Here is a 57,671-nt window from a genome sequence, read left to right as displayed (position 1 = left end):
ATCCACTGCATTGGAATGTACCCCGTTGGCACCTTAGTTAAGCTCAAAAGCCAGCGTGTTGGCATTGTTGCAGCTAGCAACCCAGACTCACCGCTTCAACCTGTCGTCAAGGTCTTTTATAACGCAAAAAACATGTTTCATGTCGAAGTACGAGATGTTGATCTCAGTGACAAGCGTATTGATGATGAATTAGATGCTGCGGTCAAGCCGGAAGAGTTCGGATTGGATTTGATTAAATTCTTCCGCCATTCGATGCTACCTTAGCATATGGCGCGTTAAGGTAGCTGGTTGCGTTTAGGTTATGGGATCCAATCCTGCATCGCGCTCAGGGTGAATTCAATTCCATCAAAATCAAACAAGGCTTGCTCAGGTGTGATCTCTACAATGGTCAGAGCCCCCAGATTATCACCCTCATACAGCTCACGATTATTCAGTTTAATCCAGCGTTTTTCTGGCTCAGTGGCATAAATATGTGCCTGATATCGCAAAGATGGAATGCTGTTTTGCAGTCGTGGTGGCAGTAATTCTATCGGTGTAGCATTAGCAGTGCCGCGGCTAGTCGAAACAACATCACCGTCAGCACTTGCCTCTCGATAGCTTGTCGGTTGCGTCTCAGCAACTGCTTGAGCAAAAGCTTGCTTGAGCTCATCTGAGACATTATCTAATTCTTCCTCTTGTTGCGCCTCAGCAGTAGCACTATTTTGACCCATGCCGTTTGATGGCGCGCCCGCAACGCGATATTGCCCTATATTTTGATTATTCATTGTAGCCATTGGTTGCTGCGCATAACCCATATTGGGCTGAATAAATTGTTGATTTGGTACAAACTGTTGCATTTGTGGAGTCTGGCCCTGCACAGGTACATTCATCACCTGACCTTGACTATTCACTGGCACTAGCTGCTGTGAATACACTGCACGACCACTGGCATCAAAACCCACCTGCACCGACATCCATTGATAACTCATTTGATTGTTGATAGCTGTGTTGAACTGCGGCTGCATCTGCACAGGCACTTGCGCTATCACCTGCCCTGTTTGGGGGAGCGCTTGAGAGGCTATATTCGTAGCAGGAGCAACTTGTGTTGTGGCAGATGTATCTGACGTTACAGCCGGCTTTTCTGCCACGGGTGGTTGTTCCGTATTTTCTGCCGCTGTTTCAGTTGCTGAAGCCAAAGTGGTTGCCTTGTCTACAGGAGGCTCAGATTGTACTGACTGACCTACCATAAAACCCGCACCTAATGCGCATACAGTTAGAAGCCCACCACCTAACCCCATGCTCAGACGCTTATAAAACGCCACTTGTGCACTTTGTCGCGCCTGCACATAATCTTGTTCAGACTTTGATTGTTGTTGTGATTGTTTTAATGCGTTGACAAGATAAGACATAGTGCACCATTAAAATATAAATGAAAGACCAAAGCCGCAGACAAACATCGCCGCAACCCAGCCAGAAACCAGAGCAGGAACATTCAGTGTTCTTGTTTGTTGCTCTGGAATTAGATTCAGCGGCAAAGCTTCTTTTGCTGCTTCCTGCGCTATTTGCTTACTTACCTCTTGTTGTTGCGCCGAGTAGGCGCCTAACAAACAGCGATCGGCAAGTAAGTTTATCAGCCTCGGGATCCCCGCCGTAACCTGATGAATATACTGGATCGATTGATCACTAAATAGGTTTGCTTCACACCCAGCTTTATTGAGCCTGTGCTTAACATACGAAAATACCTGCGATTCTGTTAAAGGCAATAAATGATATCGTGCCGTGATCCTTTGGGCTAACTGACGTAACTCATTGCGCTGTAATAATTGTTGTAATTCTGGCTGCCCAACTAAAACTATTTGCAGCAACTTTTTGTAATCAGTTTCTAAATTGGTTAATAAGCGCAACTGTTCAAGCACTTCAGCTGCCAAGTGCTGTGCTTCATCAATAATCAGCATGGTGTGGCCACCTTGCTCATGATTTTCCAGTAACCTCGCTTTTATCACATCAGTTAAAGACTTTAATGACGCTTCTTTGGCATCGTACTCAATGTTGAGCTCATCACAGATACTGGCTAGTAGTTCCATTTCTGATAATGCCGGGTTCAATACGAATGCAACCTGAGTTGATTCAGGCAACTGCGCTAACATACTCCGAGTTACAGTGGTTTTCCCCGTCCCCACTTCTCCTGTTAGTAGTACAAAACCGCCAGCGTCTCCAAGTCCATAGGTTAAATGTGCCAACGCTTCTTTGTGGCGATCACTTAAAAACAGAAACTCAGGATTCGGCGCAATTGAAAACGGTTTCTCCGTTAAACCAAAGTAGCGTAAATACACGATATGTCTCTTTATTGTTAGAATGCTGCCTATAATGGCAAAAAATCACTTTAAGTTAAAACATTGTTTGCTTAATCGTCCCTGAATTTTTCATTAATTTAGGAACAAACATTTTAAACTCAAGACGATAGTGCCATAGTAAATTATTAACCAACGAAGTATTTAGGATGACTATGAAGGTGTATTTGGTAGGTGGCGCGGTCAGAGATAAGCTACTCGGCCGACCCATTTTAGAGCGAGACTATGTGGTGGTAGGCGCCACAATCAGAGATATGTTAAAGCTCGGCTACCAACAGGTTGGTAAGGACTTTCCTGTATTCTTGCATCCCGAGAGCAAAGATGAGCATGCGCTTGCTCGAACCGAGCGTAAACAAGGACAAGGCTATACCGGCTTTATTTGCGATTTTGATCCAACGATTACACTTGAAGATGATCTGATCCGCCGAGATCTGACAGTCAATGCCATCGCAGAAGATGATCAGGGTAACCTGATCGACCCCTACCAAGGTAAAACAGATCTGGATAATAAGATCTTACGCCATGTAAGTGACGCCTTTAGCGAAGACCCACTTAGGATCTTACGTGTTGCCAGATTTGCAGCCCGATATAACTACTTGGGCTTTACCATTGCTAACGATACTCTCCTGTTAATGAGTGAAATGGTTGCAGCAGGAGAGCTTAAAACCCTCACCAAAGAGCGGGTGTGGATGGAAATAGAAAAGTCACTAAAAGACGGCGCAATTCATATCTTTACCAATGTCTTATCAGATCTTAAGGCGCTAACCCATGTTACACCTTGGCAAACACAGTGGGATCACAATACCTCTAATGCTATTGCAGATCAGATATCTAAGTTAGATCGAAATAACGAAACCTATCTGAGATCTGCGTTTAGCCTGTGGCAATATCATTCGGATCTGAATGGTTACGACTTAGAGCAAGATCATAAGATCCCAAAAGCCTTTGCGGACACCCTGCGCGACCTTCAAACTAACTTACCGCTTTTGCAATCAGTAGATTGGCAAGCAGAAACAGTGATGACAATTTTAAACCAGCTAGATGCATGGCGTCGTCCTGAACGCCTAAGTACATTTATCAGTACTACTCGTGTTATCGATGACAAATGCGCATTAAGAGTCATTGAATTAAATAATGCGTATAAAGCAGCTAGCAATATCAAAGCACAAGAAGTGATAGACCTAGGTGCAAAAGGTCCCGAGATCAAAAAAGAAATGGATAAGCTGAAGTTAAAACGCATTCAAAGCCTACTAGACCAAAGCTAAACACGCTAATGGGAGTACACTCACTCCCCTTCTTATACTCCTGTTAATATGTTGCCTGCATACTCACCTAATTCTGAATAAAAAGCATCAGCTTGTCGCTGCCACCAATGACATTGTATTTTCAACACTGTCTAGAACATCTGTATTTGCGCAGGCCTCGCGTCCAAAAATGGACTGGTAGCTTTGGCTACCCTTCTGACAAGTGGCGAGTGCAGCAACACCCTCGCATGATGGCTGACGTAAATGGCGATGGCACTGAAGGCTTTGCTAATGCCAGTGTGTACGTAGCGCCAATGAAGTAGCAAGAATACCCCAGCTTATTGAACATCAATAAGCTAGAGATACAAAAAACCCGGCTATAGCCGGGTTTTTTAGTAGCAATTCTGCTCAATCAATAGAAGTTAAATTACTTCTTTTTAACTGCTTTTTTGTTTGGAAGGTCAGTAATTGAACCTTCAAATATTTCAGCAGCTAGACCGATTGACTCGTTCAGTGTTGGGTGAGCGTGGATAGTTAGTGCCACGTCTTCTGCGTCTGCACCCATCTCTACCGCTAGGCCGATCTCACCAAGCATTTCGCCTGCATTGATACCAACCATTGCACCGCCGATAACACGGCCTGATTCTTTATCAAAGATAAGCTTAGTTTGACCTTCAGTACGTGCAGAAGCGATTGCACGACCAGATGCTGCCCACGGGAATACCGCAGTTTCGATCTTAAGGCCTTGCTCTTTTGCTTCTTTCTCAGTAACACCAACCCATGCGATTTCTGGATCTGTGTAAGCGATTGAAGGAATACACTTAGGATCGAAGTAGTGCTTCTTACCAGAGATAACTTCTGCAGCAACGTGTGCTTCGTGTACCGCTTTGTGTGCAAGCATTGGCTGACCAACAATGTCACCGATCGCAAAAATGTGCTCAACGTTTGTTTTCATTTGCTTGTCAGTGTTGATGAAGCCACGCTCGTCAACAGCAACGCCCGCTTTGTCAGCATCAAGTAGTTTGCCGTTTGGTGTGCGACCAACAGCCACCAATACTTTGTCGTAACGTACCTGGCCTTCAGGTGCTTGCTTACCTTCGAAAGAAACATAGATACCGTCTTCTTTCGCTTCAACAGCAACAACTTTCGTAGAAAGCATTACGTTGAATTTGTTCTTAACGTACTTCTGGTAAACTTTGATGATGTCTTTATCAGCAGCTGGTACTAATTGGTCAGCAAATTCAACTACGTCGATTTCTGAACCTAGCGCACGGTAAACAGTACCCATCTCAAGACCGATGATACCACCGCCTAGTACAAGTAGTTTGCCTGGTACGTCTTGAAGCTCTAGTGCACCCGTTGAATCAATGATGCGCTCATCTTGTGGGATGAACGGAAGGCTTACAGGCTGTGAACCAGCTGCAATGATTGCATTGTCGAAAGTCACAGTCTTAGTACCGTCAGCGCCTTCAACAGCAATGGTGTTAGAACCTGTGAATTTACCGTAACCGTTAACTACGTTAACTTTACGCATTTTAGACATACCAGCTAGACCGCCAGTAAGTTGACCGATTACAGACTCTTTCCAAGAACGGATTTTGTCTAAATCTATTTGTGGAGCACCGAAAGTTACACCGTGAGAAGCCATTTCAGCTGCATCGTCAATAACCTTAGCTACGTGAAGTAGTGCTTTAGAAGGAATACAACCTACGTTCAAGCAAACACCACCTAGGGTATCGCGAGATTCAATCAATGTAACATCTAAACCTAGGTCTGCTGCACGGAATGCTGCAGAGTAACCACCAGGACCACCGCCTAGTACAACAACTTGAGTTTTGATTTCGTTGCTCATGTTATTACCTTAACTATTATTCGAACGGGACTCTACTCAACTGAGTATCCGCACCCAATTTGCCTGCCGGCCGTCAAATTAGGACAAAACCAACAGAGAGAGTTTTTGTGCGCGAAAGTGTATCATTCGCACTCACTAATGTCCCGTCCAATTATCAGACAGGACATTAAAAAGACAACAAAACCGCACAACTTGTATTGAGCGGTTTTGTATCACCTTACATTACTAGCTGACGAATATCGCTCAGGTAGTTTGCAAGAGTCACAGTAAAGCGTGCTGCGAGCGCACCGTCAATTACACGGTGGTCGTATGAACAGCTTAGCGGCACCATTAAGCGCGGCTCAAATTCTTTACCATTCCATTTCGGCTTCATCTCAGACTTAGACACACCTAAGATAGCCACCTCTGGTGCATTCACGATAGGTGTGAATGACGTACCACCGATACCGCCAAGGCTTGAGATTGTGAAACAACCGCCTTGCATGTCAGCAGCAGTCAGCTTGCCGTCACGTGCTTTCTTAGAGACTTCCATCAGCTCGCGAGAAAGCTCAATGATGCCTTTTTTGTTTACATCTTTGAATACTGGAACCACTAGGCCATTTGGCGTATCAACCGCCACACCGATGTTCACGTATTTCTTCAGAATTAAGCTCTCACCATCTTCTGAAAGTGACGAGTTAAACGTTGGGAACTCTTCAAGTGCTTTTGCAGCTGCTTTCATCACGAATACCAATGGTGTGATCTTCACGCCCATTTTCTTCTTCTCTGCTAGTGCGTTTTGCTCCTTACGGAACGCTTCTAGCGTAGTGATGTCTGCTTCGTCAAACTGTGTAACGTGTGGAATTTGCACCCAGTTACGGTGTAAGTTTGCACCAGAGATCTTCTGGATGCGAGATAGTTTCTTCTCTTCAACTTCACCAAACTTGCTGAAGTCTACTTTTGGCCAAGGAATTAGACCAAGCTCACCACCACCGGTGTTACCACCTTTAGACAGCTGACCAGATTCAACTTGCTTAACGAGCTCTTTCACATAGTTTTGTACGTCTTCTTTAAGCACACGGCTCTTACGCCCCGTGCCTTTAACGCGCGCTAGGTTTACACCAAACTCGCGTGCTAAACGGCGAACAACAGGTGAGGCGTGCGCATACTGGTCATTAGCAACAAAGTCACCTTTTTGTGCTGATGCTGGTACTGCCGCCGGAGCTGCTTTTGCAGCCGGTTCAGCCGCTGGCGCAGCTGTTGGTGCAGATGCTGTAACTGGGGCCGCCGCTGGTGCACTGCCCGCAGTTTCAAATACAAAGATTAGAGAGCCTGTCGATACTTTATCACCAGCATTTACTTTTATCTCTTTCACAGTACCTGCAAATGGTGCTGGTACTTCCATAGAAGCCTTATCGCCTTCTACTGTGATAAGAGACTGCTCTTCTTCGATTGAATCGCCTACCGATACCATGATTTCAGTGACTTCAACTTCGTCACCACCAATATCAGGTACGTGTACTTCTTTCGCTTCTGCTACCGCAGCTGGTGCAGCTACCGGCGCTGGTGCTGCTTCAACAGGCGCAGCTGCTGGCGCACTGCCTGCAACTTCAAATACGAATACCAAAGAGCCTGTTGACACTTTACCGCCAACTTCAACTTTGATTTCTTTTACAGTACCTGCAAATGGCGCCGGTACTTCCATAGAAGCCTTGTCGCCTTCTACGTTTAAGATTGACTGGTCTGCTTCAACCGCGTCGCCCACTGCAACCATGATCTCAGTGACTTCTACTTCGTCACCACCGATATCTGGTACGTGCACTTCTTTTCGCTCTGCAACGGCTGTCGCGGCAGCAGAAGCCGCAGGCGCTTCAGCCGCAACTGGTGCTTCAGCCGCAACTGGTGCTTCTGCACCGGCTGCGTCAAAAATCATAATCAAAGAACCTGTTGAAACCTTATCACCTTCAACGACTTTGATTTCTTTTACAGTACCAGCAGTAGCCGCTGGTACTTCCATTGAAGCCTTATCGCCTTCAACTGTGATCAATGACTGATCCACTTCAACCGTGTCACCTACGCTTACTAGGAGCTCGGTTACTTCAACCTCATCGGCACCAATATCTGGAACATGAATTTCAATTGACATGTTTTTGCCTCTTATGCGTAAAGTGGGTTAGCTTTTGTTGTGTCGATATCAAATTTCTTGATAGCGTCTGCAACAACTGATTTTTCAACCTTGCCCTGTTGAGCAAGTTCGTTAAGTGCAGCAACAACCACATAACCTGCGTTCACTTCGAAGTGACGACGCAGATTTTCACGGCTGTCTGAACGACCGTAACCGTCAGTACCAAGTACTTTGTAAGATGCGCTAGGCATAAACGCACGTACTTGATCAGCGTAGTTCTTCATGTAGTCAGTCGCAGCAATTGCCGGAGACTCACTAAGTACAGACGAAATGTAAGGTACTTTTGCATCCGCTTCTGGATTAAGCATGTTGAAACGTTCAGCATCTTGACCATCACGCGCAAGCTCATTGAATGACGTTACAGAGAATACATCTGAACCAATGCCGTACTCTTCGCTTAGAATTGCACCTGCTTTACGTACTTCATTCAAGATTGTACCTGAACCCATAAGTTGTACGTGTGCTTTCTCACCTGCATTTGATTCAAGCTTGTAGATACCTTTACGGATACCTTCCTCAGCGCCTTCTGGCATTGCCGGTTGGTGATAGTTTTCGTTCATCAGCGTTAAATAGTAGAACACATTCTCTTGCTCTGGACCGTACATGCGACGGATACCATCTTGCAAGATAACTGCAACTTCAAATACGAATGTCGGGTCGTAAGAAATACAGTTAGGGATAGTACCAGCTTGAATATGTGAGTGACCGTCTTCGTGCTGTAGACCTTCACCATTAAGCGTCGTACGACCAGCTGTAGCTCCCAATAGGAAACCGCGTGCTTGTTGGTCACCTGCCATCCACGCCATGTCGCCAACACGTTGGAAACCGAACATTGAGTAGTAAATGTAGAATGGGATCATCGGTAGGTCATTGGTGCTGTATGAAGTTGCAGCAGCAACCCATGATGACATTGCACCTAGCTCATTGATACCTTCTTGTAGTACCTGACCTGATGTTGCTTCTTTGTAGTAAGAAACGATGTCACGGTCTTGAGGCGTGTAGTTTTGGCCATGTGGGTTGTAGATACCGATTTGACGGAATAGGCCTTCCATACCGAAAGTACGCGCTTCATCAGCAATGATTGGTACGATGTTTTTGCCAACACCCTTGTCTTTCAACAAGATGTTTAGTGCACGTACGTAACCCATTGTGGTTGAAATATCACGCTTTTGCTCTTCAAGTAGCGGCTTGAACTGATCTAGTTGAGGTAGCTCAAGTGCTTGTGTGAAGTTAGGTAAGCGCTGCGGCGTGTAACCGTGTAGCGCTTTACGACGCGCATGCAGGTATTCGTACTCTGGCGTACCTTCTTTAAGCGTAAGATATGGTAAGTTTGCGATTTCTTCGTCAGAAACAAGATCTTCAAGGCCTAGACGAGAGCGTAGATGCTCAACGCTAGACATGTCCATTTTCTTAACTTGGTGTGCAATGTTTTTACCTTCAGCCGCTTCACCCATGCCATAACCTTTTACAGTTTTAGCTAGGATAACCGTTGGACGACCTTTTTCGTCTTGCGCCGCTTTAAATGCTGCGAATAGTTTTGAAGGCTCATGACCACCACGCTTCAATGCGAAGATCTCTTCGTCAGTCATGTCGGCAACAAGCGCTGCTGTTTCAGGGTAACGACCAAAGAAGTGCTCACGTACATATGCACCGTCTTTTGATTTATATGTCTGGTAGTCACCGTCGATTGTTTCGTTCATTAATTGTAGCAGCTTGCCCGTTGTGTCTTTAGCAAGTAGCGCATCCCAACCTGAACCCCAAACCACTTTAATGACGTTCCAGCCAGCACCTTTAAATAAACCTTCAAGTTCTTGAATGATCTTACCATTACCCATTACCGGGCCATCAAGACGCTGTAGGTTACAGTTGATTAGGTAGCAAAGGTTGTCTAGCTTTTCACGCGCAGCAAATGAGATTGCGCCACGTGACTCAGGCTCATCCATCTCACCATCACCTAAGAACGCATATACGCGCTGCTCGTTAGTCTCTTTAAGACCACGACCTTCTAAGTACTTAAGGAAACGAGCTTGATAGATTGAAGCAATCGGGCCAAGACCCATAGATACTGTTGGGAACTGCCAGAATTCAGGCATTAGTTTAGGGTGCGGATATGAAGAAATACCTTTACCGTCTACTTCCTGACGGAAGTTGTCTAGTTGCTCTTCAGTTAAACGCCCTTCAACAAAAGCACGCGCGTAAATACCAGGAGAAATGTGACCTTGATAATAAACTAAGTCACCACCGTCTTTTTCATTCGGTGCACGGAAGAAATGGTTAAAACACATTTCATAGAAAGCAGCCGATGACTGGTAAGACGCCATATGTCCACCAAGCTCTAAGTTTTTCTTAGAAGCACGTAGAACAATCATGATCGCGTTCCAGCGGATGATAGAGCGTATACGGCGCTCAACGGTTACGTCACCAGGATAAGCTGGTTCTTGATCCGCAGGGATAGTGTTCACATAGTTAGTCGTGATACCGGTAGGCATATCTACGCCATCCAAACGAGCTTGCTCTAATACTTGCTCTAGTAGGAATTGCGCGCGTTCAACGCCTTCTTCTTTTACGACTGACTCAAGCGCTTGCAACCATTCTTGGGTTTCTAACGCGTCAACGTCAATTTTATTGACCTCAGACATATGGAGTGTTCCTTATGTTTAAAATGCAAATTTATTCAATGCGCCTAAGGCGCAATCAAGCAATAAAAACTTGATTTTGCTTAAAATACCGAATTTACCTAACTTATTGTTGTTTAGTGCGTCTCAGACTGCGCTCAATTCGAGAGCGCTCTCTGCCCGCTTCTAATAATGCTTCTTCAATAAAGGCAAGGTGCGCATTACTCGCGAGCCTTGCCTTTTCTGGGTTACCTTGAATAACAGCATCCATCAACACCGCACGATGCTGCGCAAGTTGTTCACTAACGTCTGACTTTTGCACCAATACGGTTAAGTTCTGCAATACATTTTGCTCAAGTAATGTTTGCATTCCGCGCACTAGGTGTAACAACACCACATTATGTGACGCTTCTGCTACAGTGAAATGAAATGCATTGATTGCCTTAGCTTTAAGGGTTAAATCGTCACCCACTTTGGCAATATTGTCGTAGCTTTGCTTAACTTTTTGCATGTCATTGTCTGTACCTCGAAGCGCAGCATAATAGGCTGCAATACCTTCAAGCGCATGACGGAATTCTAACAAGTCAAATTGAGATTCAGGATGTTTACTGATCAGATCAAAAAGCGGATCAGTTAACCCTTCTTCAAGCTGGTTTTTTACATATGTGCCACCGCCTTGACGACGTGTGACTAACCCCTTGGCTTCTAACTTTTGAATCGCCTCTCTCAATGAGGGACGAGACACTTCAAACTGCTTAGCTAACTCTCGCTCTGGAGGAAGCTTTTCACCGGGTAACAATGAGCCTTCTAAGATCATATTTTCCAGTTGCTCTAAAATCACATCTGACAGTTTTGCAGCTTTAATTTTCAAAGACATTGATAACACGCCAATTTGGGTTGTATCCACCAGCAAAGCCTCAGCACTTCCATTGATTAACTGTAAGTACTTAAAACTTGGCAATATTTACTTGAAAATTTAGTATATTTTGACCTGTTAGGTAAATTGGTCATACCAAATTTGACCAATAAGTTATCAAAATCAAGCGGCGCTGTCAAAAATCCACTTTTTCATCAATTTGAATATCCTTTTCCCGCGTTCATTTAGATTAAACTTTATACAAAAAAAATTGATTGCAAAGAAAAATAAAAATGGTCAGACCAGATGGAATGGGAAACTTTGGAGTACGTAAACTGGGGCTGAGAAAAACCTCAAATTTAAGGTGAAGGATCACTTGATACACTTTTCAAGTAGCATCTGTACGATGCATAACGGATGCAGCTTAATTTAATGAAAAAACAGACAGCGATATTACCTAAAGAATAGGGTAAAACGTGTGACCGAAAAAGTGTCACACTGGTAAGTTAGTCACATGCTGGTTGCTCAACCAAGACTTGTGATGCGATTTGACTTAATGCGCCTTGTTGTTCAATACGAAGTATTGTGTTGGGAATAATTGAAGTAGGGCCAGTATCTACCCTCTCCCCCGTGATTATCTCACTGAAGATTAAACTGCTCAGTAACAAACCCGAAGGCGCACCATGATTACCATCTGCTGTATGAAATGAGACGTTTGGCATATGCTGTATCGCAGCATCCCAAGCTAACCCTATTGGCGCAATACAACTTACTTGTTTACTGGCGATGTCTCGATGAATCCCCATTATATACTCAGCTTCTTGAGTTCGGCCTTTTTGCGGATGCTCTGGAAATAAAATGGGTGTGATCTCCAAATCTTTTGCCAGCGCAATCCATTGTTGTGTTGCTTGGGTCGAATACAAAACAGTCCCAGACTGAGAGTATTTTTGACCTTGAAAAATATGGGTTGATGGTTCATATTTTTGCTCGACCAATCTATATCTCTCTTACCTTCGATAAAGTTCACTCAGGCCTTGGCACCGTCAGAAAATACAATACTTGTAGTAGCGAGCCTTGGCATATTGCCGTATCTGCTTGCTCTACAACTTTGGGTTTGCCATGCACCGCAATTCCGAGATCAGCTGCCGCCATCATCACCAGATCATTTGCACCATCCCCCATCGCTAGGGTTTGCTCAGGCGCAATTTTATACTCAGCCTGTAAAGTCTTTAAGACTGCGGCTTTTTTTTGTGCATCGACCACTTCACCCAGCACTTTACCTGTTAGCTGCTGATCTGCGATTTCTAGGGTATTTGCAAATACCCAATCTAAGCCTAACTGCTCTTGTACAGCTTGTGCAAACCAAGTGAAGCCACCAGATGCAATCGCCAAATGCCAACCATGCGCTTTGAGCGCGATACATAGCTCTTTAACACCGGGCATGAGAGGTAAATTAGCCTTAAGTGGCTCAATCAAACTAAGTGGTATGCCTTTGAGCTTGGCAACTCTTTGATGCAGACTGTCACTAAATGCAAGCTGTCCGGCCATCGCCTGAGCAGTGACAGAGGCAACTTCATCATGCACATCTGCCAAACGTGCAATTTCATCAATACACTCAATTTCTATAGCCGTGGAGTCCATATCCATAACTAGAAGGCCGACAACAGAGAGTTGTGGCAGAATATTTAAAACAGCGCCTTGGCAACCGACTTGACGTGCTGTGTTACGCACAGAATCTTTAATATCAGTGTCTGAAGAGACTTCTATTGCGATACCCCGAGGCAAACTCTGATGTGCCTCAAAACAACAAATACGATGACATTCGACGGGCGATTCCAACGATGCTACAAATTCAGCAACCTGGCTACCGCTCAGCTCGCTTCCAAACAAGACGATGAATCGCCTTGTCACATTCTCTTCGCTTATTGCATCAGACAATTGACCATTTTCAAATGGATACCACTTTGCTAAGGTAAGTTGATTTTCAACAGGGCGGACATCAAGCTGACTGATATCAATAACATTTTGCATTGGCATGGAGCACTCCTAGAAACGGTAGGAGACCTTTTTATCATCTAATGCCTGCAATGTCAGCCAGCAACTATTAACTATGAAAAATACACAAGCCAGCGAGTTTCTCAAATCCTCTAAAAGCAAGCGTATGTTACGGCTCATTGTGGCAGCTAGTTGCTTACTCGCGTTAGTTTGGATTGCCAGCAATACCAGCTTTCGCTCACATCAGTTACTACATACCAATGCCAATCACGCCGCTCAAAGCTTAGTCAATCAGTTTGCTCTCAACGCTGCGGAACCGCTATCACGCTCGGATACTCCTAGACTAAGGGCATTGAGCAATCACCTAGCCAGTGATCCCTATGTCCTCTCTGTGGCGGTGTACAGTCCTCAAGGGAGCTTTGTAATGGGTAATGATGGGCTTAGTGCACCGCCAAGCTTTACGGGCTTACCGAGTGGGTTGGCAGGTATAAACCCCAGTAAAGATGCCATCGTAAGTACCATAGAGCACAATGAACAAACTATTGGTTTTGTCAGTATTGAGTATCTAACCGATGCTGCAATGAGCGAAAGTCATAAACACTTTCACCAGCTCGGTCGCGTTGTATTATTAATGCTCATTATTGTAGGTATTTTTACTTGGCAAATTGGTCGCGCGTTAACCCGCAGAGATGTGAAAAATCAGATAGAAAAAAGTGCACAAGAAGAAGAGTAAAGCTGATGCGCTATTTCTTGCTTAGATTCATCGCGTAATGAACAAAAGTGCTCAAACACATCAAACAAGCGCTTTGGCAGATTAGGCTGACCTTGAAAACCATTAAGTGGCATAGACGGCGCGTCAGTTTCTAACACAAAACACGTCAGCGGCAGCGCTTTTATCACTGCGTGTGTTTTTTGTGCTCTAGGGTATGTTATGGTGCCTCCCATTCCCAGCTTGAAACCCATATCAGCATAATATTTGGCTTGCTGCACAGACCCTGAAAATGCGTGAATAACCCCGCCATATTGAGGCTTCACGGCTTTAAATGCCTGTGCAATCAAGTGATGACTTTGTCTGTGATGAACAATGAGCGGTAACGCTAATGTGTTAGCAAGTTGAATGTGCTGAGTGAATAGTGCCTGTTGCAGTTCTAAATGGTTACATTTAGCATCAATGCCACACTCACCAATGGCACTGAGCTTATCCCGATGACACTGCGCAAGCTGGCAAAGCTCGTCCATCTCGTTACCACTCTCTGGCGCTAAGAAATAAGGATGTAGACCAAAAGCGATATGGCATTGTTTATAGCGCAGTTTAAAATCAAGCAGCGATTTACTTTGCGCCAGTGTAATACCAGGCACCACAAACTTTGTGATGCCGAGGCTCGCTGCATCGCGAATATGCAAATCTAACTCGTCATCTAACTCTTCAAAATCAAGATGACAGTGCGTATCGATAAAATGCATGGCTAAGGATTTAAGCGCTCAATCTGCCAACTATCATCTGCTTGCTTGATATACATAAAGCGGTCGTGCAACCTGTGCTCACCACCTTGCCAAAACTCAATTTTATGTGGCACCACACAGTAGCCACCCCAAAAATCAGGCAGCGGAATATCGCCTTTTGCAAACTTACTTTTCATGCTCTGAAAAGTCTGCATCAATGCTTGGCGAGAAGACACTGGACGAGACTGCTGAGAAGCCCAAGCTGCCAATTGGCTTTCTTTAGGCCTAGATAAAAAGTATTTCGCAACCGCAGCGGTGCTTAAAGATTGCGCTTCGCCATATACGATGACTTGTCGTTCAATGGCATGCCAAGGAAAGTGCAGTGAAATTTTGTTGTTTACACCGAGATCTTGTGCCTTTTTTGACCCTGTATTGGTAAAAAATACAAAGCCGTTTTGATCAAGTTGCTTGAGTAGTACGATACGCTGTGAGGGCTGCCCCTCTTCATCCACCGTAGCAACTACCATCGCGGTGGGATCGGCGCTAAATTTGGCTTCTACTGCTTGTGCTAACCATTTCTCAAATTGAGCAATGGGGTTTTCATCAAGCATTTCTCTGTTTAATCCACCTTGTATATATTCTCTGCGAATATCATCTAATTTCATCAGGGCGACTCCCTAGCAATTCCTAATTATCTCCACCTGACACACTCTATCAGGTCGCCATCAAATAATAAAAAGCCGCCCTAATCTGGCGGCTTTTTGTAATATTAAGCGTGCAAAGCAAACATTACATTTGCTCCATTACCTCAATACCCAATAGGTCTAAACCAGACTGAAGCGTTTTCGCCACTAGGTTACACAGAACTAGACGGCTTTCACGTGTTTGTTCACTCACGTCGTCTTTCAAGATTGGACACGCTTCATAGAAAGACATGTACAAGCTCGCAAGCTCATATAAGTACCCACACAATACGTGCGGTGTCGCTTCGTTGATCATCAGATCCAAGATTTCTTCTAGCTGCAACAGCTTAAGAGCAAGCGCTTTTTCTTGCGGCGCTACGATTTCAATCTTGCCAGCTAGCTCATTGCTATTGACGTTCGCTTTACGGAAAATACTTCTTACACGTGTATATGCGTACTGAAGATATGGTGCTGTTGCCCCTTCGAAGCTCAGCATCGTATCCCAGTTGAAGATATAGTCACTCGTACGGTGTTTAGATAGATCAGCGTATTTCACAGCACCAATACCCACTTTACGAGCAATTTCTGTACGTGCTTCTTCTGAAAGCTCAGAGGCACGACCAGCAAGCTTATCAGCTGCACGGCTTACAGCCTCATCAAGTAAGTCAGCAAGCTTAACTGTCCCACCAGTACGCGTTTTGAACGGCTTGCCATCGTCACCCATCATGGTGCCAAACAAGCTTGGTTCATAACTTGTTTTGCCTTTTAACAGACCTGCTTTACGAGCTGTGATCTCTACTTGATTAAAGTGTAGACCCTGCCTTGCATCAACAAAAATTAAAATTCGATCAACATCCAACTCGTTTGAGCGATAATCACACGCTGCTAAATCCGTTGTTGAGTACAAGAAACCGCCGCCAGATTTTTGCACGATGAACACTGATGGTTCACCGTCTTTATTGGCAAGTTCATCGAGGAACACAACCTGAGCACCTTGGTCTTCTACCGCAATACCCTTTTCTTTTAATAGCTCAATCACGCCATTAAGACGTGCGTTATAAGCACTCTCTGCTTTGATGTCTTCACGACCTAAAGTCACATTAAGCTTTTTGTAAACTTCTTCTGAATGCTTAACAGAGGTGTCGATAAATAATTGCCACAGTTTTTCACAGTGCACATCGCCACCTTGTAGTTTTACAACGTAGTCACGCGCTTTATCTGCAAAGCCTTCTTCATCGTCAAAACGCTTCTTTGCGTCGCGATAGAAGCTTTCTAGATCGGCAAGTGCCACAGTTTCAAGATCAATACCTTGTTCAAGTAAGTCTTCTAGGTGAGCAATCAACATACCAAACTGTGTGCCCCAGTCACCCATGTGGTTTTGACGAATAACCTGATCGCCACGAAACTCAAGAGCGCGCACTACCGCATCACCAATGATGGTTGAACGCAAGTGACCAACGTGCATTTCTTTTGCCAGATTTGGCGAAGAGTAATCGACGACCACTTTATGTTGCTGCGCATGCTCAGCAACACCTAGTTTACTGTCTTGGTTTGCAGCCTCTAGACTGCTCGCTAAGAACTCTGACTTTAAATGGATATTGATGAAACCAGGGCCAGCAATTTCGACTTTATCAGCCAGTTCTTCAACCGCTAAGTTATCGATGATTTTTTGTGCAACTTCGCGTGGGTTTGTTTTTAATGCTTTTGCCGCGCCCATTGCCCCGTTGATTTGGTAATCACCAAACTGTGGGCGAGTACTTTGCGTTACTGCTGGGTTTGTTCCTTCAGGGATACCTGCAGCAAGCATTGCCGCGTTTGCCTTTTCAATTAAAATACTTTTAATGTTCATGGAATTCTCATCTTTTTCGTGTTTAGCCAAATAAACTGGCTATACACATAGAATTAGTTGGTCACTTCAATTTGGGGCAATTCAAAATTCGCCCTATCGAATTACAACCTAACTGTTCAAGGTAGAGTGGCTTGAACAGCTGGTTTGTACCAATTTAGTGTTCGCGTGTTTGGTGGAATTTAACTTCAGGATAACGTTCAACAGATAAGTTCAAGTTCACTCGACTTGGCGCAACATAGGTCAGGTTATCACCGCCATCTAGTGCCAAGTTTTGCTCGCACTTGCGTCTAAACTCAGCCATTTTCTTCTCGTCATCACAGCTTACCCAGCGCGCAGTCTGAACAGCAACACTCTCATAGATTGCATCAACGTTATACTCAGATTTCAGTCGCGCAACAACCACATCGAACTGCAGCACACCAACCGCGCCTACAATAAGATCATTGTTTGCCAGTGGTCTAAATACTTGTACCGCACCTTCTTCAGACAACTGAACCAACCCCTTTAGAAGTTGCTTTTGTTTTAGAGGATCTTTTAGGCGAATACGACGGAATAATTCTGGTGCGAAGTTAGGAATGCCGCTGAACTTCAGCTTTTCACCCTGCGTAAACGTATCACCAATTTGAATCGTACCGTGGTTATGCAAACCGATAATGTCACCTGCGAATGCTTCCTGTGCACGCTCGCGATCGCCCGCCATAAAGGTTACCGCATCAGAAATGCTGACTTGCTTACCAATACGGATATGGTTCATCTTCATACCTTGGCTGTATTTACCCGATACAATACGCATGAAGGCAATACGGTCACGGTGTTTCGGGTCCATGTTTGCTTGAATTTTGAAAACGAAGCCAGTGAACTTTTCTTCGTCCGCTTTAATCTCACGCTCATCAGTTTGACGCGGTAACGGCGTCGGAGCCCATTCAGTTAAGCCATCTAACATGTGGTCAACGCCAAAGTTACCAAGTGCAGTACCAAAGAAAACCGGCGTCAATTCACCACTTAAAAATAGCTCTTGGTCAAATTCATGAGATGCACCAATCACTAGCTCCAACTCTTCACGCAATTGTTCAGCCAGACTTTCGCCTACCGCCTCATCCAATTCGCTATTGTCTAAGCCTTTAATAATACGCTTTTCTTGAATCGTATGGCCTTGGCCTGTTTGATACAAAATAGTCTCATCGCGGTGAATGTGATAAACACCTTTGAACTCTTTACCACAACCAATTGGCCAAGTTACTGGCGCGCACATGATATTCAGTTCAGTCTCAACTTCGTCTAGCACTTCCATTGGATCGCGGATATCACGGTCTAGTTTATTCATAAACGTGACAATAGGCGTATCGCGTAAGCGCGTTACTTCCATTAATTTACGTGTACGATCCTCAACACCCTTTGCGGCATCGATAACCATCAAGCAAGAATCCACAGCCGTCAGCGTACGATAAGTATCTTCAGAGAAGTCTTCATGTCCCGGAGTATCAAGTAAATTTACCAGGCACTCATTGTACGGAAATTGCATAACAGATGTGGTTACAGAGATACCACGCTCCTTTTCCATATCCATCCAGTCAGATTTTGCGTGTTGGTTTGAACCACGCCCTTTTACGGTACCGGCTTGTTGTAACGCCTTTCCGAATAAAAGAACCTTTTCTGTGATAGTGGTTTTACCCGCATCCGGGTGAGAAATGATGGCAAAAGTACGACGTAGCGAGACCTCTTGCTGGATACTGTTATTTGACATTGAAAACTCTACTTTTGGCTTTTCGGAGTGCGATTGCTAATTCAGTGCACTCAACTATGAACACATATCCGCATATTGTCTCCGATCCTGACTATTTTAACAACTTATCGGCTGACAAATTCCAGATAATATATCGAGTCCAGAATGAGAAAGTAAGCACATTTGTTCTGTACGTAGCGTATTTTTCGATAACTCAATAAATCATGCATACAATTCGGATAAGTTTCCTCTGTATATTTATCGAAAATTCTATTTTTCCTGCTCCTTTTAGCCTATTTAGGCACTATACAATTTCGGATAAATTGATAGGATAGGCTAAAAAGTCTAATTAAAATAACGACATCATGACAAGTAAACTGTTTTCTATTCCAAAACCAAATCCAAATGCAACGCTCCGTTTGTTCTGCTTCCCATATGCAGGTGGCGCACCGAGTATATTTATGCCTTGGGTGAATGACATGCCTACACATATTGAACTGGTTGCCGTTCAATTACCTGGTCGCGGTTCAAGGTTGATGGAACCGGCACACAACACCATGCGTGCCATTATTGATGAGCTTATGTCACATCAATCATTTATCACTCAAAAACCATGTATTTTCTTCGGTCATAGTTTAGGAAGTCGCATCGCTTACGAACTCGCCAACCATTTGCTACAAACAAACAGCACAATTCCATTAAAAATAATTGCATCTGGGAGTCGTGCACCACACTTAAAAAGCCACAAACGTCCATTCTATAATCTGCCACACGATGAATTTATAGAAGAACTAAAATCACTCAATGGTACTCCCAAAGAAATACTTGAAAACACCGAGTTGATGGAATTATTTTTGCCTTTACTGCGTGCAGACTTTGAGATAGCTGAATGCTACCAAGCAAACAACTACGCTTTGCCAACCCCTATTGATGTGTTATTTGGAAAAGATGATGTCGATGTCACCGCTGAACAAATTGATGCTTGGCAAGATTTATCTGCTACCCCAATTACTACACATGCATTCAATGGCGATCACTTCTTTATCAATACATGCAGCGATGAAGTCAAACAGACTGTTATTCGCTTAGTAACCGACTTATAGAGCTTGTTAAAACGCTAGGGGCTTGAAGCTCTCTAGCGTATCTCCCCTCCCTCAAACAGCTGAGTTGTGACGCTTTACAAAATTTAAACGAATATTCACCTATAATCATAGACATGGGAACAAATGAACGATTATCATTAACAGCTAAGTAGTTAACTGTATTTGCTTAGCAAAAAAGTGATTCAAGTCAAAGCCTACCATAGGTGCAACAAGGAATTTAAAAACATGAAAAAAGCACTCGCTTTATGTGTGTTTACAGTCGCGCTTGTCGGTTGTAAAAGCTTAGTAGAGAAAGGACACAACCTCTTTCAGGCAGGCATGTATACTCAGTCTGCTGAGTACTATGAACAAGCTCTTGCTGAAGATCCCCACAATATAGAAGCACAAAAGGGGCTTGCACAAGCGCGTAACAAAATACTCGATAAAGGGTTGATAGACGTTCGTATGCTACGACTTGGTGGTAATCAAACGGGCGCTACACTTAAACTAGAATCGTTGTTACGCAATCAAATTGACTGGCAGGTAGAGCCATTTGGGGCCATAGCGAACACCCAAAGCGAAGAGCTTGCATATGCAGCTCAGTGGCTCCAACAGCAAGCTAAATTGCTTTCGCAATCTCGCTACCCCGATAAATTTCGCTACTTTGAACACAGTTACTCTTTTTTAATCAGTAATGCCCAATTGGGTACACAGTTTGCTGAATACAGAGTGCCCTTACAGAATAAAGCGCACATGCAATGTCAACAGATGGTGTCACAAGCAACCAATCAACGCTTTTTCTTGCGCCAATTTGCTGAGAAATATTGCATGTCGTGGTCACTACCGCAAGCATTTAAATCCATCAGCAAAGATCCAACGCGCTATTCTAATATCAGCTTATCCCCTGATTTCACCGTAAGGCTCCACCAGACCAGTCGGCAAGCCAACGTACTCAATACGGCTTCTTTGGCGTTTAAGCAAATTTTTAGAGAGAGCTTGTGGTACAGCCCTATAGGTCAAAAAACATTTGATTTAGAGTTTCAGGCTAAACTAGAGCATAGCCGCGAGGCCAAACTCGTAAATCGTCAAAAGCACTATACGACTGTCGAAGAGCGTATCAACCCACAAGAGCCAAAAGAGACCTTAGATGTTGAAGTAAAAAAAGCATATAGCTACCCCGTCACTGAGTTTACTGAACAGTTTAGTATCGATGCCATTTACAAAGGTGTCCTTGCAAGACAAAGCATTGAGTTTAAAGTGGACGACAGCCAAGTTCATTACACTCAAAGTCACCATGCTGACTTTCCGCAACTTGGCATTTCGCCCATGCAAGCGACTTTTTTAGATGCTGAAACCAGATTAGACAAGCAGTTAAGTGCTTTACAGTCTCATTTTAAAGCACAGCTTGACAGAATTTGGATAGAAACCCATTGCGATGGCTTAATTGGCGCGCAATACGGCGAATACATACTGCGCTGTGGCAAAATTGCCCCACAAAATGAATTTGTGAATAGCTGGTTTAAAAAACAGTTTGGTTTGGCCTATAACGAAATGGCAGCGCTTTATGCACTTTAATTACGCTTTTCATTGGTGAGGCACAGAGGTTTACTTATTGCCTTACCAGCCCGATAGAATGGGTTTGGCCGAGCTTTCCCAAGTGCACGCCATATGAGCAGCTTTATGATCATGGTAGCGACGATTTGCTTATGGGAGCGTGGACCTTTTTTCTCTTTTGGGATTGGCTGATTGGCAAACTTACAAAACACGCTACCTTTAATCGGCCCAACAGTACTATCCAAGTCCTGCACAATGCTAGAACTAATAAACCCCACTAACGGCCACTGGGCATTGATAGTATTGCCTATGGGTGAATTACAACAACTAGCATACCAACGGTGAACGCCTTTAGGCGTTACCTTCAAACACCTTAAATGTTCATGTCCAGATACGATGGACACTTGTGAGGCACTCACTTGGTACACATCCGTACCCCCATATTTATTAAGTGACTTTTCGTGTCCTAGGTGATTTAAAAATGCTTGGCAATCATCGCAATAACACATAACACGATTTTGAAAAAAGCACTGACCACACGCCACTTTTCCATTCACGGAGCCACAGTCACAGCGTACATCCAAATACTCGGTCATGTTCTTTTCCTCACAATTAAGCTCTCAACCAACGGGGAATAAAGTAAGCGTGCTTTCCACTCTTTTCATGCTACCCTATGCGCGCTTTTTAATGCAATAAAATGACCTAAAACCTTGGCCTAGAGCGAGCTTCATGCTAGTTTTCTGCAAAACAAAATTAAATGGGAAATTACAATGCCTAAAGCCAGTGAAATTAAAAAGCACGCAGCGATTGAGTATAACGGTCGCGTAATGATTGTTCGCGATATCGAGCGCTCAGTACCACAAGGTCGCGCTGGCGGTAGTCTTTACCGTATGCGTATGTATGATGTTGTCAATGGCGGTAAGGTAGATGAAACCTTTAAAGCCGAAGAAATGCTAAAACTGGCAGACTTAACACGCCGCCCTGCAATGTTTTCATACGTTGATGGTGAAGAATACGTGTTTATGGATGAGGAAGACTACACGCCATATCACTTAAACAAAGAGGCCATATCCGAGCAGGTCTTGTTCATAAATGAAGACACAAAAGGTCTACTTGTAGTGGTTGTTGAGGGCACGCCTGTGTCTATTGATTTGCCATCTAGTGTTGAACTTGTGATTGAAGAGACTGCGCCTTCAATCAAAGGCGCTTCAGCAAGTGCACGTACAAAACCTGCGACGTTAACAACTGGTTTAATTGTTCAGGTCCCAGAGCACATCTCAACAGGCGACAAAATCAAGATCAACACAGCTGAAGTTAAATTCATGGGCCGTGCTGACAGCTAATTTTCATAAAAAGCCGACTAAGTCGGCTTTTTATCTCATCAATCTACAGTAACTCTAATTCCTTTCTCCGATAATCACTCGCTGATTTATTAAACACTTTTCTTTGTCGTCAACTTATGCCAATAATAAATGGAACGTTCCAATCCATAATAACAAGTAATATAATGGGAGTTAGTCATGAAAAAATATGCATTGTGCGCCATCGCCTTAGCCATTCAGTCGGCGGCTGTTCAAGGACACGCACATCAACATACTCAACACATCTCAAGCTCGCCCGTAAAGTGGCAACCGCAAAACGCGTATAAAAAAGGGCAGCGCGTGATATTTGAAGGTGTGCTTTATCAAGCAAGCTGGTGGACACAAGGCGATACCCCAAGAGAAAATAATTCAGGTGCTTGGCAATTATTACAATTTGTAAATGACACTGCCCAATCAAACTCGCCATGGTTAAGCTCACAAACCTATACAAAGGGCCACGTTGTTGCCTACAAAGGTGAATTGTTCAAAGCGCGTTGGTGGACACGCAATGACAAACCAAGTACAAGCCAAGTTTGGGAAAAGCTCGCTCATGATAAACAGAGCGACCCTAGCGCTTTGCAAAGTTTGGTCAGCGCTCACACCGAGCTAACAGAACAACAAGCAGACTCTCCTGCCGGCGAAGGCTTGAGTAATGCGTTTGATGGCGATCCACGCACTAAGTACGTCACCTTAAAGCCTCAGGGGTGGATACAAATCTCACTGGCAGAGGCGCAGCAAATTGCGCAATACCAATTTACTTCCGCAAACGATGCCCCAGGGAGAGATCCGCATAATTGGACACTATTAGGTTCCAATGATGGTGAAAGTTGGCAGCCGTTAGACAACCGCAAAGATGAGGTTTTTAGTCAACGATTTGAACAAAAAACCTATCAAGTCGAGCAGGCTCCTCCATTTAAACATTATCGCTTTGAATTAAGCCACAAAGGCACCGATAACTGGGGATACGACCTACTTCAAATCGCTGAGATAGATTTATTTGGCAAAACACAGCTGCCCATAGCCAATATCACCAGCGACAGCAACACTGTATTTATCAACGAGCCTACCACTTTTAACGATGCCAGTCACAATGCGCCAAATAGCTTTGAATGGCAATTTGAGCACGGCACCCCAGAAGCGAGTCTGGCTAAAAACCCACAAGTCGCATTTAAAACACCGGGTATTAAAACAGTCAGACTAACCACTTATAACTGGCACGGGCAAAGCGATGTCGCGACCCAACAAGTCAAAGTGGTCGACCCGCAAAATCCTTGGCAAGGCTTTAGCTACCCAGAGATTAAATTTGCCCATGAAGACACCGAAAGTGAAGGCTACAAGCGAATTCATCGATTGCTCCCTGATCTAGAAAAAACCATCAATGATGTCACCCTACAGGTAAACCAATTTCTATATAAACATTATGGAGAGTCTCCCGAATTCGATTCAGTGACCTTCAGTTTAAAATGGATGGATACGTTAGCTTATCGCGCAGGTTCAGGCCGTAACATGGAGATTGCATTTAGCACCAAGTACATTACGGAGTCACTGGCAAACGCGAGTGATGAAGAGGTAATTTACGAGCTACTTGGCGTATTTTGGCATGAACTGGTGCATGGTTATCAACACTTTCCAACAGGTGCAATGCAAGACGGCGGCGAAGTTCACGCTATTATCGAAGGCATTGCAGACTTAGTCCGGATCCGAGCAGGATACCACGCTACTCGCAAACCATCTCCGGCACGAAACTGGCTAGGTGGCTATACCAACACAGGTTTTTTCCTATCTTGGTTACAGGATAACTACGATGCGGATTTCACATATAAAATAAATCAAATGGTGCTCACAAGTCAGCGTGAGGGTTGGGAGTGGACGCTTGAAGAAGCACTCAAGCGTATCTTAAACCAAGATATCAAAGTCTTGTGGCAAAAATATCAGGCTACTTTAGGTGCTGCACCTGAAGCCCCGCCAATTCCTGTGGATCAAATTAGTCTGGTAAAAATCGGTGGGGACGCAGCAGTATCACAACCTCCTGTCGATCCCATTTATGCTATCGAAAACGCCTTTGATGGAGATCGCTTCTCAAAATACTTAACGATCCATCCCGGCGCTGACATCTCCTACTCTGGTTATGGCGAGGGTCGGCTCAAAGGTTATCGCTTAACGGTCGGGGAGAATCAGCCAAGCAGAGATCCAAGTAGCTGGACGTTATCAGCATCAAAAGATGGCGCTGATTGGCATGTTATCGATACACAATCAAGCCAGGTTTTTAGCCGTCGCTTAGAAACCCGAGACTTTGTATTGGATCTCGATGTGCCATATAGCCACTATAAATTTAGCTTTGTGAACAGTGGCCCACAAGCAAATGGGCAAGAGGTTTTTCAGATTGCGGATATCGACTTACTTATAGATAAAGCGACCGCGACTCTCCCTCTTGAGCTCGATAATTTTGTACTTGCGGGTGGCAAACTCAGTGCTGAACACGAAGGCTTCGCTCAATGGGGTGAAGGCTTTGAAAGTGCTTTCGATGGCGACTTTAGCAATAAATATGTCGCCCTCGCTCAACGTGGTTGGCTGCAATTTGAAGCTCCCTCACAATACGTATTACATGCTTATAGCATCACCAGCGGAAACGACGCGCCAGAGCGCGATCCTGCCAGCTGGGACTTATTAGCGTCCAATGACGGTGTTCACTGGCACACGCTAGATACACGCAGCGAACAGAGCTTTGATGCACGTAATCAAACCAAGATGTTCAGAATCGAAAATGAAATACAATTTAGTCACTATCGAATTGACCTAACCCACACAGCCACAGATTCCAATGGCAATAACCTACTACAGCTTGCTGAAATAGAATTATTTAGAGCTTTATAAATTTAACAATGCCAATTACAACATTTGCTGTAATTGGCATTATTTATAATATTTTTCAAAAAGAAATATTAAATAATACTCATACTATCGGCCATAATCTCATCAAAAATCCGCTCGACCTTATAAACTGAGTTTCGTCCAGCACTTGTCATTGCAATTCGCCTACTCCGCTTAATTGGTTTAGATAAATAGGGGGCAATTTGAACTAACTCCAAATAGAACTGATATTTACGTATGGAGCGATTAATATAATCGTAAACAAATGCAGTGCCATTTAAGCGCGAGCCCCACGCACCTATAGCTGCATTTTTAGTTTGATTCTCATGACCACAATCATGACAGCTGGTCATTTTAGTGAGGATGCCGAAGATAAATTCACTTCATTTGCCAATACTGTGAATTTTGAAAAAATATAACAATCCAATCATTAACATTCTAAAATGCATGATTTCTTCTTTTCTCTGCTAAATTAATCAACGCCAAGTTAATAAAATACAGGTGCAAATAAAAAATTGAAAAAAACAACATTAAAGATAAATATAAATTACTTACAATCCCAAAATATTCAATTTACTTCAAAAGCTATATTGCTTTAGATTTAAAAGTGTCATTATTTTTTTTCATATTGGTTACTAGGCATGAGTGGCTTTTGCGCAAGCTTTTAGCTAAAAGTAAGCCCGTAAGAGTAATACCCTACCCCTCTTTTTCTCAAAAACTTGAGAAATCCAGCTAGCCGTCATATGATTTGTGTTTGGACTTCTCATGGATAGTAATTCAGCTAGTACAGGCAAATATGGATATCAGGATAGATGAAAACCAGTAAGCTCAGTATCAGATTACTGTGGTATATCACTCCATTGGTGATCCTTCCTCTTTTATTTTTGGGTGGCTTTACGCTAACCAATGTAACTAGCTCCACGCAAAAACAGGCTAAATTAATTGTTAGCCGATTTGTTGAACAACAGCAACAAAAAATGTTCAACTACATGGAAATCTACCAGTCCACCACGAAACTGCTATCGACTTCTCCTGTACTCAGCGACTTTTTACTCACAGCACCACATGAAAACCAAACTAAGACCAAAAGGTTAGGTGCTTTGATGGACGTTTTCGCAAGCTACAGCGAAGCTTATCCCGATATAATCAGTATCAACTTGGTGGACTCTCAAGGTAATAGTGCTGCATTTTATTCCAGTAACTTAAGCTTTGCCCCCGAAGAATACCCCTTTTTTGATCAAGTAATTAAAAGTAACTTACGTCAGCAGCAATACATGCTACCCGCGAAAGAAGGTGGCACCCAACTATATTTTGTACAGCAAATTTATAGCGTAAACTTCCACCTCAAAAGACCTCAGCGTCAAGGCTATATTATCGTTCAAGTAGCCCCTTCTATCATTTCAAGCAGCATATTAGAGGCACCATATGACAACACACTTAACTTACTTGTCTCAGGACAGGGGGAAGTACTGTTTTCATCAGATGGACACTTCGCACAGAGTTACTTAAGCGATCAAGAAATGGCACAAATCAGCTCACTGGCAGATCGAGGCAAGCTGGACTCAATTGTGTTGCCTTCTGTTGATGAGCTTAAGCGCATGACTTACAGTGCACAATTGAGCGGCGGTTATTATTATATTTCAACGATACCAAAGAGTATTTTGTACCAATCAGGTAAGGCCATCAGCCTCATCACCGCCTTGATTGTTATCTTGTCTGTTGTCACTCTGCCCGTGCTTATTTTTATCGTTGTTCGCAATCTACTACTGACGCCAATTGAATTACTAGGAGAAGCGAGCCATCGCGTTGGGGATGGTGATTTATCGGTATTTTTACCTGCCCATGAAGATGATGAAGTCGGTACATTATTTGACGACTTTAATCACATGGTAAAGCAAATACGAGACTTCCAAGGCGAACTTGAAGATTACAAACTTCACCTTGAAGAAAAGGTAGAGAATCGTACCCGTGCGCTAGAGGAAATGAACCAACAGCTGGAAGTAGCTATTACAGAAGCTGAGCAGGCCAACCAGCTTAAGAGCCGATTTTTAGCCAACATGAGCCATGAGATCCGCACCCCGCTTACCGCAATTATGGGGTTCACTGAGCAGCTGCTACATAACCCACAAGCAAAAAATGCGGAGCTTCATCTCGATACGATTTTACGCAATTCAAAGCACTTGTTGGAACTTATCAACAACATCCTTGACCTATCCAAAATCGAAGCCGAAAAGCTAGAAGTTGAACAAAAAGAAATCGAGTTTTTACCACTGCTCAAAGATGTTGAGTCTATCATTTTGCCAATGGCAGAAGAAAAACAGCTCGATTTTATGCTCGACTATAACTTCCCGTTACCAAAAGTGCTCAACAGTGACGAAACGCGACTAAAACAAATTTTACTCAATATTGCCAGTAATGCGGTCAAGTTTACAGAGCAAGGCAGTATCATTGTCGGCATAGACTTTAAAACAGGTTCAGGTCAATTTGTATTTGTCGTTAAAGACACTGGTATTGGGATGTCTGAGAGTGAAATGGAGAGAGTCTTTAAACCATTCGAACAGGCGGATACCACAACTACTCGGCGATTTGGTGGAACGGGGCTAGGCTTGTGTATTTCTAAAAGCCTCGCGCAATTACTCGGCGGAGATGTTCAAGTAGCCAGTGAGCAAGGTAATGGCAGTGTATTTTCAATCAGTATTGCAGCTAATCATCAAACCACTAATATTGAGTGGATAGATTGTGACTCGTATATTCACAATCAAATTAGTAGCACTCAAGAGCTGGCTGAAAAACAACTTGAAGCCAATATCTTACTTGCGGAAGACAATAAAGATAACCAAGAGCTCATTACCCTGCTATTAAATACTTGGGGACTAGTACCGGATATCGCTAACAATGGCGCAGAAGCCGTTGAAATGTCACTAGTAAATGACTACGACCTCATTTTAATGGATATGCAAATGCCTGTTATGGGGGGCTTAGAGGCAACCGATATGCTTAGACATGCCGCTTATGATGGCCCTATTGTGGCGTTAACCGCCAATATTATGAAAAATGACATCGACAACTACCTTGCCGCTGGGTGCGATGCAACGCTTGGTAAACCCATTGATAGAGAAAAGCTTGGCGCTGTACTGCTTGAGTTTTTGCAAGTGGATAATGACAATTTATCTAAGTGGAACAATTTACTGGAAAGTGAAAAATTTTTACAGATTAGTCAAAATTATCTCGAAAAACTACCAGAGCAAATGGAGCTCGTAGAATCATTGTATTGTGAGCAAGATTGGGAATCTCTGCGCGCATTGGCACACAGTCTAAAAGGCAGTGCCGGCTGTTTCGGATTTAAAAATATTCACAGCGCCGCAGGCGAGCTTGAGAATAGCCTCAGAGACAATAATAAGGCGCAATGGCAATATGCTACCTTGAGCCTCGTACAGGCCATAAAATACACTTTGAGTAACGAAGAAGTACAACTGCAAACAGCACGATAGCCTAGACTACTGCCTCGCTTGTCCGGCAAATTGTAGGCCCATTAAAATCGCATCTTCTTTACCATCAGCGGTAGAGTAGTAGTTTTTACGTTTACCCATCACCGCTAACCCCACTTTTGCATACAATGCGATGGCTGGCGTATTGGAGGCGCGTACTTCTAAAAATAGATTTTCAGCTTGCTCTTCCACACAACGTGCTATCAATGATTGCATTAATAATTTGGCGAGCCCCTGTCCTTGCTTTTGTGGATGTACACATATATTCATCAGCGTGTAATCAGGGCCCGCTCGCTCAGCAATATAGTAGCCAATTAATTCACCGTCATAAGTCAGTGCTGCATTGAAGTAACGTCCTCCAATACATGACGCCAAGGTCTTTTCACTCCATGGGTGTGGATGGCTTGCCACTTCTACAGTCATGATGTCAGATATTGCATGCTGACTCAGCATATCATTACTTGGAACTCGCATCACAAATCACTCGCCATAATTGTTTTTTCTGCTCGGCATTTAACTGCGCCTCAGGTAAATGCAATTTATTATCTATCAATACAATTAGCTCACCATGCGCAAATTCCAATTCATCGGAATGTATTGCAAGTAAAATATCTTGTTTTAATTGTCCAGATAGGACTAATGGAACTGGATCTGATTGCTGTTGATCAGCAGCTTTATCTGTTGAATATTGAGTTTTGAGTTTTAATGGTGTGACACCGAGCAACTGAGCTTGAATTGGATGCATTATAAAAACACTTTTTTAATGAGTCTAAATGTAATATCTGAAAGAATCAATGAAGTGTAGGATTTGAAGTGGCAGGGGCGGCAGGACTCGAACCCGCAACCATCGGTTTTGGAGACCGCTGTTCTACCAATTGGAACTACGCCCCTGCAATGTCGACGCATTATAATGAGCTTTCGAAAAAGGTAAAGAGAAAAAATGCATTTTTTTGTTTGTTTGCACTATAAATAAACAAAAAGGCGAATATTCATCATATTCGCCCTTTTTTTACGCTATTTGCAGCAACTTAAATGGAGGTTATTCCCACTCAATTGTCGCTGGTGGCTTGCCAGAAATATCGTAAACCACACGAGAGATCCCGTCGATTTCGTTGATGATACGGTTTGAAACAAGCCCTAAGAAGTCATATGGTAGATGTGACCAACGCGCCGTCATAAAGTCGATTGTTTCTACACAACGTAGTGATACTACCCAATCGTACTTACGTGCATCACCCATAACACCCACAGAGCGAACCGGTAGGAATACAGTGAATGCTTGAGATACTTTGTGGTAAATATCCGCTTTGTGTAGCTCTTCAATGAAGATAGCATCTGCACTACGAAGTAAATCACAGTATTCTTTCTTGATTTCACCAAGTACACGTACACCAAGACCAGGTCCTGGGAATGGGTGACGGTAAAGCATATCGTAAGGTAAACCTAACTCAAGGCCAATCTTACGTACTTCATCTTTAAACAGCTCGCGAAGAGGCTCTACTAGACCCATTTCCATATCGTCAGGCAGGCCACCTACGTTATGGTGAGACTTGATCACGTGCGCCTTACCTGTTTTAGACGCCGCTGACTCGATTACGTCTGGGTAAATTGTACCTTGCGCTAACCATTTAGCATTTTTCAACTTTTTAGATTCAGCATCGAATACGTCAATGAACGTATGGCCAATTGCTTTACGCTTATCTTCAGGATCAGAAAGACCAGCTAGGTCATTTAGGAACTGCTCTTCAGCATCCACTTTGATGATATTCAGGCCGAACTTATCACCAAACATTTCCATTACTTGCTGACCTTCGTTTAAACGAAGTAAACCGTTATCAACAAATACACACGTTAACTTTTTACCAATCGCACGGTGGATAAGCATTGCCACAACTGAAGAGTCGACACCACCAGATAGACCCAAGATAACTTCATCATCGCCTACTTTTTCTTTGATACGCTCAACAGCATCTTCGATGATTTGCGAAGGAGTCCAAAGCTTTTCACAGCCACAGATATCAATGGCAAAACGCTCTAGTAAACGTGTACCTTGCTGTGTATGTGTAACTTCTGGGTGGAACTGTACGCCGTAAAAACGTTTCTCTTCCCAAGACATCGCCGCATTCGGGCAAGTATCCGTTTTTGCACTTGTTACGAAAGTATCAGGGATCTCAACAACTTTATCACCGTGGCTCATCCACACATCTAACTGGCCAACACCCTCTTCAATATGGTCTTCAATCGCTTCGAATAGTGCACAGTTACCAACTTTTTCAACTTTAGCATAGCCAAACTCTTTCTTATCAGAGCTATGTACTTTACCACCAAGCTGCATAGCCATTGTTTGCATGCCGTAGCAAACGCCCAGTACAGGAACACCGGCTTCAAATACGTACTCAGGTGCACGCGGGCTATTTTCTTCTGTTGTCGACTCTGGACCACCAGACAGGATGATACCCTGAGGATTGAATTCACGGATCTGCTCTTCCGTTACATCCCAAGCCCAAAGTTCACAGTAAACGCCAATTTCACGTACACGACGTGCGATCAACTGCGTGTATTGAGAACCGAAGTCTAAGATCAATATACGGGAATCATGGATGTCTTTGCTCATTGATAATCTCGTTAGTTAGGAAACGATAAAATTAGTAAAGCACAGCTAACCTGCTTTACCAGAATTAAAAAGGGCTAGCTGCTGCTAGCCCTGACAATTTTGCGGGCTCAACGCGCGTTGGCCAGCTTAACCTAAGCGATAGTTAGGCGCTTCTTTAGTGATCTGTACGTCGTGAACGTGAGACTCACCCATACCTGCTGACGTTACACGTACAAACTCAGGCTTAGTGTTTAGCTCTGCAATTGTTGCGCAACCAGTCAAACCCATTGCACTGCGAATGCCGCCGATTTGCTGGTGAATAATTGCTGCAATTGGACCTTTGTACGCAACACGGCCTTCAATACCCTCTGGTACTAGCTTGTCTGCCTGGTTGCTCTTCTGGAAATAACGGTCTGAAGAACCTTCTTTTTGATTCATTGCACCCAGAGAGCCCATACCGCGGTATGACTTGTAGTAACGGCCTTGGTAAAGCTCAACTTCACCCGGAGACTCTTCAGTACCAGCAAGCATTGAGCCCACCATCACACATGCTGCACCAGCAACTAATGCTTTGACGATATCACCTGAGAAGCGGATACCACCATCTGCAATAACTGGAACATCGCGATCTTTTAGTGCTTCAACTGCATCTGAAATAGCTGTAATTTGAGGTACACCACAACCAGTTACAATACGCGTAGTACAAATCGAGCCAGGGCCAATGCCCACTTTAACTGCATCAGCACCGGCATCTGCAAGTGCTAGAGCACCCGCACCCGTCGCTACGTTACCAGCAACAATTTGTAATTCTGGGTAAGCTGCGCGCGTTTCTTTTACACGGTCAATAACACCCTGAGAGTGACCATGTGATGTATCGATAAGTAAGATATCAACACCCGCTTCAACCAATGCAGCGATACGCTCATCAGTACCAGCGCCAACACCTACAGCTGCACCGACACGAAGACGACCTTGTGCATCTTTACATGCATTCGGTTTTTCTTGAGCTTTTTGATAATCTTTAACTGTGATCATGCCTTTAAGTGAAAATGCATCATCTACCACTAGGATTTTCTCGATACGGTGCTCGTGCATTAGGCCAAGAATCTCTTCACGACCCGCGCCTTCTTTTACAGTTACAAGATCAGCATTTTTAGTCATAACTGAAGAAACAGGCTTGTCTAATTGCGTTTCAAAACGCATGTCACGGCTAGTCACGATACCTTCCAGTTGGTTATCAGCACCAACGACAGGGAAACCTGAAAAACCTTTTTCATCAGCAAGTGCGATGGTTTCTGCAATTGTTTTATCCGCTGTAACTGTAACAGGGAAGGTAACAATACCAGCTTCATACGTTTTAACTTTACGTACGTTATCTGCTTGCTCTTCGATGGTCATGTTTTTGTGGACAAAACCAATGCCGCCTTCTTGCGCAAGGGCAATCGCTAAGCGCGCTTCAGTAACTGTGTCCATTGACGCAGAAACAAGTGGCAGGTTAAGCTCGATATTACGCGTAAGACGTGTTTTTAAACTCGCCGTGTGCGGTAGAACAGTTGAATGAGCGGGTACTAATAGTACGTCGTCAAAAGTAAGGGCTTCTTTTGCAATTCTTAGCATGTGTGCGGCTTCTCTCAAGTGAATTCTGAGTATAAGGAATTGCGTGCGCATTTTATCAGCGTTCCTTATGCGAGTAAACAAAATTTAGCAAAAAATATGGTAAAGTGTCTGTGAATTTTTTATGGAGTTAGGTATGTCATTGCCACAAAACAACAAAATTTATACAGTTTCGCGCCTAAACCGCGAAATTCGCAGTATATTAGAGCAAGGCTTTGCGTCACTTGAATTAACCGGCGAAATTTCAAACTTTGTCGCGCCAGCGTCTGGGCATTGGTATTTTTCACTAAAAGATGAAAAAGCTCAGATTAAAGCTGCCATGTGGCGCGGCAATAACCGTTATTGCAAATACCGTCCAGAAAATGGCGCGCAAGTACAAGTTAAAGCCCGCGTATCGGTATACGAACCGCGCGGTGACTATCAACTTATCGTAGAGCATATGGCACCTGCAGGAGAAGGGTTGCTTAAGCAAAAATTTGAAGCGCTGCAAATGCAGCTAGCCGCAGAGGGCCTTTTTAGCAGCCATCATAAAAAGCCCCTCCCTCAAGCTATCAATCGCATTGGTGTTGTGACTTCTGCAACAGGGGCTGCAATCAGAGATATTCTCTCGGTGCTTAAACGTCGTGCACCACAACTAGAAGTGCTGATTTACCCAGCGTTGGTGCAAGGGCAAGAGGCTGCGGCACAAATTGCCGAGAAAATTGCTCTGGCAAACAGGCGCAACGAAGTAGACGTGCTCATCGTTGGACGAGGCGGTGGTTCATTAGAAGATTTGTGGAGCTTCAACGAAGAGGTTGTTGCCCGTGCTATTTATGCCAGCGAACTGCCAATTATCAGTGCCGTAGGTCATGAGATAGATACCACTATCAGTGATTATGTGGCCGACATGCGTGCTGCGACGCCATCGGCGGCGGCAGAATTGGTCAGCCCCGATAGCAGCGAGCTTATTGCGTTTGTAAAAGATCGAAAGCATCGGCTTACTCAAGCTTTCAATCGCAAAATACTCAGTGAACAGCAACACATTGCTAGGTTGCAGCAGCGTTTAGGGTTGCAACACCCTAAAAGCCAGTTAATGCAACAAATGCAGCGTGTTGATGAGCTACAACAAAGATTAACCCGCGCTTTTCAGTATCAACAACACAAGTACCACAACGGCGTCAATGTACTCAATCAAAGGTTACTGCAATTCCATCCAGAAAAACGCCTTAGCATGGCTAAATCTAAACTTGAGCAGCTTGAGGTCGCCTTGAAAAATAGCATGAATAGCCACCAACAGAAGCGCCAGAATCAGCTTGCTCTGTTAGCGGCTAGACTTGACAGCGTTAGCCCCTTAGCGGTGCTATCTCGTGGCTATAGCATTACACAAATTAACCAACATGTATTGACCACCGTGGCAGATACAAAATCCGGAGATACACTCACCACGCAATTGAGTGATGGCCAAATTCACTCAACAATAACCAGTATTAAATCAAAATAGTATGGTGATTAGTATTCGCTCCGAAGTTCAGTACTGCGCTTTAAACTGAGGTGCACTTGCATTGATGGACCATTCTGAACCGCAGTAATGGTCTTAAACTGCCGCATCCAAGGCATTTTAATCAAGGCATTATGGACATGCAGCCAATGCTTATTGCCATCTTCCAACTCAAACGCCTGAAAACTCAATTGGCATACATGCGTTTTACATGCAACCTGTTTCATCTTAACGACTTCCTGTAACTCCGATATATAGAGAAAGTCTGCTGCCTGAATTTCAACTTCGCTGGCCCACAATTCATCGCGTTCTTGATATTCAAAAATACTTTGCAGCTTTGCGGCGATATTGCCTGTTGGCCGAGCTTGATGAGCTTGCATCTGCAGCTTTTTTATCTGCGCACGTAAAAAAGCGTTTTCTTGTTCGAGTGCTAACAAAGGGGTTTCTTGTACAGAAGGAGCCTGGCTTTCGGAAACTTGCTCAGGTCGAGGCAATGCAGGCTCATCGGCTTCGATAATCTCTGTGTTGTTTGAGTGGCTTTGCCTATCGTCTAAAACTGAAAGGCTAGTATTTGTCTCTGGTACCTCTGCAGGCACACGATCGTGATTTCCATTTGCGACCAAAATACCTATGCAAAATGCGCCGATTACGATACATAATTGGCGGATCATTTATCTAACCCTTCAACAAAGTTACAACATTGCACTTGTATGAGAATCGTTGATACGACTGACTGTATCATCTAAGAAGTTTTGATCCATGCTTTCAGCAGGACATGGACAGTTCGGTTTACCAACTACTTTGGCTGGGACCCCGACAACTGTGGTATGAGGAGCAACCGCTTTTAAAACAACTGAACCGGCACCAATACGAGCACCTTCTCCCACCTCAATGTTACCCAATACTTTAGCGCCAGCACCGATTAATACACCCGCTCTAATTTTCGGGTGGCGGTCACCTTGTTCGTTACCAGTACCACCTAATGTGACAGACTGTAGAATAGAAACATTATCTTCTATAACAGCAGTTTCACCGATGACTATACCAGTCGCATGGTCAAGCATAATACCATGACCGACTTTACAAGCAGGATGGATGTCAACACCAAATACCTCAGAGGTGCGACTTTGTACGAAACGGGCGAGTTCTTTGCGCTGTTGTCGCCATAGGCAGTAAGCGAGACGGTGTGCTTGTAATGCATGGAAACCCTTAAGATTTAATATCACGTTAAGATAACTATCGGCAGCGGGGTCTCGATCTTTAACAGCTTTTATATCATGCGCCACATGAGTCAGCATTCGGTCACAATCGACAAACGCCTGATCAAACAACTCTCGAATGGTAAACGCAGATACCACGGCATCAGCGAGCTTATTTGCAACAATAAAGCTTAAGGCGGCACCTAAGCATTCATGGTTTAACACACTCGAGTAGACATGACTTGCCAGTAGCGGCTCACGTTTAACCAATTCTTGTGCTTCATCTCTTAGTTGCTGCCAAATTTCGTGTCTCATAATTACCATATGTCTATCGTTAACGACCTAATACTTATCTTAACGCGCATCTTCTCGAATGCGCACTACTGTCAGGGAATTTTATCGTTATTAAATATAACTTAAGGTTCCTATAATGGTGTATTTATAATCATAAGCCAAGCATCTGGCTACAAAATAAGTACATTCAGTGAATTTCTCGGGTATTGACAGGAAGAACTGAGTAGCAATAAAAGAAAACGCCCCGCATAGCGAGGCGTTTTCTTACTCAAAAGCGGTTATTGAAACAATTCATCCGCCTTGATTACTTCAATGTTGTTAGCTGGTACAGATAGTTTGTAGCCTTCAACAATCTTATCTTCATCTAACAACGCCTGCGGTTTGCTAACATTGTATTTTAGCGGCGAGACTTGCTCACTCGCCAAACGCTGTTTCATATCTTCGCCATCGCCCGTAACAAATACATAGTGCATGTTGTCTGTTTGTAGATTTTCACGAATAACACGATTGACATCTTCCAAGCTCAAGGATGCCAATTGAGAGCGAACCAAATTAACAAAGTCCGCGGTGTTGTAGAACTGACTATCTAGCGCATAGCCCAGCTGTCTATCTTGACTTGCAACGAGTTGAGGTACGTAGTTGTTTAGGAAGTTACGCGTCGCTTCAAAGTCCTTTTCTGTCATGCCTTGCTTGATCAGCTTATCCAACTCATACACAGCTACACGCGTTGCGAAATGTGCGTCATTGTTCGAACGAAGTGGTCGTAACCAAACTTGGAAGATCTGCTCTGAACGGCCTAAGTTTGCATCAGGCATGGTTTGGAACATACCGCGAGGAAAATACTCAATATAGGCGTAATCACCATAATTCATACCACGAGTTTGACGAATACGGTCAAACAGGAATGCACCCGAATTGCGGTGTTCACCAAAATACGAACGTACTAGCCACAGTGCCGTCCAGTCTTTGCTACTGCGAATGGTATCAATTGGGAAACCAAAAGAAACCGCCGTAGATTTTGCACTTTTCTCTACTACCGTTGCATGAATGCCTTCCAATTTAGGGGCATCGTCTACACTGAGACGCTTTTGCTCACCTTTAGGTAATTTAGTTAAGTCTTTAATGAGCTCCGCTTTAAGTTCATTATTGAGCGCACCTGTAAGCCCGACATTCAGCTTAGCTTGTGTAAACTGACTTTGATAGAAGTCTTTAACATCCCCCAGCGTAAGCGCCTCTAAATCAGATAAGTCACCCAAGTTTAAGCTTTCATACGCATGACCTTGATAAAGTCGATGGTAGAGTACTTCTTTACCAAGCTCTTCATCATTAGAGGATTTCAAACCCGACTTAATACTATCTATCATCTCTTTTTTCAGACGATTAAAGTCATCTTCTCTGAAACCAGGGTTTAATAACTGCTCGCCGACTAATGCATACCACGACTCTGCGTTATCTTTGTGAACTCGACCACGTAAAGAGATCATCTCTTTGTCTACCTGATGAGACAAACTCCCTGCTAATGGATAAAGTGCTTTTTGAATTTCTTTGTAAGACTTGGTTGCACTACCACCCTTTGCCAACATTGCAGCAGTTAATGCGGCAAGGCCTTTTTTCCCTTCGGGATCTGCTGCTGCACCGGTATAAAATAACCAGTTTACATCCACCAGCGGAGCATTTGATGTTTTATCGAGTACAGTAAAATATTGCTTGGCTGGTTTGCTCATTTTCGCAGCTAATACATCAAGCTCAACTTCTTTTTCAAAGCCTTCGATTGTTTCAAGCGCTGACATCGTCACCGTATTTCGGCCGCTATCAACAAAGTATTGATTTGCAATATTACGAATGTCTTCTGGTGTAATGGTATCAGCCGTCGCGTACATCTGATTAATCACTTCAGGATCGCGCTCGAAGTGGACATAGCTTGCCAATGTGGAAGCTATGGCTTTTGAGGAGTCCATACTATTTGCAAAACTGTAACGCTGATTTGATTTTAGTGCTGCGAGCTTTTCTGCATCGACCAGCTCAGTGCGTGCACTCGCATACGTGCGATTTACAGCATCACGAACTGCGACCAGATCTTTCTCATCTTCAACTTTTACAAATACGTGTAACAAGCCTGGGTCTTTCGTTTCAGCATTATAAGTAATAAGTTGGGTCGCAATTTGTTTATCTACTACAAGCTCTTGATAAAGCTTCGAGTTTTCTGAAAAGTAAAGCTCTGAAATTAAATCAACCGCAGCGCGATCTTTTTTACTTGGCTGCCAAGCCGGGCCTTTATATGAAACTAGCAACCAGTGGCCAGGCTGTCCCTCATTGACTACATGTGTATATTTTGCAGCTTGTTGTTTTGGCTCCACAGGGATATCAGCTTGGTAGTCACCACGCTGCCACTCACCCCAGTGTTTTTTAACCATATCAACCGTTGCTTTTGGTTCCACATCACCCACGATGATAATTGTTGCATATTCTGGCTTGTAAAAACGCTCAAAAAACAGGTCCGCGTAGGCCATTTGATCTGGCATTGCTTCGATGTCTTCAAAGAACCCCATCGTCGTATGCTTGTATGTGTGCTCGTCATATGCGTTATCACGAACCGCACTGAGTAATTTGCGTAAAGGGTTAGCATTGTTTTTCAGATACTCCCCTTTCACCGTCAGAGCTTCTGTACGGAACTGCTCTTCACTAAAGTGTAAATTTTGGAAAATATCAGCCTGTATTCCCAACACCTTATCTAAGTGCTCTTTGGAAAAGCTCAAGTAGTAATTAGTGTAATCGTTGGTGGTGTATGCACGATTATCAACTCCTGAATTCTTAATAATGTCTTTATAAATTTGCTCAGGATATTTTTTTGATCCTTTAAACATCATGTGCTCAAAGAAATGCGCGAAGCCGGTTTTACCTTCTTCTATCTCGTTTCTTGAACCAACAGACACAGGGATCTGCAATGACACAACATCTGGATAATCGGTTTTAACTACCATAACTCGTAAGCCATTATCTAACTCTTCTAATACATAGTCATGAGAAAAAACTTTGTTGTTCGCTTGCTGTGTTGCAGCGATATTCTGTTGAGCCGATGATTGTGTGACATTGTTAGATGCACAACCTGCCAGTGCTAACGTCACCGCTAGACTGGTCGCTAAAAGCTTATATTTCATATGTGTCCCTAGTCTTTTTCTTGATGTTTTTTTATGCACGTAATTTTGTAAGCGCTTGTCAGTGACACAATTATGCATTAATGCCTCAATAAATCTGCATTATCACGACAAAAATTCAAAAATAGCCAAAAATTCTAAGTACTGAAGACATAAGTACAAAATAGCGCTACGACACCACACCATGAATTTAATTCAAGTTAATTGAATTTCTTTCATTAATAAAAATCTATCTAGACGTCTAAGTGGCTGCTATATTTACACCAGAAACTACGAATTGGCAGGAATGAGGACCATGGCATTATCACTGCAAGAGAAAATCTTAGACCCGAATCAAGGGGTATATTTAATCGGAACCACACCTCCAAAGCTGGGTACCGATAAAGAACAAGTACAAACCATTGCCACTAAACTACTGAATCGGCTACATGAAATTGAATATGACGGTGTTGTTATTTACGATATTCAAGATGAAAGTAGTCGCACGGATGTACCTCGCCCATTCCCATTTAAACAGACCGTTGATCCTTGTGAATATAGCCAAGTGGTTAGCGAGCTATCTAAATTAGATGTAATCACCTATAAAAGTGTTGCGCAAAGAGATCAAGGTGAATTCACACAATGGTTGCATAAAACAAAACAAGATTTTGGATTAAGTAATCTGGTGCTTGTTGGTAGCCCATCGTCCAAAGGGGATATTAAGTTAAGTTTGCCAGATGCATACCAAACGTTACGTGACCATCAAGATGACTTCTTTCTTGGCGGTGTGACGATTGCCGAGCGCCATGCCAGTAAACGAAATGAGCATGAGCGCTTAATTGACAAAACAACACAAGGATGCGAGTTCTTTATTTCTCAAGCCGTTTATGACGCGCAAGCAACCATAGATCTGCTAACAAGCTATGTACGCACATGTCGCCAGAAGGGCATTGAACCCAAGCGTATTATTTTAACTTTTACCCCATGCGGTGGTGAGAAAACATTGCAGTTTATGCAGTGGCTGGGTATTTCAGTACCAGAAGCAACCAAGTGGCGTATGTTAGATTCAGACAATACATTGAAAGAGTCGATTAAGATCTGCCGTGAGAACTTGGATTTAATCTTACGCAGCTGTGCTCAGCTCGATGTGCCTCTTGGACTAAACATTGAAAGTTTAACCAATCGCAAAGAAGAAATTGATGCTGCGATTAATTTATATCGATTATTGAAAGCTACCATGGAATTGAAATTGGCAGAAAAGCAAATCGCTTAAACAGTTATTAGTTAAAGATTCGTAGTAAAAAGCCCCTCAATGGGGCTTTTTTTATGGCTTAAATTGGAGAACCCGGTGGCATAGCAAGCGGTTTAAAGCTCTCTGACCACTTACCTCGTTTTAAAAAGTATTGAATATGTTCCCCTAAATATTGTTCAAACGCCTTTGATTCATCTGTGCTTGAGAACATAGACTGTTCCGTATACTCATCAGCCACTTGCTGCAAGTAATAACGTAATTGTGCTTGAACTTCTGGGTCAACTTTTGAACTGGCACTAAGCGCAGCCATTCTATGTGCTGTCAAATATTGAACTCGCTCGTTCAATTTTTTGGCCATTGGAGAGCTAGCAGTAGATTTAAACACGGCTTGGTGTAGCTTGATCAATAGTTCATTACTACCAAGATACTTGGTGTTTCTTGCGTATTGCTGGGCAACACGATTTAAACGCTCTGCATTTAATAACAGATCTAGTGTATGTAAACTTACCATTTCAGGCAAAGCCATCGCATCCAACGGCAAGCCTGTTCGACCATGCACACTTTCACGGTTACGAGATTCACCATAAGCTTTAGGTGGTATAACCGCCAGTACTGATTCAGGAATAGCCAAAGCTTCGGGCGTTAACGTTTCTAGAAGCGCATTCAATGCATCAGCCTGCTCTGACTTCGCCACAACTTCAGCACCTTTCAATGATCCCTCTCCACGCACTTCATAGTGATAATCAACACCACCGATAAGCTTAACTACAGACTCAACTTGATAGCGATGGAACAAATAAAGCGGAACGAGCTTCTCTTCAAGTTGAGATAACGCAACCCCATTTTGAATGTTATTTATACCAAATTGCGCCAGAGCTTGCTTGCGAATACCCAGCACTCTGCGCAGCTCTGTGGCAGGATCCGCGCCATTGTCCCACAAGTGGGCACCCGGGTGCGCCCCGCCTTTCGGTCTCGCATCGGCATCGGATATATACCCCAGACCAAGATCTTTGGTTTCCTGAATAACACCACTGAGTGCTTCAGCTTCATTGATAGCTGAGAAATCACTGTAGCCAAACTTTACAGCTTGAATATCCCAAGTGCCTATGCCTTTCGCATAGCCTTCACTGACGTCAAGTTTACCTTGAGCATCAAACTGTACTAATGGGTGTGGATAGTCCATCACAGAAGCTCGCCCGTCACCTGAAGCGGCAAAGTTGTGCGCAATACCTAAAGTATGACCGATTTCATGGGCACTGAGCTGACGAATACGGTCCAATGCCATTTCATGCAGTCGTTGAGTTACCTCATCACCTTTCATAAAGGGGGCAGCTAGCGCCTCTGCAATAAGAATGTCTTGACGTACACGAAGCGACCCTAAGGTCACGTGACCCTTAATAATTTCACCACTACGAGGGTCTACCACAGATGCACCATATGACCATCCACGAGTAGCCCTGTGAACCCATTGGATCACGTTATAGCGCACATCCATTGGATCGGCGTGTTCTGGTAATACTTTAACCTGAAATGCATCTTTATAGCCTGCGGCTTCAAAGGCTTGCTCCCACCAGCGAGCGCCATCAAGTAAAGCCGTTCTCACTGGCTCTGGTACACCTGGATCCAAATAGTAGACAATCGGTTTTACCGCTTCGGATATTTTTGCCGTTGGATCTTTCTTTTCTAGACGATGACGCGGGATGTATCGTACATACATAGACTCACCCAGTGGCGCAGAATAGTCTTTGTGCTCAATACTCCAAAAGCCAGATTGAGGATGAAATTGACGCGGCGTGTAGTTTTCATCAGGCAATGCTATCAACGAGTGCCTTTGGTGTACGGTAATCGCATAAGGGTCGGCAACTGCTTGACGTACATATTTTCCGGGGTCTTCACCTTTAAACGTTAGTACCGCTTCTAACTCCGTGTTTTTTACAAATGCTTTTGAGCGTTGTGAATATACCGCACTGCGATTTTTATCAAGGTTATAACTGCCCTGCTGAGTGGCTTTTAAGCGGCGACTTACACCATGCACGTCCGACAGCAAATAAGGGGTGTAATCAATAAGCACACTGTCTGAGTCCTCCGCGACAACCTTAAAGCCTTGCAAAATACTTGAAGCAAACGCTTCTTTCACACTTTGTTGCTCTGCACTGTTATCAGCACTAGCACGGTAGTAAGTGTTGTTGGCTCGAAGCATGACTTTATCACCAAATCGTTCAAATTGAACAAGGTGCGTGCCACCTAACTGACCTCTATCTAATCCGATGTCATTTGAACCAACTCCATAAGGCAAACTATGCTGTAATAAGAATGGCTGCGAAAGTTTATCTACATCTAAGTAGATTTTTCCGCTGCTTTTATCACTGTAAAACGAATAATAGCCCGGAAAATGATTAAACTTATCAGTAAATTCGTCTATGGACTTAATTGCTGCCTGAGCATGCGTTATCATAGGCAGTAACAAAGTCGAAACGAGGTAAGGTGTCATACGTCTCTTTATCATAATTGTGTCTTTGTTATTTCATGTTTTGTGATTGTTTTTTACCTAGTATATAAAATTGTATACAAAAAACAGTGAATCAAGACGAAATTAAGCGCAGCCTGCAGTGACACTCTCACATACACTTCACTGCGGCCCGACAAACGTTATCAGGATTTAAAATATGCGTAGATTACCGCCGGTGTTATTTGAAGATGGGTGTTCTAGAGAATTAGTTTCTCTGATCCGTACTCTCTTAGCCGCTTGTAAAGAAATCTCTTTTCGCGTGGGACAAGGTGCACTATCTGGTGTATTAGGTTCAACTTTGGATGAAAATATTCAAGGAGAGACGCAAAAGAAGCTAGATGTACTGTCTAATCAACTAATTAAAGACATCTTGCTTGAGTCAGGCTATGTTAAAGCGATTGCCTCAGAAGAAGAAGATTACACAGTAGCGGGTAATCCAGATGCAAAATTTATTGTCTCATTTGATCCTCTAGATGGCTCATCAAACACCGACATTAACTCTTTAGTTGGCACCATATTCTCGATTATGGAAGCACCAGAGGGGTCAGATGCTGCTGATCCAGCCATCTTCATGCAACCCGGCAAAAACCAAATTGCCGCAGGTTATGTACTGTACGGCCCTTCGACTACATTGGCACTGACCACTGGTAAAGGAACGCGTATATTCACGTTAGACAAAACCCATGGCAGCTTCCTATTAACTGAGGACTTTGCGAAAATCCCTGAAGATACACAAGAGTTCGCAATTAATGCGTCTAACCAGCGTCATTGGCAGCCAGCGATGAAAGACTACATTGCAGATTTGTTAGCTGGTCGCGAAGGGCCGCGCCAGAAAAACTTCAACATGCGCTGGATAGCAGCAATGGTTGGAGATGTGCACCGAGTATTATGTCGCGGAGGACTATTTACCTATCCTGCTGATACCAAAAACCCAGAAAAGCCGTACAAGCTTAGATTACTTTATGAAGCTAATCCTATGGCAATGCTTGTTGAACAAGCTGGTGGGCTTGCTCACACTGGTGAAGCACGTATTCTGGATATTGAACCACAGGAAATCCACCAGCGTGTTGCAGTAATCTTAGGCTCTAAGAACGAAGTGGAAACTTGTGTGACGTATCACAAGTAACAACCACCAAATAGGTCAATCTAGCAATGCTAATAGCCGCGCTATTTTGGCCTTATCCAACCCGCCCATCAAGTAGGGCTCAGATAATGCATATAAACTACCCTCAATTGCCTCCACCTGATAGTCTTCACGTTGCAGTAAAACTGATGCCCAGAACTCCAGTTCATCAAAGCTTAACTCGTCATTTAAAGCCTGCTTCAATACCACTTTAAACATAGGTAGTGTTACCTGAAATGAGCCACTGCCATCTGCTGTTTTTGCCAAGACAGACATCGCCTCGCTCTTTTCCACACTACAACGCGCAAATGCACTTAGTGCCTCAAAGTACTCCATATTTAACCCTTATACCAGCTGACTTAATTAGCTGAAATACCACTGCACTCTGCGCCACTCATCAACGCGAGTAGCTCTAATTGCGCTACATCTTTGACAGCAACATCTGCTACAGTTTGACCTTGATATAGTACCACAGCCCGATCACATAACTTGGCCACTTGCCCTAAATCGTGGCTAATCAAGATAGTAGTGACTCCTTGGGAGCTCAATAGGCGTATTAACCTGATGACATGGTTACACTGCTCATTTCCCAATGCTGCTGTTGGCTCATCCATAACAATAATATTCGCGCCAGCATTCACTGCACGGATCAAAGCCACAATTTGTCGCTGCCCGCCAGAAAGCATCGATACCGGTAATCCTAACTCAATGCCCGCACTCCCCAAGCGCCGTAACAACTTTTTAGCTCGCATTGCCATTGCTTTTTTATCTAACCAACCAAGTCGATTCAAAAGGGTATTACGGTGCCTTATCTCCCTATTTAAAAACAAGTTCTCAACAACACTCATTTCCTTTATCAACGCTAAATCTTGATAAACAACTGAGATCCCCAAGTTTTGTGCTGTATTTGGAGAGTTAATAATTTGCTTGGTACCATTTATCAGGATCTCGCCTTCGGTAGGTAGTAACTTTCCGGCAAGGCAATTGACGAGTGTTGACTTTCCTGCGCCATTGTCACCTAGCAGGGCGACAATTTCTCCTCTATTCGCTGTGAAACTGACTCCTCGTAGGACATGTGAATCCTCAAAACATTTGTGTAAATCCACTACCTGCAAAGCAATTTGATCTAATGCCGTACGTATCATTGCTTACGAGTCCTAAAAGTAATACCGACTGCGACAATGAGGATAATACCTTTCATCATCATCTGAGCATTGCTGGAAAACCCAGACAAAATCAACCCATTATTCAGAATGCCAATGAGCCAAACGCCTAACACCGTCCCCCAAATACTTACTTGCCCACCCAATAGACTACACCCACCTATCGCAATGGCAGCTATCACCGTTATGAATTCAAACTCACCCAATGTGTAACGCGCACTTTGCATTCTCCCCGCATAGAGCAAACCTGCTAAAGCAGCAAAAAAACCCGACAGGGACATTGCAATGATGCGCACCTTGATTGTGTTGACTCCCATAGCCCGAGCCGCATTTGCGTTTGCTCCAGTTGCTAATAAATGCCTACCTAGCTGTACATAACTAAACACACAATAAACACTTACAGCGATACCCAAAACCCAAATTAACAGTGTTGGTACACCAAAAATGCTGCCACCACCAAAGAGAATCAAAAAGGATTCATTCAAAATGGGAATGGATTCAAGCCCTGATAAGTAACGTACGAAGCCATTCAGAAACACCATAGTCCCCAAAGTAACAATCAAAGAAGGAACTGCCAAACGCAGTGAAAGGTAGCCATTAAACGCGCCAATCGCACCTCCTAAACTCAGAGCAACCACTGAGGCAATAATCAAACCATACTCAGGTAACAGCAACGCAGCCACCAAGCCAGACAAAGCCACCACAGCACCTATAGAGAGGTCAAGCTGCCCAGCAGACAACGCGAAATTCAACCCGATAGCCATGATCACAATAGGCGCGGTTTGACGCACGATATTAAGCCAATTCTCTATCGAAAAAAATGCACTGCTGTGCAAAACAAAAGTGAAAATAACCACAGTCAATGCAAATGTATAATACACCAACGTCTTTGCTGTCACCTGTGCACTCAACCTCATAATTTAGGCACCTTCACCTGCTCTCTCTGCTTCAACACTTGTTGCAGTAACTTAGGTAACTCGGTTGCGAAGGCTATTTGCCAAGATAGCGCAATATTTTCTCGTGTCACGGCGTTAAAGTGAACTTGTGTATATAGCGGGGTATCTATACCAATTGCCGCCCCGGCACCAATCCTTGCCATTAATTTTCCCATTTCATTTGGCCTATCGGAAACTGTGCCGTACATATTTCCACCCAGCGCCATATCAATTAAATTGTTTACTCCCAAGTCATGAGCGATCACTTTAGTGTCTTTATGACCACTTATACGCAGTGCCTCTATGACCCCTTCAGCAGCAGCATCCCAAGACACATATATTGCATCAATATTGTCGTGTTGAATCATCATCGCAGCAGCAAGCTGAGCCGTTTGATTTTTTTTAATAAATCCTTTTTCGCTTACAATTTCAATTTCTGGATAACGCTTAAGCGCTTCCCTAAATGCGCTATCACGTTGATTTGTTATGGGGTAATTAGCTTCATGATAAATCACCCCAATTCGACCTTTGTCAAAAATGGCGTTAGCAACCAACTCAGCAGCGGCCTCTCCCATCCCTTTCACATCGTCTTTGACAATACCAGCAAAATCAACACCGTGCCTAAAGCCTGAAATCGGGTTGCTAAGCAGTACAAGTTTAGCTCCTGACTTAACCAACTGCAGATAACTTGGTTTTGTGCTCATGCTATCTACACTCAATGAAAGCAAAATATCGGGCTTTAATGCCATTAAAGTCTCTAAATCAGAAACTTGTTTGGCTGGATCATAGTGCGCCTCAGTCACGGCAATGACGTTTATGCCTAAGCGTTTAAATTCCGCTTTCGCCCCTCTAGTAACGGCACTTATCCAAGGACTGGAGCCATGCCACGCCATGGCGGCTGTCAACCTCGCATCTTGCACACTTGCGGACTGTTCAGGCGTAAGCGTGTACACAGTTGATGAATGACCAAAAATAGGAAAACAAAGCACACCCATCCACCAACTTAGCCAAGTAGTTTTAATAAAAATTTTTAGCTGCATTGTGTTAGGTAGATTAGACCCTTTCCTTGACACACAATGTTCCTTTAATAAATCCTAATCAGTACATTTAATCAGCGGCACTATATTTGTCAATTAGTTTTACTTAACCACAGCAAGATGGAAGGTTTGATTGAACGAGATAAACTATTCGATATTTTTCATATGTGTAATAAGATAGATATCTTTCAAATTTCAAAGTCGTACTAGGCAAACTCGGGAGAAGTAGGTTGAAGGGGTTAAATGCTAAACAAAATAAAGCGACTAATTTACGTTTAGTATTATCGCAAGTAGTAACGTTAGGCCCTATCTCTCGTGCCGAAATAGCACGTAACACCCAACTTACAAAGCAAACTATTACCAACATGGTAGAGGATTTGCTGAGTGTAAACCTCATTGAAGAAGTTGGTGTTAAACGTTCAGAAGGGGCTGGCAAACCTTCAAAAATGCTATGCCTGAACAAAAAAGCCTGTTACACATTAGCTGTGCGTATTTCGCCTGAAATGCTTGAACTTGGCCTGTACTATGTGAATGGCGAATACCTTACGAAAATAACACACCACACAGATACTGCTTGGCATGTTGATGACATTGCAGATGAAGCCTTGAAACTAATACAGGAAAAAAAACTCGACCATCATTCGGTACTTGCGACAGGTTTGTCAATTCAAACAGGACAAGGTGACACCTTATTTCAATACCAAGCTAGTAAACGACTACAAACCGAATTGAGTCAAAGACTCGCAATGCCCGTCGCAGTAGAAACAACCGCTTCAGCATGTGCTGCTTATCAAATGTTATTTGGAGAGGCTAAAACGCTTCACAACTTCATATACATCCATCTTGGCAATAAAGTTGAAGCTGCGGTAGTTTATGACAGACAAATCATGCTCGGAACAAACGGCCTAACCGGTGCATTGGGTGATATTTTTGTAACCCCCGAAAGCAGTAAATCTACTGGGGAGCTAGGTACATTGAACGAGTTTGCATCCCTTACTTCCCTAAAGAAATACATTGAAAAATTTGACAAAAAGCCTGTTGTTTCCGTTAAGCACTTAAATCCCAGTAAGCACACAGCCAGTAAAAACTGGCTGTCTCAAGCAACAGAGCCATTGCGCATTGCAATACATACCCTAGAGTCCATTCTCAACACTCAGACTATTATTCTAGGAGGTGACATTGGGGAGCAGTGCTTAGATTTCTTGATTTCTCAACTAAGGCCTTTTATTCCCTCTATTGCGCAGCAAGGTGATAGAGATATCGTGCGCCTCATCAAAGTGCCCAATAACGACGATGTCCCAATGGCTGGCATATCAACATTGCCTTTGCATGCCGCATTAAATGATAAAAATATACAAACACTGTATACGCCCCCCACCTCCACACAAAGTAAAGTACAACAATTGATATATATAACCCAGTAATGTTAGCTCTCACAGACAGAAATGGGATAGTCAGCTAGTTGGCCCCACTCACTCCAAGAGCCATCATAAACTTGTAGGTTTGAATAGCCACATTCTAAAGCAACCAAAGCCAATATACAGGCGGTTATCCCCGAGCCACAGCTAAACTGCAATGTCTTAATTTTTGCATTGATTCCCAAACTGTGTAGCAATTGTGCTAATTCGGGTAGAGGTTTCAATAAGCCTTGCTCTGTCAATACGCTGGTATAAGGTAAATTAACGCTCTGAGGAATATGCCCACTTCGCATACCAGCTCTAGGTTCGCTTCTCACGCCCTTGAAACGCTGTTCACCTCGAGCGTCCAACATCAGCACATCTGGGCGAGGTATACATGCCAATACTTGCTCTTTATCAATAAAGTAGTGCTCACAAGGTGTTACTGTAAAGTTTCCCACTTGCTTAACAGCGGCATATTTAGATGCCGTCTCATAGTTCAATGCCATCCACTGCTTTAACCCACCATCGAGAATGAAAACTTGATCGAACCCCATCGCTTTAAACATCCACCAAGCTCGTGCTGCACTGAATAACCCCTTGTCATCATATACCACAACCGTGTCCGTACAATTGATTCCTAACTGGCGCATTTCGGCTTGAAAGACATGCTCTGAGCACATCATATTTGGAATTTTTGGGCATTCGTCACTTAAGTTTTTGCTAATATCAAAGCGCAGTGCGTTAGGGATAATAGCTGGTGGGCTATAATTGCCCTTTTCTCCAGGTTTGATTATCCCTGCATCAAGCACGATTACATTCGGTAGGTTTTCAAACAACCATTGACAGCTTTTCATGTTTTTTGTCATAGTCAGACACTTATTTCATTGATTCTAGTTAATTTCTAAAACGCCTAGCGTTATACTAGATAGGATAAATTTGTATCTCAAGTTAATGTATGGGTAATAAAGTAATTGTTTCAAATAGACTAGATGGGGCTGTATTAGCCATATTACCTAAGTTTATTGGTGACGCTATCAATACACTGCCGGCTTTGGCATTACTTAAGCAACTCTACCCAACGCAACGTATCTGTGTTCTCGTCAGGCCGCACCTAACGGAAATATTCTCGCGGGCAAGCCAATATGGACTAGAGGTCATATCTGATGATCGTCATTGTCGTAAAAAGCATCGCGGCCTATATGGTATGGCCAGCCAACTTAAACATCAAAACTTTGCATTAGCGGTCTTATTTCGTGGCTCGCTAACCGACGCTGTATTGGCGAGATTAGCGGGTATAAGAAATGTGATCGGCTACGCTCAAAACGCACGCCGACCATTTTTAAGCCATGCCTTTAAATTAAACCAATGCCACCATTATATTTATCGCTACTGTAAACTGGTCAATGATGCACATGGCAGACCTTTTACACATTTCAGTTCGCCAAAGCTCACAGCCCAACCATCAACATTAACGCTATCTGAGACACAATGTAATGTTGCGCTCTACTTAGGTGGAAAGGTGAAAGGAACGCGATATTACCCAGAGCATTTGGCAATACAAGTTGTACAGCACATTTCTACCATCAAAAATATAAATATATTTCTGTTAGGTGATAATTCTGAACAATCTGATATGGCGTCCCTAGCCTCTCTGGCTCTTAGTAAAGGGGTTACTTTACACAATCTAGCCGGTAGCATGAGTTTGGCAGAACTAGTAGATAACATAGGCGCAATGGATGCCGTTGTATCGATTGATTCAGGACCAATGCATATCGCAGCAGCTTGTGAGGTATCCTGTGTCGCCATTGTAGGGCACGGTACTTCGCCATGGTCTCTTGTTGCCCCTAAAACGGACAACCTGATAGCTTTAACCCACCAGTCTACATCACTGAATGAGTTAGATATGATACAAGATGTATCCCCTGAGAATATTTACCATGCATTAAGCTCGCTATTGTCTAAGCGCCGTTAACCTGCCTTATGATACTGCCCTAGCCATTGCGTTAAATCGTTGGCCTTTAGAGGCCGGCTTAAGTAGTACCCCTGGGCATAATCACACTTCATTTCATCAAGCAGTTGCAACGAGTCTGCATCTTCAACCCCTTCTGCAACAACCGAAAAGCCTAGTTGATGACCTAAGCTAATAGTGGAACGCACAATACACTGATCTTGATGTGATGCAGCCAGCTTAAGAATAAAAACCTTGTCCAATTTAAGTTCATCGATAGGCAACATTTTCAGTCGGCCAAGAGAAGTTTGTCCCACCCCATAGTCATCTAAAGAGATATGAACACCTAATTCTTTTAATGCGAGTAGTGCAGCAATGCCCTTTTCTTCATTTTCAATCATGTCTCTTTCTGTCAACTCAATCGTTATTAAACCCGGCGCAACTGAAAACTCACTTAGCATACTTTGCAAGTGAGGAATGAAGTCTGCATCTGCAATATCTTGAGCTGAGACATTAATAGCCGCCTTCATGGTGACACCCTGCACTTCCCAATGCGCGATTTGGGATACCACCGTTTTCAGTACCCATTGAGTCAAGTCTACAATCAATCCAGATTGCTCGGCTAAATCAATAAATAACTCTGGTGACACCCAGTCGCCATTTTTTCGCTTCCAGCGGATCAAAGACTCGACTTTATCAACCATGCCCGAACGCATATTTAGTTTAGGCTGATAAGTCATGAACAACTGACCATCATCATCGACTAGTGCCTGCTTCAGCCCATCAATGATTTCTAATCTTTCTAAATAGGCTTCATCTTCACCAGTTTGGTAAAAGTAGACGTCCTCTACCCCATGTGCCGCATTGTCCGCAGCTATAAGCGCTCGACGGATACTGTCATCCGCATTGTCTGCTTGTTCGGGACTGTGTACGACTCCGACACTGAAACGCAAATTAATTTCAAAATTATGTATGGTATAGCTTTTATTGAGCTCGCTGAGGAAATTATCAACACAATTTTCCATCGTCGAGTCTGGTTTGGCTTGTAACACAGTTAAGAATTCATCACCACCTAGGCGAATATTCAGCCCTTCAAAACTAGACGTAACAACTTCTATTCGCTTAGCAACCGCCTCGATGCAGCTATCCCCAATACGAGGGCCGAGCTTATCGTTAATATGCCTTAGCCCTTTAATATCAAGTGCTAAAAGGTAGTAAACCTGATCTGTCGACACTAAAGCATCCAAAATTGGTAATGCAGAAGTCCGATTATAAAATCCGGTTAACGCATCATGACTTGTCTGATACCGGATCTGCTTCTCACGCGCTTGGATATCGTCTCCCATTTCATGAAATGCGTCGACCAACTGACAGATTTCTTCCGTAGGTCGCGATTCATGAATTTCGGCGTTGTAATCACCTTTAGCAAACCGCCTAGCCATTACCGTTAACTGTTGCAATGGCGTGGCTAAGTTTTTGGCTAAAAAGCCACTGGCGAGAAAGCCAAATAACATCGTAATACAAGACAGAAATACGATGGTCAATACTAACTGATCAAACTCTTCGTATTCGCTTCTTAAATCAGCACTTAAAATCAAGCTCACAGGCACTTGAGATAAAGACGGCAATGCCACTTCCGCATTAATATACAGTGGATACTCACCAAACCACCTGCTAATTTTTTGTTCATGTAAATAGGCGAACAAATCTCTGTCTTCTGGCAGTTGAATAGAACTCGCTTTCATCTTTTCACCAAGACTGATAAAGCTCATTTCCATGCCCGTAAGCCCTTTCAGTTGGTCTGCAATCGGTTCATCTACAACAAACCCGACAATTGTAAACGCGATGGTTCTAGGTGCTTTTACAGGTAGAATAATTGCTTGATAGAGTTTTTTATCTAACACCAAAAAAGCTGAGCTTTCTTCGTGCGCCAGCAGTTCTTTTACTAGCGGCCGCATATCTTGAGGTAAGACTAATTGGTTTTGGTTGGTCGAAATCAATTTGCCACGCATATCCAGCAGTAACATCAACTCTGCATTAATACGCTGGCTATGATTGTATAGCACACTGCTAATGGTAGATGCATCTCTTGTTGCAACAGCCTGTTTAAAGCCAAAGTCTTGCGTCAACACAGATGCGGCAGTAACGAGCAATCGCTCTCTGGCAACTAAATACTGTTGATATACGCTCTGTGCTTTTTGAATGTCCTGTTGGACTTGACGCTCTTTAAATTGGCTCGTTGACCACCAAAAGCCCGCCAAGCTGGCAATTGCGGTAATTAATACCAAACCAACACACAGCACTATAATGCGATTTTTAAAACTCGTGCCCATAGCGATCCTTTAACACTACAATTATTCAGTTCTAGCTGAACCGGATAGCTCCGGCCAAACAGCAACAACTTACTGTAACCAACCCTATGATTATTCGATTTTGTGCCACTAAACGCATACCCTTAATGACAGACCTTGCCTACAGGCATTTAATTTCAGCATCAATAAAATCAATCAAAAAACTTTATGCTTTTACACGTCTGGAACGAACAGAGCACTTTATAAGCTATTGCTTATAATATAGAAAAGACAAAACGACGCTACCAATATAAAAGAAAGTAGAGCGAAAAATTGAATGGCGTTGTAATAGTTACACTATGATTTTTCACTCTTATAAGTAGCAACATTGAGACCTTACCGTTCAGACCTTGTGAACGCACATGTATTTATACTAAGTAAAAGTGACTTGGGAAGGAAATGCAAGGAATTCATGTCGCAATACCTAACAATCCTTTAAATAACTGACTGCTAGGCATTTTAGTGAGTTTGCTTAATCGATAAGGCCGTATTCTTGGTCTAAGATTGTAATGACTTCCGCACGCGGGTCTTGCGGAATAGTTAGCAACTGACCAACTATTTTACTCGCTATACCAACGTAAGTTTCTGATACTAAGATCATCACATCTTGCGGCAGCTTGTATGACTCAGCAAGGGCCTCTCTTTCTGACATGCGATCTTTGTTCAGCAATACATCGCTATCTGGAACGTTGTTAATTAGCAATTGACGGAAACCCTCTTTAGAGTTTTCGACAATTTTGCCATCTCGGTATGCAGGTCCATCCCAAATACGAGATGAATCAGGCGTACCAACTTCATCAATATAAATAAGGCGCGAAGAGCCATCAGCATCTTCTACATAACCAAATTCAAACTTCGTATCAACGAAGATTTGGTCTAATTTGCTCAGCTGCGCCGAAATTAAATCAAATCCTTCGCTGAGTAGTTGCTCATAGCGGGCAACGTCATCTTCAGATTTAAAGTTAAACGCCTCTAAGTTATCTGTGATATTGCTGCGGGTGATGTTTACATCATCCACTTCTGGTACCCCGTCAACGCCAGAGATAATTCCTTTCGTAGATGGCGTGATAAGTACATCATTCAGCTTCTGATGTGCTTCAAGGCCTTCAGGTAAGTTAATACCACAAAACTCTCGCACACCTTTGCTGTAATCGCGCCACATGCTGCCTGTAATATATTGACGAGCAATCGCTTCTACACGCACTGTACTTGCTTTTCTCACAATCCAAATATAAGGGTGAGGGATATCAACTATATGATTTCCAGCAAGGCCAGCTTCATCAAATAATTTAAACCAATGAGCGGCCACACTATTTAATGCTATGCCTTTTCCTGGCACACCGTTTAATCCATTTTCACCTTGCCAAATACAATCGAACGCTGAAATACGATCTGAAATAACCATGATCGCAAGCTCAGTTCCCTTTGGAACATCATAGCCTTTTTCTTCGATTAATCTGGCGCTGTCTTGGTCGGTTAACCAGTAAACCGAACGTACTTTACCACTGTGAACTGCACCTTTGGTGCGTATTGGTAGATCGTCATTGACGTCTAAAACTTTGTAGCTACTCATTGTATCTCCATAGAGAACGGCTGCGTCTTGCTAAAGGACGCAAAATACAGAGGGGGTTAGAGGGGTGTATAATAGTCGAGCGCAACAAAAATCACAATTGTTTACCGCATTACAACGCAAACCGAGCGAAACTTAGTTTAGCAAGGCTCTGTTCTGAGATACCATAATTAAAACTCGGTACAAAGAGATGTTTAAATGATCCAAATTTCAGATCTGACTTTCAGCTGGCCGGGCCAGCCTCTAGCTACGCTGCATATTAGTAACTTGTACATAGCAAAAGGAGAAAAACTATTTCTTCACGGCCCAAGTGGGAGTGGAAAATCCACATTGCTGGGTCTTTTAGCTGGGATTCAAACTGCGCAACAAGGTAGCATCACAATATTGGGGCAAGACTTAGGTCAGCTCAGTGACGCCAAACGAGATAAATTCAGAGCGGACCACATTGGTACCATATTCCAAAATTTCAATTTACTTCCCTACTTGAGTCCCGTTGAAAACGTGATTTTGGGGTGTAACTTTTCAAACCGCAGAGCTGCAAACTTAAATTCCGCAAATAATTCAGCCAATCAACAAGCCGTCACATTACTCGAAGAGCTAGGCATTGATGAACTTTGCCGCAACCGTTCGGTTGGCGAATTAAGTATTGGCCAACAGCAACGTGTTGCTGCTGCTCGTGCATTCATCGGTCAGCCAGAGTTAATTATTGCTGACGAACCTACTTCAGCTTTAGATGCAGACAATAGAGATGTATTTATAAAGCAATTATTTGAACAAGCAGATCACTACCAAGCTACAGTTTTATTTGTCAGCCACGACAGTAGCCTTGCAGATTTATTTGATCGAAAAGTTAGCCTTCAAGAGATCAACGGAGCTTGCCGATGAACCTCATGACTCTCGCATTCAAGAGCATTTTAAATCGCAAAGCCAGCGTACTCCTCACCCTATTTACTATTGCCATCAGTGTGATGTTACTTCTTTCAATAGAAAGAGTGCGCCAAGAAGCAAAGCAAAGCTTTAGCAGCACTATATCAGGGACTGATTTAATCGTTGGCGCTCGTACTGGTGACATACAGCTTTTATTATCTAGTGTTTTCAGAATTGGGCATGCAAACAACGGGTTATCATGGCAGAGCTATCAATACATCAAAGAACAACGAGGTGTTGCTTGGACAATCCCTATTAGTCTTGGGGACAGTCATAAAGGGTTTTCGGTACTTGGTAGTGACGAGAACTATTTTCAATATTATCGCTATGGTAAAAAACAAAGCCTAACATTTACCCGTGGCAGAGCTTATCATAATGCACAAGAAGTCGTGATTGGCAGTGAAGTTGCAAAACAGCTCCATTATCATGTTGGGCAGCAGATAGTCGTCGCACACGGAATGGGAAATACCAGCTTTCATCATCACGATGATAACCCCCTCACCATCGTTGGTGTTTTAGAACCTACAGGGACACCTGTTGATAAAACTCTACACGTACCGCTTAAAGCAATAGAGCTTATGCATGGCCCGGCTCACACTACTGGCACACGTATTATAAACAGCAACAAGCATGAGCACGAACACGAACACGAACACGAACACGAACATAGCAAAGACCTGAGTGCTTTAGAAAGTGAACCAGGAGATCTAATTGGCCATCCAAAAACACTCACAGCATTCTTAATGGGTTTTGAATCACCACTCTACACGCTTCAAGTACGCAGAAATATCAATACATATAAACCGGAAGCATTGTCGGCCATCATGCCTGGAGTAACCCTTAGAGAACTTTGGGGGATGTTAGATATTGTTGAAAAGATCCTGTTATTGTTTTCAGTTGTAGTAGTATTAATCAGCTTCTTAGGTATGCTAACAACACTCCTTTCCTCTCTCAGCCAACGTAGAAGAGAGCTCGCGATATTGCGTTCTGTTGGTGCAAGGCCAAGGCATATCTTTTCCTTAATGTGTAGTGAAGCTGTTCTCATTACGGTACTTGGAAGCTTAATTGGGGTGGCTATGTTCTATCTGCTCATGTTTATAGGTCAAGGAATATTGCAGGCACAATTCGGCATTGCGATATCTTTATCTCTACTCAGTTACTATGAACTAATGTTACTTGGCGTTATCATGGTAGCAGGCGCGGTGATAGGCACAATACCAGCTATTCGTGCATATTTTTACTCACTCAATGATGGTATGAGTATCAAACTTTAAGAGGTAATTTATGTTTTCAACTCGACTGCTATCGCAGCTCATATCAATAGCTATGATGATTTTAGTGTCCAGTACAGCCTTTGCGGCTCCTCCAAAAGAAATCTTTTGGGACGACCTCATACCTGCGGGGCATGTTCAAATGAGCAACCAAGAAGCAGCCAGCCATGATAGTGATGATAAAAACTGGGTGCAGCCTGATCTTGATGCGCCCGTTGTGAAAGGCCTTGATGGCACGAGCATTAGCTTACCAGGGTTTGTCGTGCCATTAGAGGGTGACAGTGAAGTTATCACAGAGTTTTTACTTGTGCCTTATTTCGGCGCTTGTATTCATGTGCCACCTCCACCACCGAATCAAATTGTGCACGTTAAAATTAAAAATGGAGTGCCTATCGATAGCCTTTACGATGCTATTACAGTTACTGGCACAATTAAAGTCGAGAGCTTTAAGAATGAACTCGCGCAAGCAGGTTACACAATGCAAGCTGTAGGTGTAGCGCCTTTCGAGCTGTAAACCGCTTAATAGGGAGCGACTGCTCCCTCTAACTTTCCTCAAAATCATCACCACTTTGCCCAACGCACACCTTAATTAAATCCTTTTTGAATACCCCGCTTATATCGTCTTTTATCTTAGCGCCCAAGTAAGGAGCAAAGGATTAGCGACAGCGAACGTAGTGAGCACGCTCTTTTGTGCAAGGGTGACAAGTGTTCGAAGTGAAATTTCGCAGATATCGTTTAAAGGGCTAATACCAATTTCATTAAAT

46 protein-coding genes and 1 tRNA gene (1 of these 47 running past the window's edge) are annotated in these 57,671 nt (G+C 43.4%); 17 read left to right on the top strand and 30 right to left on the bottom strand.

Features of this window, described 5'->3' with window-relative positions:
- Positions 1 to 264: the 3' portion of an HD-GYP domain-containing protein gene (locus tag N482_RS13970; protein ID WP_081227955.1), read on the top strand. 930 nt of this gene lie to the left of the window's left edge; the window shows 264 of its 1,194 coding nt (coding positions 931–1,194); the start codon falls outside the window, past its left edge; the stop codon is at positions 262 to 264.
- A gap of 35 nt (positions 265 to 299) precedes the next feature.
- Here the strand turns inward: N482_RS13970 and N482_RS13965 are convergent, their stop codons facing one another.
- A complete protein-coding gene (locus tag N482_RS13965) occupies positions 300 to 1,388 on the bottom strand; it encodes a general secretion pathway protein GspB (protein WP_063377615.1) in 1,089 nt (362 codons plus the stop codon).
- 9 nt (positions 1,389 to 1,397) lie between these two features.
- Positions 1,398 to 2,312 carry an ExeA family protein gene (locus N482_RS13960; RefSeq protein WP_063377614.1) on the bottom strand — a complete coding sequence of 305 codons (915 nt, stop codon included), beginning with the start codon at positions 2,310 to 2,312 and terminating at the stop codon, positions 1,398 to 1,400.
- Between the two features lie 173 nt (positions 2,313 to 2,485).
- On the opposite strand from N482_RS13960, the gene N482_RS13955 reads away from it, so the two are divergent.
- Both N482_RS13955 and N482_RS13950 read left to right on the top strand, forming a co-directional pair.
- Complete coding sequence (locus N482_RS13955) at positions 2,486 to 3,595, top strand: tRNA nucleotidyltransferase (RefSeq protein WP_063377613.1); 1,110 nt, start codon at positions 2,486 to 2,488, stop codon at positions 3,593 to 3,595.
- Between the two features lie 107 nt (positions 3,596 to 3,702).
- Positions 3,703 to 3,897, top strand: coding sequence for a hypothetical protein (locus N482_RS13950; RefSeq protein WP_063377612.1), 195 nt, complete (start codon positions 3,703 to 3,705; stop codon positions 3,895 to 3,897).
- Between the two features lie 104 nt (positions 3,898 to 4,001).
- Here N482_RS13950 and lpdA read toward each other — a convergent pair whose 3' ends face one another.
- The 6 genes from lpdA to serB form a co-directional block, all read right to left on the bottom strand.
- A complete protein-coding gene (gene lpdA / locus N482_RS13945) occupies positions 4,002 to 5,426 on the bottom strand; it encodes a dihydrolipoyl dehydrogenase (RefSeq protein WP_063377611.1) in 1,425 nt (474 codons plus the stop codon).
- Between the two features lie 217 nt (positions 5,427 to 5,643).
- Positions 5,644 to 7,551, bottom strand: a complete 1,908-nt coding sequence (gene aceF, locus N482_RS13940) for a pyruvate dehydrogenase complex dihydrolipoyllysine-residue acetyltransferase (protein WP_063377610.1) — start codon at positions 7,549 to 7,551, stop codon at positions 5,644 to 5,646.
- Between the two features lie 11 nt (positions 7,552 to 7,562).
- Positions 7,563 to 10,229 carry a pyruvate dehydrogenase (acetyl-transferring), homodimeric type gene (gene aceE, locus N482_RS13935; RefSeq protein WP_063377609.1) on the bottom strand — a complete coding sequence of 889 codons (2,667 nt, stop codon included), beginning with the start codon at positions 10,227 to 10,229 and terminating at the stop codon, positions 7,563 to 7,565.
- A gap of 103 nt (positions 10,230 to 10,332) precedes the next feature.
- Positions 10,333 to 11,082: a pyruvate dehydrogenase complex transcriptional repressor PdhR gene (gene pdhR / locus N482_RS13930; protein ID WP_063377652.1), complete on the bottom strand. Its 750-nt coding sequence runs from the start codon at positions 11,080 to 11,082 to the stop codon at positions 10,333 to 10,335.
- A gap of 485 nt (positions 11,083 to 11,567) precedes the next feature.
- The gene (locus tag N482_RS13925) at positions 11,568 to 12,056 is read right to left on the bottom strand and encodes a hypothetical protein (RefSeq protein ID WP_063377608.1); all 489 of its coding nucleotides are present in this window, start codon (positions 12,054 to 12,056) and stop codon (positions 11,568 to 11,570) included.
- 28 nt (positions 12,057 to 12,084) lie between these two features.
- On the bottom strand, positions 12,085 to 13,098 hold the full coding sequence (serB, locus tag N482_RS13920; protein ID WP_419555038.1) for a phosphoserine phosphatase SerB: 1,014 nt from the start codon (positions 13,096 to 13,098) through the stop codon (positions 12,085 to 12,087).
- 73 nt (positions 13,099 to 13,171) lie between these two features.
- Here serB and N482_RS13915 point away from each other — a divergent pair, with 73 nt between their 5' ends.
- Positions 13,172 to 13,789 (top strand): AhpA/YtjB family protein, encoded by a 618-nt coding sequence (locus N482_RS13915; RefSeq protein ID WP_063377607.1) that lies wholly within the window; start codon positions 13,172 to 13,174, stop codon positions 13,787 to 13,789.
- On the opposite strand, the gene N482_RS13910 is transcribed toward N482_RS13915, so the two are convergent.
- The 4 genes from N482_RS13910 to prfC form a co-directional block, all read right to left on the bottom strand.
- A complete protein-coding gene (locus N482_RS13910; protein ID WP_063377606.1) occupies positions 13,756 to 14,520 on the bottom strand; it encodes a TatD family hydrolase in 765 nt (254 codons plus the stop codon). The two genes, N482_RS13915 and N482_RS13910, sit on opposite strands and share 34 nt — an antisense overlap.
- 2 nt (positions 14,521 to 14,522) lie before the next feature.
- Complete coding sequence (pdxH, locus tag N482_RS13905; RefSeq protein WP_196763547.1) at positions 14,523 to 15,167, bottom strand: pyridoxamine 5'-phosphate oxidase; 645 nt, start codon at positions 15,165 to 15,167, stop codon at positions 14,523 to 14,525.
- A 121-nt stretch (positions 15,168 to 15,288) separates the two neighbouring features.
- Positions 15,289 to 17,031 carry an arginine--tRNA ligase gene (gene argS / locus N482_RS13900; protein ID WP_063377604.1) on the bottom strand — a complete coding sequence of 581 codons (1,743 nt, stop codon included), beginning with the start codon at positions 17,029 to 17,031 and terminating at the stop codon, positions 15,289 to 15,291.
- A 154-nt stretch (positions 17,032 to 17,185) separates the two neighbouring features.
- Complete coding sequence (prfC, locus tag N482_RS13895; RefSeq protein WP_063377603.1) at positions 17,186 to 18,775, bottom strand: peptide chain release factor 3; 1,590 nt, start codon at positions 18,773 to 18,775, stop codon at positions 17,186 to 17,188.
- 344 nt (positions 18,776 to 19,119) lie between these two features.
- Here prfC and N482_RS13890 point away from each other — a divergent pair, with 344 nt between their 5' ends.
- Together N482_RS13890 and N482_RS13885 are read left to right on the top strand one after the other, a co-directional pair.
- The gene (locus tag N482_RS13890) at positions 19,120 to 19,857 is read left to right on the top strand and encodes a thioesterase II family protein (protein WP_063377602.1); all 738 of its coding nucleotides are present in this window, start codon (positions 19,120 to 19,122) and stop codon (positions 19,855 to 19,857) included.
- A 225-nt stretch (positions 19,858 to 20,082) separates the two neighbouring features.
- Positions 20,083 to 21,411, top strand: coding sequence for a tetratricopeptide repeat protein (locus tag N482_RS13885; RefSeq protein WP_063377601.1), 1,329 nt, complete (start codon positions 20,083 to 20,085; stop codon positions 21,409 to 21,411).
- On the opposite strand, the gene N482_RS13880 is transcribed toward N482_RS13885, so the two are convergent.
- Entirely contained in the window at positions 21,408 to 21,986 is a 579-nt protein-coding gene (locus N482_RS13880) for a DUF6151 family protein (protein WP_063377600.1), read from the bottom strand. The genes N482_RS13885 and N482_RS13880 overlap by 4 nt on opposite strands.
- 174 nt (positions 21,987 to 22,160) lie before the next feature.
- Between N482_RS13880 and yeiP the strand changes: the two genes are divergently transcribed.
- Both yeiP and N482_RS13870 read left to right on the top strand, forming a co-directional pair.
- Positions 22,161 to 22,733 (top strand): elongation factor P-like protein YeiP, encoded by a 573-nt coding sequence (yeiP, locus tag N482_RS13875; RefSeq protein ID WP_063377599.1) that lies wholly within the window; start codon positions 22,161 to 22,163, stop codon positions 22,731 to 22,733.
- Between the two features lie 177 nt (positions 22,734 to 22,910).
- Complete coding sequence (locus tag N482_RS13870) at positions 22,911 to 25,625, top strand: basic secretory protein-like protein (RefSeq protein ID WP_063377598.1); 2,715 nt, start codon at positions 22,911 to 22,913, stop codon at positions 25,623 to 25,625.
- Between the two features lie 68 nt (positions 25,626 to 25,693).
- On the opposite strand, the gene N482_RS13865 is transcribed toward N482_RS13870, so the two are convergent.
- Positions 25,694 to 25,975 carry a hypothetical protein gene (locus N482_RS13865; RefSeq protein ID WP_063377597.1) on the bottom strand — a complete coding sequence of 94 codons (282 nt, stop codon included), beginning with the start codon at positions 25,973 to 25,975 and terminating at the stop codon, positions 25,694 to 25,696.
- A gap of 459 nt (positions 25,976 to 26,434) precedes the next feature.
- Between N482_RS13865 and N482_RS13860 the strand changes: the two genes are divergently transcribed.
- The gene (locus tag N482_RS13860) at positions 26,435 to 29,113 is read left to right on the top strand and encodes a hybrid sensor histidine kinase/response regulator (RefSeq protein ID WP_063377596.1); all 2,679 of its coding nucleotides are present in this window, start codon (positions 26,435 to 26,437) and stop codon (positions 29,111 to 29,113) included.
- A gap of 6 nt (positions 29,114 to 29,119) precedes the next feature.
- On the opposite strand, the gene rimI is transcribed toward N482_RS13860, so the two are convergent.
- From rimI to guaB, 5 genes are all read right to left on the bottom strand, one after another.
- Positions 29,120 to 29,584, bottom strand: coding sequence for a ribosomal protein S18-alanine N-acetyltransferase (rimI, locus tag N482_RS13855; RefSeq protein WP_063377595.1), 465 nt, complete (start codon positions 29,582 to 29,584; stop codon positions 29,120 to 29,122).
- Entirely contained in the window at positions 29,568 to 29,855 is a 288-nt protein-coding gene (locus N482_RS13850; RefSeq protein ID WP_063377594.1) for a hypothetical protein, read from the bottom strand. The genes rimI and N482_RS13850 overlap by 17 nt, the downstream gene beginning before the upstream one ends.
- A gap of 69 nt (positions 29,856 to 29,924) precedes the next feature.
- A tRNA-Trp gene (locus N482_RS13845) sits at positions 29,925 to 30,001 on the bottom strand.
- 148 nt (positions 30,002 to 30,149) lie between these two features.
- Positions 30,150 to 31,724, bottom strand: coding sequence for a glutamine-hydrolyzing GMP synthase (guaA, locus tag N482_RS13840; protein ID WP_063377593.1), 1,575 nt, complete (start codon positions 31,722 to 31,724; stop codon positions 30,150 to 30,152).
- A gap of 126 nt (positions 31,725 to 31,850) precedes the next feature.
- Positions 31,851 to 33,320 carry an IMP dehydrogenase gene (guaB, locus tag N482_RS13835; RefSeq protein ID WP_063377650.1) on the bottom strand — a complete coding sequence of 490 codons (1,470 nt, stop codon included), beginning with the start codon at positions 33,318 to 33,320 and terminating at the stop codon, positions 31,851 to 31,853.
- A 133-nt stretch (positions 33,321 to 33,453) separates the two neighbouring features.
- On the opposite strand from guaB, the gene xseA reads away from it, so the two are divergent.
- On the top strand, positions 33,454 to 34,797 hold the full coding sequence (xseA, locus tag N482_RS13830; protein WP_063377592.1) for an exodeoxyribonuclease VII large subunit: 1,344 nt from the start codon (positions 33,454 to 33,456) through the stop codon (positions 34,795 to 34,797).
- Between the two features lie 8 nt (positions 34,798 to 34,805).
- On the opposite strand, the gene N482_RS13825 is transcribed toward xseA, so the two are convergent.
- From N482_RS13825 to N482_RS13815, 3 genes are all read right to left on the bottom strand, one after another.
- A complete protein-coding gene (locus N482_RS13825; RefSeq protein WP_063377591.1) occupies positions 34,806 to 35,465 on the bottom strand; it encodes a hypothetical protein in 660 nt (219 codons plus the stop codon).
- A gap of 21 nt (positions 35,466 to 35,486) precedes the next feature.
- Complete coding sequence (gene cysE, locus N482_RS13820; RefSeq protein WP_063377590.1) at positions 35,487 to 36,308, bottom strand: serine O-acetyltransferase; 822 nt, start codon at positions 36,306 to 36,308, stop codon at positions 35,487 to 35,489.
- 257 nt (positions 36,309 to 36,565) lie between these two features.
- Complete coding sequence (locus N482_RS13815; protein ID WP_063377649.1) at positions 36,566 to 39,445, bottom strand: M16 family metallopeptidase; 2,880 nt, start codon at positions 39,443 to 39,445, stop codon at positions 36,566 to 36,568.
- A gap of 292 nt (positions 39,446 to 39,737) precedes the next feature.
- Here N482_RS13815 and N482_RS13810 point away from each other — a divergent pair, with 292 nt between their 5' ends.
- On the top strand, positions 39,738 to 40,694 hold the full coding sequence (locus N482_RS13810; RefSeq protein WP_063377589.1) for a methylenetetrahydrofolate reductase: 957 nt from the start codon (positions 39,738 to 39,740) through the stop codon (positions 40,692 to 40,694).
- 58 nt (positions 40,695 to 40,752) lie between these two features.
- On the opposite strand, the gene N482_RS13805 is transcribed toward N482_RS13810, so the two are convergent.
- The gene (locus tag N482_RS13805) at positions 40,753 to 43,179 is read right to left on the bottom strand and encodes a zinc-dependent metalloprotease (RefSeq protein ID WP_063377588.1); all 2,427 of its coding nucleotides are present in this window, start codon (positions 43,177 to 43,179) and stop codon (positions 40,753 to 40,755) included.
- A 160-nt stretch (positions 43,180 to 43,339) separates the two neighbouring features.
- On the opposite strand from N482_RS13805, the gene N482_RS13800 reads away from it, so the two are divergent.
- Positions 43,340 to 44,308: a class 1 fructose-bisphosphatase gene (locus N482_RS13800; protein WP_063377587.1), complete on the top strand. Its 969-nt coding sequence runs from the start codon at positions 43,340 to 43,342 to the stop codon at positions 44,306 to 44,308.
- Positions 44,309 to 44,323: 15 nt separating this feature from the next.
- Here N482_RS13800 and N482_RS13795 read toward each other — a convergent pair whose 3' ends face one another.
- Genes N482_RS13795 through N482_RS13780 form a run of 4 tightly spaced genes read right to left on the bottom strand, consistent with a single transcriptional unit; the run spans position 44,324 to position 47,476 of the window.
- Positions 44,324 to 44,641: a hypothetical protein gene (locus tag N482_RS13795; protein ID WP_063377586.1), complete on the bottom strand. Its 318-nt coding sequence runs from the start codon at positions 44,639 to 44,641 to the stop codon at positions 44,324 to 44,326.
- Positions 44,642 to 44,664: 23 nt separating this feature from the next.
- Positions 44,665 to 45,450 carry an ATP-binding cassette domain-containing protein gene (locus tag N482_RS13790; RefSeq protein ID WP_063377585.1) on the bottom strand — a complete coding sequence of 262 codons (786 nt, stop codon included), beginning with the start codon at positions 45,448 to 45,450 and terminating at the stop codon, positions 44,665 to 44,667.
- Positions 45,447 to 46,385: an ABC transporter permease gene (locus tag N482_RS13785; RefSeq protein WP_063377584.1), complete on the bottom strand. Its 939-nt coding sequence runs from the start codon at positions 46,383 to 46,385 to the stop codon at positions 45,447 to 45,449. The genes N482_RS13790 and N482_RS13785 overlap by 4 nt, the downstream gene beginning before the upstream one ends.
- Complete coding sequence (locus N482_RS13780; protein WP_155730593.1) at positions 46,382 to 47,476, bottom strand: substrate-binding domain-containing protein; 1,095 nt, start codon at positions 47,474 to 47,476, stop codon at positions 46,382 to 46,384. Before N482_RS13780 ends, N482_RS13785 begins: the two co-directional genes overlap by 4 nt.
- Positions 47,477 to 47,670: 194 nt before the next feature.
- Here N482_RS13780 and N482_RS13775 point away from each other — a divergent pair, with 194 nt between their 5' ends.
- Positions 47,671 to 48,864 carry an ROK family transcriptional regulator gene (locus tag N482_RS13775; RefSeq protein WP_063377583.1) on the top strand — a complete coding sequence of 398 codons (1,194 nt, stop codon included), beginning with the start codon at positions 47,671 to 47,673 and terminating at the stop codon, positions 48,862 to 48,864.
- Between the two features lie 2 nt (positions 48,865 to 48,866).
- Here the strand turns inward: N482_RS13775 and N482_RS13770 are convergent, their stop codons facing one another.
- On the bottom strand, positions 48,867 to 49,706 hold the full coding sequence (locus N482_RS13770; protein ID WP_063377582.1) for a sulfurtransferase: 840 nt from the start codon (positions 49,704 to 49,706) through the stop codon (positions 48,867 to 48,869).
- Positions 49,707 to 49,795: 89 nt separating this feature from the next.
- Here N482_RS13770 and N482_RS13765 point away from each other — a divergent pair, with 89 nt between their 5' ends.
- Positions 49,796 to 50,812: a glycosyltransferase family 9 protein gene (locus N482_RS13765; protein WP_063377581.1), complete on the top strand. Its 1,017-nt coding sequence runs from the start codon at positions 49,796 to 49,798 to the stop codon at positions 50,810 to 50,812.
- Here the strand turns inward: N482_RS13765 and N482_RS13760 are convergent.
- Positions 50,809 to 53,121 (bottom strand): EAL domain-containing protein, encoded by a 2,313-nt coding sequence (locus N482_RS13760; protein WP_063377580.1) that lies wholly within the window; start codon positions 53,119 to 53,121, stop codon positions 50,809 to 50,811. The genes N482_RS13765 and N482_RS13760 overlap by 4 nt on opposite strands.
- A gap of 490 nt (positions 53,122 to 53,611) precedes the next feature.
- Positions 53,612 to 54,712 (bottom strand): phosphoribosylaminoimidazolesuccinocarboxamide synthase, encoded by a 1,101-nt coding sequence (locus tag N482_RS13755; protein ID WP_063377579.1) that lies wholly within the window; start codon positions 54,710 to 54,712, stop codon positions 53,612 to 53,614.
- Positions 54,713 to 54,907: 195 nt separating this feature from the next.
- Between N482_RS13755 and N482_RS13750 the strand changes: the two genes are divergently transcribed.
- From N482_RS13750 to N482_RS13740, 3 genes are read left to right on the top strand one after another with little or no spacing between them, the layout of a single operon-like run.
- A complete protein-coding gene (locus N482_RS13750; RefSeq protein ID WP_063377578.1) occupies positions 54,908 to 55,594 on the top strand; it encodes an ABC transporter ATP-binding protein in 687 nt (228 codons plus the stop codon).
- Positions 55,591 to 56,910 (top strand): ABC transporter permease, encoded by a 1,320-nt coding sequence (locus N482_RS13745; RefSeq protein WP_063377577.1) that lies wholly within the window; start codon positions 55,591 to 55,593, stop codon positions 56,908 to 56,910. Before N482_RS13750 ends, N482_RS13745 begins: the two co-directional genes overlap by 4 nt.
- 52 nt (positions 56,911 to 56,962) lie before the next feature.
- A complete protein-coding gene (locus N482_RS13740; RefSeq protein ID WP_231100867.1) occupies positions 56,963 to 57,421 on the top strand; it encodes a DUF3299 domain-containing protein in 459 nt (152 codons plus the stop codon).
- Positions 57,422 to 57,671 lie beyond the last annotated feature (250 nt).

Source organism: Pseudoalteromonas luteoviolacea NCIMB 1942 (assembly GCF_001625595.1).
In the GTDB taxonomy this organism is placed as follows: domain Bacteria; phylum Pseudomonadota; class Gammaproteobacteria; order Enterobacterales; family Alteromonadaceae; genus Pseudoalteromonas; species Pseudoalteromonas luteoviolacea_A.
The sequence above is the reverse complement of the archived record's forward strand: the minus strand, read 5'-3'. Positions and strand labels throughout refer to the sequence as shown.

Coding starts and splice junctions, on each gene's coding strand:
- N482_RS13740 (WP_231100867.1), top strand. CDS start 56,963: ATGATGATTTTAGTGTCCAGTACAGCCTTTGCGGCTCCTCCAAAAGAA.
- serB (WP_419555038.1), bottom strand. CDS start 13,098: ATGCCAATGCAAAATGTTATTGATATCAGTCAGCTTGATGTCCGCCCT.
- N482_RS13890 (WP_063377602.1), top strand. CDS start 19,120: ATGACAAGTAAACTGTTTTCTATTCCAAAACCAAATCCAAATGCAACG.
- N482_RS13795 (WP_063377586.1), bottom strand. CDS start 44,641: ATGGAGTACTTTGAGGCACTAAGTGCATTTGCGCGTTGTAGTGTGGAA.
- N482_RS13950 (WP_063377612.1), top strand. CDS start 3,703: ATGACATTGTATTTTCAACACTGTCTAGAACATCTGTATTTGCGCAGG.
- argS (WP_063377604.1), bottom strand. CDS start 17,031: ATGAACATTAAAAGTATTTTAATTGAAAAGGCAAACGCGGCAATGCTT.
- N482_RS13915 (WP_063377607.1), top strand. CDS start 13,172: ATGAAAAATACACAAGCCAGCGAGTTTCTCAAATCCTCTAAAAGCAAG.
- prfC (WP_063377603.1), bottom strand. CDS start 18,775: ATGTCAAATAACAGTATCCAGCAAGAGGTCTCGCTACGTCGTACTTTT.
- guaB (WP_063377650.1), bottom strand. CDS start 33,320: ATGCTAAGAATTGCAAAAGAAGCCCTTACTTTTGACGACGTACTATTA.
- N482_RS13760 (WP_063377580.1), bottom strand. CDS start 53,121: ATGGGCACGAGTTTTAAAAATCGCATTATAGTGCTGTGTGTTGGTTTG.
- N482_RS13870 (WP_063377598.1), top strand. CDS start 22,911: ATGAAAAAATATGCATTGTGCGCCATCGCCTTAGCCATTCAGTCGGCG.
- N482_RS13860 (WP_063377596.1), top strand. CDS start 26,435: ATGAAAACCAGTAAGCTCAGTATCAGATTACTGTGGTATATCACTCCA.
- N482_RS13850 (WP_063377594.1), bottom strand. CDS start 29,855: ATGCATCCAATTCAAGCTCAGTTGCTCGGTGTCACACCATTAAAACTC.
- N482_RS13755 (WP_063377579.1), bottom strand. CDS start 54,712: ATGAGTAGCTACAAAGTTTTAGACGTCAATGACGATCTACCAATACGC.
- N482_RS13805 (WP_063377588.1), bottom strand. CDS start 43,179: ATGATAAAGAGACGTATGACACCTTACCTCGTTTCGACTTTGTTACTG.
- N482_RS13955 (WP_063377613.1), top strand. CDS start 2,486: ATGAAGGTGTATTTGGTAGGTGGCGCGGTCAGAGATAAGCTACTCGGC.
- cysE (WP_063377590.1), bottom strand. CDS start 36,308: ATGAGACACGAAATTTGGCAGCAACTAAGAGATGAAGCACAAGAATTG.
- N482_RS13765 (WP_063377581.1), top strand. CDS start 49,796: ATGGGTAATAAAGTAATTGTTTCAAATAGACTAGATGGGGCTGTATTA.
- N482_RS13865 (WP_063377597.1), bottom strand. CDS start 25,975: ATGACCAGCTGTCATGATTGTGGTCATGAGAATCAAACTAAAAATGCA.
- rimI (WP_063377595.1), bottom strand. CDS start 29,584: ATGCGAGTTCCAAGTAATGATATGCTGAGTCAGCATGCAATATCTGAC.
- pdhR (WP_063377652.1), bottom strand. CDS start 11,082: ATGTCTTTGAAAATTAAAGCTGCAAAACTGTCAGATGTGATTTTAGAG.
- N482_RS13810 (WP_063377589.1), top strand. CDS start 39,738: ATGGCATTATCACTGCAAGAGAAAATCTTAGACCCGAATCAAGGGGTA.
- aceE (WP_063377609.1), bottom strand. CDS start 10,229: ATGTCTGAGGTCAATAAAATTGACGTTGACGCGTTAGAAACCCAAGAA.
- lpdA (WP_063377611.1), bottom strand. CDS start 5,426: ATGAGCAACGAAATCAAAACTCAAGTTGTTGTACTAGGCGGTGGTCCT.
- N482_RS13885 (WP_063377601.1), top strand. CDS start 20,083: ATGAAAAAAGCACTCGCTTTATGTGTGTTTACAGTCGCGCTTGTCGGT.
- N482_RS13770 (WP_063377582.1), bottom strand. CDS start 49,706: ATGACAAAAAACATGAAAAGCTGTCAATGGTTGTTTGAAAACCTACCG.
- xseA (WP_063377592.1), top strand. CDS start 33,454: ATGTCATTGCCACAAAACAACAAAATTTATACAGTTTCGCGCCTAAAC.
- yeiP (WP_063377599.1), top strand. CDS start 22,161: ATGCCTAAAGCCAGTGAAATTAAAAAGCACGCAGCGATTGAGTATAAC.
- guaA (WP_063377593.1), bottom strand. CDS start 31,724: ATGAGCAAAGACATCCATGATTCCCGTATATTGATCTTAGACTTCGGT.
- N482_RS13910 (WP_063377606.1), bottom strand. CDS start 14,520: ATGCATTTTATCGATACGCACTGTCATCTTGATTTTGAAGAGTTAGAT.
- N482_RS13790 (WP_063377585.1), bottom strand. CDS start 45,450: ATGATACGTACGGCATTAGATCAAATTGCTTTGCAGGTAGTGGATTTA.
- aceF (WP_063377610.1), bottom strand. CDS start 7,551: ATGTCAATTGAAATTCATGTTCCAGATATTGGTGCCGATGAGGTTGAA.
- N482_RS13965 (WP_063377615.1), bottom strand. CDS start 1,388: ATGTCTTATCTTGTCAACGCATTAAAACAATCACAACAACAATCAAAG.
- N482_RS13825 (WP_063377591.1), bottom strand. CDS start 35,465: ATGATCCGCCAATTATGTATCGTAATCGGCGCATTTTGCATAGGTATT.
- N482_RS13785 (WP_063377584.1), bottom strand. CDS start 46,385: ATGAGGTTGAGTGCACAGGTGACAGCAAAGACGTTGGTGTATTATACA.
- N482_RS13745 (WP_063377577.1), top strand. CDS start 55,591: ATGAACCTCATGACTCTCGCATTCAAGAGCATTTTAAATCGCAAAGCC.
- N482_RS13880 (WP_063377600.1), bottom strand. CDS start 21,986: ATGACCGAGTATTTGGATGTACGCTGTGACTGTGGCTCCGTGAATGGA.
- N482_RS13800 (WP_063377587.1), top strand. CDS start 43,340: ATGCGTAGATTACCGCCGGTGTTATTTGAAGATGGGTGTTCTAGAGAA.
- N482_RS13750 (WP_063377578.1), top strand. CDS start 54,908: ATGATCCAAATTTCAGATCTGACTTTCAGCTGGCCGGGCCAGCCTCTA.
- N482_RS13815 (WP_063377649.1), bottom strand. CDS start 39,445: ATGAAATATAAGCTTTTAGCGACCAGTCTAGCGGTGACGTTAGCACTG.